Annotated in this window: 56 protein-coding genes (2 of these 56 only partly in view); 38 read left to right on the forward strand and 18 right to left on the reverse strand. The window is 65.7% G+C overall.

Annotated features, from left to right (window positions below; genetic code table 11):
• From HWX03_RS25295 to HWX03_RS25330, 8 genes are all read left to right on the forward strand, one after another.
• Positions 1-108, forward strand: partial view of a hypothetical protein gene (locus HWX03_RS25295; protein ID WP_244132765.1) — the end only. 426 nt of this gene lie to the left of the window's left edge; only the last 108 of its 534 coding nucleotides appear in the window; its start codon lies off the left edge, out of view; it ends in the stop codon at positions 106-108.
• Positions 109-195: 87 nt separating this feature from the next.
• The gene (locus HWX03_RS25300; protein ID WP_175873096.1) at positions 196-513 is read left to right on the forward strand and encodes a hypothetical protein; all 318 of its coding nucleotides are present in this window, start codon (positions 196-198) and stop codon (positions 511-513) included.
• Positions 510-2,006 (forward strand): TolC family protein, encoded by a 1,497-nt coding sequence (locus HWX03_RS25305; RefSeq protein WP_175873097.1) that lies wholly within the window; start codon positions 510-512, stop codon positions 2,004-2,006. The genes HWX03_RS25300 and HWX03_RS25305 overlap by 4 nt, the downstream gene beginning before the upstream one ends.
• A gap of 1 nt (position 2,007) precedes the next feature.
• Positions 2,008-3,303, forward strand: coding sequence for a copper oxidase (locus HWX03_RS25310; RefSeq protein WP_175873098.1), 1,296 nt, complete (start codon positions 2,008-2,010; stop codon positions 3,301-3,303).
• A 66-nt stretch (positions 3,304-3,369) separates the two neighbouring features.
• Positions 3,370-3,717, forward strand: coding sequence for a copper-binding protein (locus tag HWX03_RS25315; RefSeq protein WP_080323020.1), 348 nt, complete (start codon positions 3,370-3,372; stop codon positions 3,715-3,717).
• Positions 3,718-3,778: 61 nt separating this feature from the next.
• Positions 3,779-4,153, forward strand: coding sequence for a copper homeostasis periplasmic binding protein CopC (gene copC / locus HWX03_RS25320; RefSeq protein WP_175873099.1), 375 nt, complete (start codon positions 3,779-3,781; stop codon positions 4,151-4,153).
• Positions 4,153-5,094 (forward strand): CopD family protein, encoded by a 942-nt coding sequence (locus tag HWX03_RS25325; RefSeq protein WP_175873100.1) that lies wholly within the window; start codon positions 4,153-4,155, stop codon positions 5,092-5,094. The genes copC and HWX03_RS25325 overlap by 1 nt, the downstream gene beginning before the upstream one ends.
• A gap of 262 nt (positions 5,095-5,356) precedes the next feature.
• Complete coding sequence (locus HWX03_RS25330) at positions 5,357-5,692, forward strand: DUF4148 domain-containing protein (RefSeq protein ID WP_175873101.1); 336 nt, start codon at positions 5,357-5,359, stop codon at positions 5,690-5,692.
• 376 nt (positions 5,693-6,068) lie between these two features.
• Here the strand turns inward: HWX03_RS25330 and HWX03_RS25335 are convergent, their stop codons facing one another.
• Positions 6,069-6,239 (reverse strand): four-helix bundle copper-binding protein, encoded by a 171-nt coding sequence (locus HWX03_RS25335; RefSeq protein ID WP_175873102.1) that lies wholly within the window; start codon positions 6,237-6,239, stop codon positions 6,069-6,071.
• 183 nt (positions 6,240-6,422) lie between these two features.
• Between HWX03_RS25335 and cueR the strand changes: the two genes are divergently transcribed.
• From cueR to HWX03_RS25360, 5 genes are all read left to right on the forward strand, one after another.
• Positions 6,423-6,824: a Cu(I)-responsive transcriptional regulator gene (cueR, locus tag HWX03_RS25340; protein WP_175873103.1), complete on the forward strand. Its 402-nt coding sequence runs from the start codon at positions 6,423-6,425 to the stop codon at positions 6,822-6,824.
• Positions 6,825-6,961: 137 nt separating this feature from the next.
• The gene (locus tag HWX03_RS25345; RefSeq protein ID WP_208456822.1) at positions 6,962-9,409 is read left to right on the forward strand and encodes a heavy metal translocating P-type ATPase; all 2,448 of its coding nucleotides are present in this window, start codon (positions 6,962-6,964) and stop codon (positions 9,407-9,409) included.
• A 401-nt stretch (positions 9,410-9,810) separates the two neighbouring features.
• Positions 9,811-10,083, forward strand: a complete 273-nt coding sequence (locus HWX03_RS25350) for a metal/formaldehyde-sensitive transcriptional repressor (protein ID WP_166890253.1) — start codon at positions 9,811-9,813, stop codon at positions 10,081-10,083.
• A gap of 12 nt (positions 10,084-10,095) precedes the next feature.
• Positions 10,096-11,385: a CDF family Co(II)/Ni(II) efflux transporter DmeF gene (gene dmeF, locus HWX03_RS25355; protein WP_175873104.1), complete on the forward strand. Its 1,290-nt coding sequence runs from the start codon at positions 10,096-10,098 to the stop codon at positions 11,383-11,385.
• 2 nt (positions 11,386-11,387) lie between these two features.
• Positions 11,388-11,573: a DUF1289 domain-containing protein gene (locus HWX03_RS25360; protein WP_175873105.1), complete on the forward strand. Its 186-nt coding sequence runs from the start codon at positions 11,388-11,390 to the stop codon at positions 11,571-11,573.
• Positions 11,574-11,596: 23 nt separating this feature from the next.
• Here the strand turns inward: HWX03_RS25360 and HWX03_RS25365 are convergent, their stop codons facing one another.
• The 4 genes from HWX03_RS25365 to HWX03_RS25380 are packed head-to-tail and all read right to left on the reverse strand — an operon-like array spanning position 11,597 to position 14,067.
• Positions 11,597-12,055, reverse strand: a complete 459-nt coding sequence (locus tag HWX03_RS25365) for a DoxX family protein (RefSeq protein WP_175873195.1) — start codon at positions 12,053-12,055, stop codon at positions 11,597-11,599.
• On the reverse strand, positions 12,052-12,870 hold the full coding sequence (locus tag HWX03_RS25370) for a DNA-binding domain-containing protein (RefSeq protein ID WP_175873106.1): 819 nt from the start codon (positions 12,868-12,870) through the stop codon (positions 12,052-12,054). The genes HWX03_RS25365 and HWX03_RS25370 overlap by 4 nt, the downstream gene beginning before the upstream one ends.
• Positions 12,842-13,732 (reverse strand): DUF692 domain-containing protein, encoded by an 891-nt coding sequence (locus tag HWX03_RS25375; RefSeq protein WP_175873107.1) that lies wholly within the window; start codon positions 13,730-13,732, stop codon positions 12,842-12,844. The genes HWX03_RS25370 and HWX03_RS25375 overlap by 29 nt, the downstream gene beginning before the upstream one ends.
• A 14-nt stretch (positions 13,733-13,746) precedes the next feature.
• Positions 13,747-14,067, reverse strand: coding sequence for a DUF2282 domain-containing protein (locus HWX03_RS25380; protein WP_175873108.1), 321 nt, complete (start codon positions 14,065-14,067; stop codon positions 13,747-13,749).
• A 129-nt stretch (positions 14,068-14,196) separates the two neighbouring features.
• On the opposite strand from HWX03_RS25380, the gene HWX03_RS25385 reads away from it, so the two are divergent.
• The 11 genes from HWX03_RS25385 to HWX03_RS25435 all read left to right on the forward strand — a co-directional run bounded on the left by HWX03_RS25385 (position 14,197) and on the right by HWX03_RS25435 (position 27,007).
• The gene (locus HWX03_RS25385) at positions 14,197-14,847 is read left to right on the forward strand and encodes a sigma-70 family RNA polymerase sigma factor (protein ID WP_244132777.1); all 651 of its coding nucleotides are present in this window, start codon (positions 14,197-14,199) and stop codon (positions 14,845-14,847) included.
• Positions 14,844-15,515 carry an NrsF family protein gene (locus HWX03_RS25390; RefSeq protein ID WP_175873109.1) on the forward strand — a complete coding sequence of 224 codons (672 nt, stop codon included), beginning with the start codon at positions 14,844-14,846 and terminating at the stop codon, positions 15,513-15,515. Before HWX03_RS25385 ends, HWX03_RS25390 begins: the two co-directional genes overlap by 4 nt.
• Before the next feature lie 128 nt (positions 15,516-15,643).
• On the forward strand, positions 15,644-16,333 hold the full coding sequence (locus HWX03_RS25395) for a response regulator transcription factor (protein ID WP_175873110.1): 690 nt from the start codon (positions 15,644-15,646) through the stop codon (positions 16,331-16,333).
• On the forward strand, positions 16,323-17,609 hold the full coding sequence (locus HWX03_RS25400) for a HAMP domain-containing sensor histidine kinase (RefSeq protein ID WP_244132767.1): 1,287 nt from the start codon (positions 16,323-16,325) through the stop codon (positions 17,607-17,609). Before HWX03_RS25395 ends, HWX03_RS25400 begins: the two co-directional genes overlap by 11 nt.
• A gap of 87 nt (positions 17,610-17,696) precedes the next feature.
• A complete protein-coding gene (locus HWX03_RS25405) occupies positions 17,697-19,088 on the forward strand; it encodes a TolC family protein (protein ID WP_175873112.1) in 1,392 nt (463 codons plus the stop codon).
• Positions 19,085-20,146: a metal transporter gene (locus tag HWX03_RS25410; RefSeq protein ID WP_175873113.1), complete on the forward strand. Its 1,062-nt coding sequence runs from the start codon at positions 19,085-19,087 to the stop codon at positions 20,144-20,146. The genes HWX03_RS25405 and HWX03_RS25410 overlap by 4 nt, the downstream gene beginning before the upstream one ends.
• Before the next feature lie 42 nt (positions 20,147-20,188).
• Positions 20,189-23,308: an efflux RND transporter permease subunit gene (locus tag HWX03_RS25415; protein ID WP_175873114.1), complete on the forward strand. Its 3,120-nt coding sequence runs from the start codon at positions 20,189-20,191 to the stop codon at positions 23,306-23,308.
• Between the two features lie 3 nt (positions 23,309-23,311).
• The gene (locus HWX03_RS37035) at positions 23,312-23,746 is read left to right on the forward strand and encodes a hypothetical protein (protein WP_244132769.1); all 435 of its coding nucleotides are present in this window, start codon (positions 23,312-23,314) and stop codon (positions 23,744-23,746) included.
• A gap of 134 nt (positions 23,747-23,880) precedes the next feature.
• Positions 23,881-25,959, forward strand: coding sequence for a carbon starvation CstA family protein (locus tag HWX03_RS25425; RefSeq protein ID WP_175873115.1), 2,079 nt, complete (start codon positions 23,881-23,883; stop codon positions 25,957-25,959).
• Between the two features lie 12 nt (positions 25,960-25,971).
• Complete coding sequence (locus HWX03_RS25430) at positions 25,972-26,178, forward strand: YbdD/YjiX family protein (RefSeq protein WP_174389987.1); 207 nt, start codon at positions 25,972-25,974, stop codon at positions 26,176-26,178.
• 208 nt (positions 26,179-26,386) lie between these two features.
• A complete protein-coding gene (locus tag HWX03_RS25435) occupies positions 26,387-27,007 on the forward strand; it encodes a hemolysin III family protein (protein WP_174432860.1) in 621 nt (206 codons plus the stop codon).
• A gap of 59 nt (positions 27,008-27,066) precedes the next feature.
• On the opposite strand, the gene HWX03_RS25440 is transcribed toward HWX03_RS25435, so the two are convergent.
• The 3 genes from HWX03_RS25440 to HWX03_RS25450 form a co-directional block, all read right to left on the reverse strand.
• The gene (locus HWX03_RS25440) at positions 27,067-28,473 is read right to left on the reverse strand and encodes an MFS transporter (protein WP_175873116.1); all 1,407 of its coding nucleotides are present in this window, start codon (positions 28,471-28,473) and stop codon (positions 27,067-27,069) included.
• Positions 28,470-28,907, reverse strand: coding sequence for a nuclear transport factor 2 family protein (locus tag HWX03_RS25445; RefSeq protein WP_175873117.1), 438 nt, complete (start codon positions 28,905-28,907; stop codon positions 28,470-28,472). Before HWX03_RS25445 ends, HWX03_RS25440 begins: the two co-directional genes overlap by 4 nt.
• A gap of 118 nt (positions 28,908-29,025) precedes the next feature.
• Positions 29,026-29,379, reverse strand: coding sequence for a DOPA 4,5-dioxygenase family protein (locus HWX03_RS25450; protein ID WP_011548877.1), 354 nt, complete (start codon positions 29,377-29,379; stop codon positions 29,026-29,028).
• Positions 29,380-29,866: 487 nt separating this feature from the next.
• Between HWX03_RS25450 and HWX03_RS25455 the strand changes: the two genes are divergently transcribed.
• Positions 29,867-30,244: a hypothetical protein gene (locus HWX03_RS25455; RefSeq protein WP_175873118.1), complete on the forward strand. Its 378-nt coding sequence runs from the start codon at positions 29,867-29,869 to the stop codon at positions 30,242-30,244.
• Positions 30,245-30,467: 223 nt separating this feature from the next.
• Entirely contained in the window at positions 30,468-30,947 is a 480-nt protein-coding gene (locus HWX03_RS25460; RefSeq protein ID WP_175873119.1) for a hypothetical protein, read from the forward strand.
• Between the two features lie 85 nt (positions 30,948-31,032).
• Here the strand turns inward: HWX03_RS25460 and HWX03_RS25465 are convergent, their stop codons facing one another.
• Positions 31,033-32,085 (reverse strand): RNA-guided endonuclease TnpB family protein, encoded by a 1,053-nt coding sequence (locus HWX03_RS25465; RefSeq protein WP_175873120.1) that lies wholly within the window; start codon positions 32,083-32,085, stop codon positions 31,033-31,035.
• A 190-nt stretch (positions 32,086-32,275) separates the two neighbouring features.
• Here HWX03_RS25465 and HWX03_RS25470 point away from each other — a divergent pair, with 190 nt between their 5' ends.
• Positions 32,276-32,536, forward strand: coding sequence for a hypothetical protein (locus tag HWX03_RS25470; RefSeq protein ID WP_174389982.1), 261 nt, complete (start codon positions 32,276-32,278; stop codon positions 32,534-32,536).
• Positions 32,537-32,687: 151 nt separating this feature from the next.
• Here the strand turns inward: HWX03_RS25470 and hpnH are convergent, their stop codons facing one another.
• Together hpnH and ispH are read right to left on the reverse strand one after the other, a co-directional pair.
• On the reverse strand, positions 32,688-33,848 hold the full coding sequence (hpnH, locus tag HWX03_RS25475) for an adenosyl-hopene transferase HpnH (RefSeq protein ID WP_174389981.1): 1,161 nt from the start codon (positions 33,846-33,848) through the stop codon (positions 32,688-32,690).
• A gap of 12 nt (positions 33,849-33,860) precedes the next feature.
• Positions 33,861-34,802 carry a 4-hydroxy-3-methylbut-2-enyl diphosphate reductase gene (gene ispH / locus HWX03_RS25480; protein WP_114181392.1) on the reverse strand — a complete coding sequence of 314 codons (942 nt, stop codon included), beginning with the start codon at positions 34,800-34,802 and terminating at the stop codon, positions 33,861-33,863.
• Between the two features lie 402 nt (positions 34,803-35,204).
• Here ispH and HWX03_RS25485 point away from each other — a divergent pair, with 402 nt between their 5' ends.
• Positions 35,205-36,392 carry a glycosyltransferase gene (locus HWX03_RS25485; protein ID WP_175873121.1) on the forward strand — a complete coding sequence of 396 codons (1,188 nt, stop codon included), beginning with the start codon at positions 35,205-35,207 and terminating at the stop codon, positions 36,390-36,392.
• A gap of 120 nt (positions 36,393-36,512) precedes the next feature.
• Here HWX03_RS25485 and HWX03_RS25490 read toward each other — a convergent pair whose 3' ends face one another.
• A complete protein-coding gene (locus tag HWX03_RS25490; RefSeq protein ID WP_175873122.1) occupies positions 36,513-37,922 on the reverse strand; it encodes a phage tail protein in 1,410 nt (469 codons plus the stop codon).
• Positions 37,923-38,030: 108 nt separating this feature from the next.
• A complete protein-coding gene (hpnA, locus tag HWX03_RS25495) occupies positions 38,031-39,038 on the reverse strand; it encodes a hopanoid-associated sugar epimerase (protein ID WP_175873123.1) in 1,008 nt (335 codons plus the stop codon).
• A gap of 152 nt (positions 39,039-39,190) precedes the next feature.
• Between hpnA and HWX03_RS25500 the strand changes: the two genes are divergently transcribed.
• The 3 genes from HWX03_RS25500 to HWX03_RS25510 all read left to right on the forward strand — a co-directional run bounded on the left by HWX03_RS25500 (position 39,191) and on the right by HWX03_RS25510 (position 41,936).
• A complete protein-coding gene (locus HWX03_RS25500; RefSeq protein WP_166956050.1) occupies positions 39,191-39,487 on the forward strand; it encodes an acylphosphatase in 297 nt (98 codons plus the stop codon).
• Between the two features lie 16 nt (positions 39,488-39,503).
• Entirely contained in the window at positions 39,504-40,403 is a 900-nt protein-coding gene (rarD, locus tag HWX03_RS25505; protein WP_175873124.1) for an EamA family transporter RarD, read from the forward strand.
• 408 nt (positions 40,404-40,811) lie between these two features.
• Complete coding sequence (locus tag HWX03_RS25510) at positions 40,812-41,936, forward strand: OpgC domain-containing protein (RefSeq protein WP_175873125.1); 1,125 nt, start codon at positions 40,812-40,814, stop codon at positions 41,934-41,936.
• 45 nt (positions 41,937-41,981) lie between these two features.
• On the opposite strand, the gene HWX03_RS25515 is transcribed toward HWX03_RS25510, so the two are convergent.
• Both HWX03_RS25515 and HWX03_RS25520 read right to left on the reverse strand, forming a co-directional pair.
• The gene (locus tag HWX03_RS25515) at positions 41,982-42,188 is read right to left on the reverse strand and encodes a hypothetical protein (RefSeq protein WP_174432851.1); all 207 of its coding nucleotides are present in this window, start codon (positions 42,186-42,188) and stop codon (positions 41,982-41,984) included.
• Between the two features lie 120 nt (positions 42,189-42,308).
• Positions 42,309-43,826 (reverse strand): peptide MFS transporter, encoded by a 1,518-nt coding sequence (locus HWX03_RS25520; RefSeq protein WP_175873126.1) that lies wholly within the window; start codon positions 43,824-43,826, stop codon positions 42,309-42,311.
• 497 nt (positions 43,827-44,323) lie between these two features.
• On the opposite strand from HWX03_RS25520, the gene HWX03_RS25525 reads away from it, so the two are divergent.
• From HWX03_RS25525 to HWX03_RS25555, 7 genes are all read left to right on the forward strand, one after another.
• Positions 44,324-44,902 (forward strand): cupin domain-containing protein, encoded by a 579-nt coding sequence (locus tag HWX03_RS25525; protein ID WP_011548888.1) that lies wholly within the window; start codon positions 44,324-44,326, stop codon positions 44,900-44,902.
• A 178-nt stretch (positions 44,903-45,080) separates the two neighbouring features.
• Positions 45,081-46,694, forward strand: a complete 1,614-nt coding sequence (locus tag HWX03_RS25530; RefSeq protein WP_175873127.1) for a peptide ABC transporter substrate-binding protein — start codon at positions 45,081-45,083, stop codon at positions 46,692-46,694.
• An 11-nt stretch (positions 46,695-46,705) separates the two neighbouring features.
• Entirely contained in the window at positions 46,706-47,644 is a 939-nt protein-coding gene (locus HWX03_RS25535; protein WP_050013372.1) for an ABC transporter permease subunit, read from the forward strand.
• Between the two features lie 13 nt (positions 47,645-47,657).
• Positions 47,658-48,560, forward strand: a complete 903-nt coding sequence (locus tag HWX03_RS25540) for an ABC transporter permease subunit (protein ID WP_175873128.1) — start codon at positions 47,658-47,660, stop codon at positions 48,558-48,560.
• A 2-nt stretch (positions 48,561-48,562) separates the two neighbouring features.
• On the forward strand, positions 48,563-49,555 hold the full coding sequence (locus HWX03_RS25545) for an ABC transporter ATP-binding protein (RefSeq protein WP_175873129.1): 993 nt from the start codon (positions 48,563-48,565) through the stop codon (positions 49,553-49,555).
• The gene (locus HWX03_RS25550; RefSeq protein WP_175873130.1) at positions 49,552-50,571 is read left to right on the forward strand and encodes an oligopeptide/dipeptide ABC transporter ATP-binding protein; all 1,020 of its coding nucleotides are present in this window, start codon (positions 49,552-49,554) and stop codon (positions 50,569-50,571) included. Before HWX03_RS25545 ends, HWX03_RS25550 begins: the two co-directional genes overlap by 4 nt.
• A gap of 165 nt (positions 50,572-50,736) precedes the next feature.
• The gene (locus HWX03_RS25555; RefSeq protein ID WP_174432845.1) at positions 50,737-52,209 is read left to right on the forward strand and encodes an OprD family outer membrane porin; all 1,473 of its coding nucleotides are present in this window, start codon (positions 50,737-50,739) and stop codon (positions 52,207-52,209) included.
• 54 nt (positions 52,210-52,263) lie between these two features.
• Here the strand turns inward: HWX03_RS25555 and HWX03_RS25560 are convergent, their stop codons facing one another.
• The 3 genes from HWX03_RS25560 to HWX03_RS25570 all read right to left on the reverse strand — a co-directional run.
• The gene (locus HWX03_RS25560; protein ID WP_174432844.1) at positions 52,264-53,259 is read right to left on the reverse strand and encodes a DedA family protein/thiosulfate sulfurtransferase GlpE; all 996 of its coding nucleotides are present in this window, start codon (positions 53,257-53,259) and stop codon (positions 52,264-52,266) included.
• A gap of 157 nt (positions 53,260-53,416) precedes the next feature.
• A complete protein-coding gene (locus HWX03_RS25565) occupies positions 53,417-53,686 on the reverse strand; it encodes a hypothetical protein (protein WP_174432843.1) in 270 nt (89 codons plus the stop codon).
• 275 nt (positions 53,687-53,961) lie between these two features.
• Positions 53,962-56,074, reverse strand: partial view of a phospholipase C, phosphocholine-specific gene (locus HWX03_RS25570; protein ID WP_175873131.1) — the 3' portion only. Its footprint extends 287 nt past the window's final position; only the last 2,113 of its 2,400 coding nucleotides appear in the window; its start codon lies off the right edge, out of view — the gene reads right to left on this strand; the stop codon is at positions 53,962-53,964.

Raw genomic sequence — 56,074 nt, forward strand, 5'->3', positions numbered from 1 at the left:
GTATCGTCGGACGTAACACGCGTCACCACCTCCATTCCGCCTTCTGCCGGTGTCGTGTCTTTCCTGACCGACGGCATCGAGCGACCTCCTCGCCACACCCTCGTCTGATTCTCCACCGCGGGTAACGCCCGCGATGTGCCATTCGTACTGACGGTCTTGCGTGGACCCGTCAGATGATTCACGACGAGAAAATTTATGCGACTGATTTCTGCGGCGCTGCTCGGCGCGGCGGCTTCATTGCCGACGCTCGTGCACGCCACCACAACGATTCCCGACCCGACGGATGCCGCGGCCTCGGTCCCGGCGATTTCGGCGCCGTCGGCCTTCAACGGCTATCGCTCCTACAACGACGCCGACAACCCGACCTGGCAACAACTCAATCAAGCGGTCCAGGAGAAGCCGGCCAAGGGCGGCATGACGCACGGCGGCGCAATGGGCCACGGCGGCGCCATGAACAAGCCCGCTGGCGATCATCAGTCGAATCATCCGCAGCATGGGGAACCCGCCAAATGATGAAGCGACTCGTTTCAACGCGCATGGGCGCGGGCGTTGCCATCATGGTGTTTCTGGCTGGCTGCACCACGTTTTCGAAGGACGGCGGGTTCGGTACGGTGTCGTCGACCGCTACGGAGCGGCTCGGTAAGGACGCGGTTATCGTCAAAACCGATGCCGATCGGGATGCAGTGGCGAAGCGAACGCAGGAATTGCTCACCAAGCCTCTGTCGATGGACGACGCCGTGCAGGTCGCCCTGCTGAACAACCGGGGCTTGCAGGCATCGTACGCAGAATTGGGGCTTTCCGAAGCCGATTTGGTGCAGGCGGGACGACTACCGAATCCGGGCTTCACGTTCAGCCGCACGCGAGCGGGCAATGGCGACCTGAGCATCGGCCGTACGTTCTCGGCGAACGTACTCAGCATTCTGACGCTGCCTTTCGCTGCCCACATCGAGGGCCGGCGCTTCGAACAGACGAAGCTCGAGACTGCCGATGCGATGCTGAAGCTCGCTGCCGAAGCGCGTCGCGCGTACGTCAACGCAGTGGCCGCAGAGCAGGCTGCCAAGTACGCGGACCAGGTGAAGGACTCGGCCGACGCGGGTGCCGAACTGGCTTCCCGCATGCGGCAGGCCGGAAACTTCAGCAAGCTCGACTATGCGCGGGAGCAAGCGTTCTATGCAGACTCGATCGCCCAGGCCGCCAAGGCCCGTCAGCAAGCCGTATCGGCGCGGGAGAAACTCACGCGCACGATGGGCGTATGGGGTACCGGCACGCAGTACACCTTGCCTGAGCGCTTGCCGGACCTGCCGAAGGAGCGTCCGGAACTGAAGGATCTCGAGCAGTTCGCGATGCAGAACCGGCTCGACATCCAGGCGGCGAAGCTGCAGACGCAAGGCGTCGCGTCGTCGCTGGGCCTCAGCAAGGCAACGCGGTTCATCAACGCAATCGATGTCGGTTACCAAAACAACTACGAGACCGACAAGGGCCACGAGCACGGCTACGAAATCAGCATCGAAATTCCTCTTTTCGATTTCGGCAGCGCCAAGGTCGCCCGCGCGGAAGCCACCTACATGCGGTCGGCGAACCGCCTCGCCCAAACGGCGATCGATGCACGATCGGAGGTGCGCGAGTCGTATTCCACGTACGTGAGCAGTTACGACGTCGCGAAACACTATCGCGACGAGGTCGTGCCGATCCGCAAGACGATCTCGGACGAACTGCTGCTCCGCTACAACGGCATGCTCGCCAGTGTCTTCGAACTGCTCGCCGATTCGCGCGAGCAAGTCGGTGCGGTGAACAGCTACATCGACGCGCTGAAGGATTACTGGCTGGCGGAAACGGATCTCCAGCAAGCACTGGGCGGACGTCTGCCGCAAGCGGGCGCAGCACAAGCCGCCGCAACGCCGTCGGGCCCGGATGCTGCACCGCAGTCCGCCCCGACAACGGCAGCCCAGCCGGCGCCTGCCTCCACAGCGCAACCGGCGCACGAAACGCATTCGGAAGGTAAATAACATGGTGTCCCGTCGACAATTCCTCAGCGGCTCGGGGGCCGCAATCCTCGGTGCCGCGATGGTCAGCAAAGCCGGAGCGGCTTCGTTGCCGGAAGCGCCAACCATGGCAAAGGCGACGATGCAACCGCCGCTCGTGCCGCCCAACGGCCGCCCATACACACCGGTCGCGACGTTGAACGGCTGGACGCTGCCGTGGCGCATGAAGAATGGCTGGAAGGAGTTTCACCTGACAGCCGAGCCCGTCGTGCGCGAAATGGCGCCCGGGATGAAGGCCAATCTCTGGGGCTACAACGGCCAGGCGCCGGGCCCGACGATCGAGGCCGTCGAAGGCGACAAGGTCCGCATCTTCGTCACCAACAAACTGCCGGAGCACACCACGATTCATTGGCACGGGATGCTGCTGCCGAACGGCATGGATGGCGTCGGCGGCTTGACGCAGCCGCACATCCCGCCCGGCAAGACGTTCGTCTACGAGTTTCAGCTCGAGAAGCACGGTACGTTCATGTATCACCCGCATGCGGACGAGATGGTGCAGATGGCGATGGGCATGATGGGCATGTTCATCGTGCACCCGAAGGATCGCAGCGTGATGCCGGTCGACCGCGATTTCGTGTTCCTGCTGTCCGCCTACGACATCGACCCGGGCAGCTTCACGCCGCGCGTGAACGAGATGACCGACTTCAACATGTGGACGTTCAACGCGCGCGTGTTCCCCGGTATCGATCCGTTGCCGATTCGGGCCGGCGATCGCGTGCGAATCCGGTTCGGCAATCTGACGATGACGAACCACCCGATTCACCTGCATGGCTACCACTTCGAGGTGGCGGGTACGGATGGCGGCTGGATTCCGCCGGCCGCTCGCTGGCCGGAGGTGACCGCCGACGTCGCGGTCGGCCAGATGCGCGCAATCGAGTTCACCGCGGACCGGCCGGGCGACTGGGCATTTCATTGCCACAAGTCGCACCACACGATGAATGCAATGGGCCACAGCGTGCCGAACATGATCGGCGTGCCGCAGAAGGACCTGGCCAAACGCATCAACAAGCTCGTGCCCGACTACATGGCCATGGGCAGCACCGGCGGCGCAATGGGCGAGATGGAGATGCCGTTGCCCGACAACACGCTGCCGATGATGACCGGTACGGGCCCGTTCGGGCCGCTGGAGATGGGCGGCATGTTCACTGTCGCCAAGGTGCGGCAGGGGCTCGGACGGAACGACTACCGTGACCCGGGCTGGTTCAAGCATCCGAAGGGCACGGTCGCATACGAATACACCGGCGAACTGCCGGACAGCTGATTCACACAACAAGGTCGGGGCCACACCCGATCGTCGGTTTCATCACCCCAACTCTGGAGAAGCACGATGAAGAAAGCACTGTTCTCGATTGCAATGGGCTGCGCCCTGACGTTCTCTGCGTCGACGTACGCGGCAGGCGACATGAGCAACATGGACATGAGCGGTGGCGCAAAGCAAAGCGCCGACGCAAAGAACAGCATGTCGCACGGCGAAATCAAGAAGATCGACACGGCTGCCGGCAAGTTGACCATCAAGCATGGTCCGCTCGAAAACCTCGGCATGGAAGCGATGACGATGGTGTTCAAGGCCAAGGATCCGGCGATGCTGTCGCAGGTGAAGGTCGGCGACAAGATCGATTTCGTCGCCGAGGAAGTCAACGGCGCATTGACGGTCGTCAAGCTGCAGAAGCAGTGACGACAATCGACGGGGACGCGCAGCCGCGGTCCCCGTCTCATTCTTCGAGACGAGCAATAACATGAAGATTTTGACCCTCAGACATTTCGCCGGCCTCGCCGTCGCTAGTGCTGTTGCGTTCGCGCCCATCGCCGCGCTCGCACACGGCAAGCTGGAAAGCGCAACGCCGGCGTCGGGCAGTACCGTCGACGTCGCGCCGGACGCATTGCGCCTGACCTTCAATGAAGACCTCGAGTCGACCTTCAGCTCGGTGAAAATCGCCGATGCGACCGGTGCGCCGGTGACGAAGGAAAAAGCGAAGATCGATACGTCGAATCCGCGCGTCATGACGCTCGCCGTACCGAAGCTCGCGTCCGGCGCGTATACGGTTCAGTGGGCCGTCATGACTGCGGACGCGCACAAGACCAAGGGCACGTACACGTTCAAGGTGAAGTAATGAACGACGGTTTCCTGGGCATCCTGCGTCTGATCGCCGTCGCGATTCAGAACGTCGGCTTCGCCGTCATCGTGGGCGCATTGCTCAGCAGTCGATGGCTCGCGCGCGGAGACTCCACGTGGCAAGCCAACGTTGGCCGACGGCTCGTCCTGACCGTCCGGATGGCGTCCATTCTTTCTCTGCTGGCGAGCATGCTGTCGTTCTGGGCACATTGCGCGCTGATGAGCGAGTCGACGCTGCTCGAGGCCGGGCCCGCCGTGTGGTCGATGCTCGTGGGAACCGGCTTTGGACATGCGTGGCTGGTCGGCGCGGTCTTCATGCTTTGCGTGATCGTGCTGGCATTGCTGCGGTCGGGCAGCGACGCGCGTTTCCCGTTCGGGATCTGGCTTGCTTTGGCCGGCGTGGCGCTGGCGCGCAGCAACGGCGGACATCCGGTCGATACCGGGCTCTTCAGCCTTCCGGTGTGGGTCGACTGGTTGCATCTGCTTGCGATCAGCGCGTGGGTCGGGCTCGTTCTCGTGACGACCTACGTCGTGATGCCGCGACTGCTCGACGCGCCCGGAAGCGAACGGCAGACCAGTGCATCGTTCGTGCAATCGCTGTCCGACACATCGACGTACGCGTTGGTGATTTTGTTCAGCACCGGTGCGTACAACGGATGGCGAGGCGTCAATACGCCGGTGAATCTGTGGGAATCGACGTACGGACAGATCCTTCTGCTCAAGCTTGTGCTCGTGCTGACCGCCGCCGCGCTCGGAGGACACAACCGCTTCTTTGAAATGCCGACGCTGATGTCGAGGCTGAAGAACCCCACCCAAGCCGTCCCGACCGGGCCGCTTCGACGCTTCGGCACGGTACTTCACGTCGAGGCACTAATCCTGCTTGGTGTCCTGATGGTGGCCGCCGTGCTCGTTTCCAGTCCGCTGCCCGGAACGACGTAAACCCTTCGATCTGGTCCGTCCACGCAGGTGGTCCACCTCGCTCATGTGCGAATCGTCCGTGAGGGGGCCATCTCTTTTCAGCCCGGCCCTCGAGCCGGGCTCTTTTTTTGTGGTCCCACGTCGCTTCCTCTGTATGCGATTGAAGATCAAGACCACGTGACCAAAAGATCATTTTCATGTCACGGCTCGATCAGGGCTTCCTCTCCAGAATGGATCTCAATGGAACTGCAGGTGCGGCTCCACGCTTCACAACGGAGAGAACATGAAACTTCAAATCGTCGCTGCGCTCGCTATTGCCGCTTCCGCAACCACGCCCGCCTTCGCGGACAGCGGCCATGACTACCCGCCCGTTGCACGGGACAACAGCGCGGTCGCAGCCGGCGCCAGGACGGCCACGCCCGCTCCGACAGCGGCGCCGGTTGCGGCTGCCGTAACACGGGGCAAGACCCGCGAGCAGGTTCGCCAAGAGTTGATTGCGGCCTATCACGATGGCCTGTTGCCGACGGGCAAGCACGACTATCCGCCAAGCGATGCAACGATCGCGCGCAACAAGGAACTCCACCAGCTGATCGAGCCGAAGTGGGCAGCCGAGCATTGATATTCCGTTGGCGCTGAACGCCCGCCGTGCGCCATGCAGATGGCCGCGACTCCCGTGCGGAGTTGAATCCTCGGGCATCGGCGCGCCGGGCAAGCAAGCAGGAGAACGATCGCGATGACATGGAGGCAGAATATGCTGCGACACACGATCGCGATCGCCACCGCTCTGGTACTGACGGGCTGCGCTGGGGCGACGCGTACGATCAATACGGGGACACCAAACCCTGGCTCTGGGTCGACTACCGCCAAGCTGCCCAGATCGTATCCATGTCAGAACCTGCACGTCCGTCCTCCGAGTTGTCCGGCGCGCTGATGCATTGACACGTGCGCTCCGCCCGATAGCGTACGTAGCCACGGAAGCACGGGGCGTTGCTCGGCTACTGCGCCACCGATCGACACTCCTGAGCGCATTTTCGACATGCCTGCGCACATTCCTTGCAATGCTCGTGTGCATGGCTCTCGGCGAGGCATGCGGCTGCGCAATGGTCGCATGCGGTTGCGCAACTGTCGCACGCCGAGATACAGGATTGGTACTGTTGATGGGCCATTTGAATCTCCTTTCCTGGGCTGCCCCAATCGGGCCAAAGCGCGACGTGCAACCACCGTACCCATGCGTACGGAGAAGGATTGCCATTGCACGCGAAGACTCGAACCTGCTCTTGACCTTGCCATCGTGGGAAGGTCAAGAATTTGCTCAAGGGAGACGAGATATCTCGTCGAAGGAGCAACTCTTGAATATCGGAGAAGTCGCGAAGTTATCCGGGGTATCGGCCAAGATGATTCGTCACCATGAGGAATCCGGCCTTATTCGGCCGGCGACGCGGACGGACTCGAACTACCGTGTGTACACCGGACGGGACATCGAAGTTCTTCGCTTCCTCAGACGCGCAAGGCGCCTGGGATTCTCGACGAAGAGGATCTCGACCTTGCTCGCGCTGTGGGACGACCGGGAACGTTCCAGCAGCGAGGTCAAAAAACTGGTGACGCAGCATATCGATGAGCTGAATGAGCGTATCCGCGAACTCGCTGAGATGAGGGACACACTTCAATTTCTGGCAGATCATTGCAAAGGCGACTCGCGCCCGGATTGCCTAATTTTGGCGGAACTGACCGGGCGTCTGCATTGCAGTTGACCCAGGACAGAGCCAGGTTCCAGAACGCGTGTATGAATGAATCCTTCCCTAAATGCGGCTGCAGAGCGGGACTCATACCCAGGCCGAACCTTAGGAAGAGTCCGGCACCCCTGAGCAGATTGCCGAGGAGCGTCAAGATGAACGATCGAGATGGCGAAGGCAGGTCATATCACCAACAGATCCCGGGGCACGCATCGCCGGGCGACCATCGTGTGGATGATGCAGACACGCACGGCGCGCATACCGGGCACGCTCACGGCGGACATGCGCATCAGCATGGGGAACGCCACGTGCACACCGATGCCGCCCAAATCCCACGCGACCCGGTTTGCGGCATGAACGTGACAAACGAATCACGTTTTCATAGCGAGCACGACGGAAAACCATACTACTTCTGCAGCGACGCATGCCTGACCAAGTTCAAGTCGGCTCCGCAGAAGTACGTCGAGTCCCGATCCGCTGAACCGACAGCGTCGGCGCAGGAAGGCACGATCTATACGTGCCCGATGCACCCGGAAATCCGTCAGGACCATCCTGGTCAATGTCCGATATGCGGCATGACCCTGGAGCCGGTTCTGCCCAGCATCGACGAAGGTGAAAACCCCGAGCTGGTGGATTTTCGGCGTCGCTTCTGGTGGACATTGCCGCTGACTGTAATCGTCTTTGTGCTGGCGATGTTCAGCCATCGCGTCGAACTACTGTCCGCGTCAACCGAGAGCTGGATCGAGTTCGTGCTTTCTACGCCGGTGGTCGTCTGGGCAGGCTTCCCGTTTTTCGAGCGATGCGCGCGTTCGTTCCTGAACCGCAGCCCGAACATGTGGACGCTCATCGGGCTCGGTACGGGCGCTGCCTACATTTACAGCGTCGTCGCCACCGTTTTCCCGGGCGCATTTCCCGAGACGTACAGTGCACATGGCCGCGTGAGCGTCTATTTCGAAGCCGCGGCCGTCATCATCTCGCTCACTCTGCTCGGTCAGCTTCTCGAGCTGAAGGCTCGCTCACAAACGTCCGCTGCCATCAAGGCGCTCCTGGGTCTCGCGCCCAAGACCGCGCGACGCATCAATGCGGATGGTTCGGAGGAGGACGTTCCGTTGACCCACGTGCATGTGGGAGATCTGCTTCGAGTTCGACCGGGCGAAAAGGTCCCGGTGGATGGCATAGTGACCGACGGTTCGAGCTCGCTCGATGAATCGATGATTACCGGCGAACCCATTCCCGTAACGAAGCGTGTTGGCGACCATGTCATCGGCGCGACGATGAACGCGACAGGCAGTTTGATCATTCAGTCCGAGAAGGTCGGCTCTCAGACGGTGCTGTCGCAAATCGTGCAGATGGTCGCCCAGGCGCAGCGATCCAGAGCACCGATGCAGCGAATGGCCGACAAAGTGGCCGGCGTATTCGTCATGGTCGTCGTCGGCATGGCGCTGTTGACGTTCGTGGCATGGGGCATCTTCGGGCCCGAGCCCAGCTGGGTATTCGGCCTCATCAATGCAGTCGCGGTGCTCATCATCGCGTGCCCGTGCGCGCTTGGCCTCGCCACGCCGATGTCCATCATGGTCGCCAGTGGCAAAGGCGCATCGAGCGGCGTTCTCTTCCGCGATGCGGCGGCCATCGAAAATCTGCGCAAGGTCGATGTACTGATCGTCGACAAGACGGGTACCTTGACCGAAGGGCGTCCCGCCTTCGAACGGGCGCTCGGCAGCAACGGCTATACACCGGACGAGGTGCTCCGACTGGCGGCCAGTCTGGACCAGGGCAGCGAGCATCCGCTTGCCGCAGCCATTGTCGCCGCTGCCCGTGGGAAGACGTTGAATCTCGATCGTGTCGAGAATTTCGAGTCCGCGACAGGCATCGGCGTGCGCGGTGTCATTGCCGGCCGCACATTGGCATTGGGCAACACCGCGCTGATGCAGACGGATTCCGTATCCGTCGAGTCGCTCGCGAAGGAAGCGGACGGCATGAGGGCGCAGGGCGCAAGCGTCATGTATCTGGCGGTCGACGGGCACTTGGCCGGGCTGTTGGCAGTCTCGGATCCAATCAAGGCGACCACGCCGGAAGCACTCGCGACGTTGAAGGAAAACGGCATTCGCGTCGTGATGGCAACGGGCGACGGCGTGGTGACGGCCAAGGCCGTTGCAGAGAAACTCGGTTTCGATGAATTTCATGGCGAGGTCAAGCCGGCCGACAAACTCGAGTTGGTGACGAAGCTTCAGCAAGACGGGCACGTCGTAGCGATGGCTGGCGACGGTATCAATGACGCGCCGGCGCTGGCGAAGGCCGACGTCGGCGTTGCCATGGGAACCGGGACCGACGTGGCGATGAGCAGCGCGCAGATCACCCTCGTGAAAGGCGATTTGCGAGGTATCGCGCGTGCTCGCGAGCTGTCGGAGGCAACCGTCGCGAACATGAAGCAGAACCTTGGTTTTGCGTTCGTCTACAACGCGCTTGGTGTTCCGCTCGCGGCCGGCGTGCTTTACCCGGTTACTGGGTTGCTGCTTTCGCCCATGATTGCCGCGCTCGCGATGAGCCTGAGTTCGGCTTCGGTCATCTCGAATGCGCTTAGACTGCGGAACGCCAAAATGTAGGCTCTTAGGGAGCAAGGCTCGGCAGTGTAGTGCTGGCGTCACCACCAATGAGCAAGATATTGATTAATAAATTCTTCCTTTGAGGGACCGAACGCCACGCTTTGTCGCGACGAGATAGCTCTATTCCTGTAAATCGCACCGCAATCAAAAGGCCCCCGTTTTCGTTGTCGCAGGACGCGATATGACGCAACTGGACGCCTACGCTCGTTCAGCTGTCGCAGACGGACGGGGATACGTGGATTGGCGCCGGCCCTCTTAGGCTGGCCGTCCAATTAAATGGCTCCCGGATCCTCCCGACGCACGCTTACAGGCCAACCTTGCATTAACCCGACGCATACCCCTCCTCCCTATATGGAATCGGGAATTGGAATATACTCCCCCCGCTATATGAAGGAGCCACCATGAGCCACACCATCAAGGAAAAGCAGAAGCTGCTGAATCGCGTCCGCCGCATCAAGGGGCAGGTCGAAGCGATCGAGCGTGCGCTGGAAGAAGAGCGCGGCTGCAACGAAATCCTCCAACTCATCACGAGCAGCCGCGGCGCAATGAACGGACTGCTCGCGGTCGTGCTCGAGGATCACATCCGCAGCCATCTTGTCGATGCCGAAGGGCATGAGGACGAAGGCAGCGCGACCGAACAGTTGATCGAAGTCGTTCACAGCTATTTCAAGTAATCGGGTGCTGGAATGAGCGAATTCAAGGATGCTGCCTTCGGTGCGGGGCACGACCATATTTTTCTAGGCGCTGCACACGAAGAGAACGAGCGCAGGACCTGGATGGTCATCGGGTTGTGTGCGGCGATGATGGTGGCCGAGATCGTCGGCGGGTCGATCTTCGGCTCGCTGGCGCTCATCGCCGACGGGCTGCACATGTCGACGCATGCCGGCGCGATGCTGATTGCAGCGTTGGCCTATACCTATGCACGCAAACACGCGAGTGACCCGCGTTTCGTATTCGGCACGGGGAAGCTCGGCGACCTGGCCGGCTTCACGAGCGCCATCGTGCTTGCGATGATCGCGCTGCTGATCGGGTATGAAGCGATTGCGCGCTTGCTTGCCCCGGTGCCGATCCATTTCGGCGAGGCGATTCCAATTGCGGTTGCCGGCCTGCTCGTCAACATCGCGAGCGTTTGGCTGTTAAGCGGTAGTCACCACGGCCATAGCCATGGGCACAGCCACGGCCATCATCACGGACACGCGCATGGCGGTCACGACGATCACGCGCACGAAGAGGACGTGCACCAGATCTTCGATCAGCAGGGCGTATTCCTCGTATCGGTGTTCGAAGATGGTGTTCCTCCGGTTTTCCGCGTGGCGGCCGCCACGAACGAAACGAAACTCGTCGACGCGAACGCCGTGTCGGTGACGACGATTCGTCCGGACGGTTCCCGGCAGGCATTCGCGATGACAAGTCGCAGTGGCTATCTGGAGTCGGTCGACGACATCCCTGAGCCTCATGAGTTCAAGGCCATCGTTCGATTGAACGGTCGCGAGCATGAACTGGCGTTCGATGAACATGATCACGGTACATCGACCTCGGCGACGCGGGATCACAACATCCGCTCCGCCTACATTCACGTGATTGCCGACGCGGCTGTCTCGGTCCTGACGATCATCGGCCTGCTGCTCGCGCGTGCGTTCGGCTGGGTCTGGATGGATCCGCTCGCGGGCATCATCGGCGCGCTGGTGATTGCGAACTGGTCGTACGGCCTGATGCGCGCCACGGGTGGCATCCTGCTCGACATGAACCCGGATCGCCGGCTGGCAGATAACGTGCGCACCGCCATCGAAGGCAGCGGCGACCGGATCAACGATCTGCACGTCTGGCGCCTCGGGCCCGGGCACATGAGCGCGGTCGTTTCCGTCTCGACCGACGACACGGCGCGGGATTCGCACTTCTATCACGGCCTGCTTCAACGCTTCAAGGATCTGTCGCACGTGACCGTCGAGGTCGTTCCGGCGGCGAGGGGGCATTGAGGATGGCGGTCAAATCGCCTTGTGTTGAAGTCTGTTCGTTCGACGGCAGGACCGGCTACTGCGTGGCGTGTTTGCGTACGCGGGAAGAAGCGCGCGCATGGAAGAAGATGACGGACCATCGACGTCACCAGATCGTGAATGATCGTGCCCGGCGGCAGGCAAAGCTGCCGCGAGAAACGTCGGACTGATAGACGGTCGATCCTCCGTCAGGTCAGGACCGCAACCAGCGCTGCCTGATCAACGTGTCGAGCGACAGCCATCCGGCTCCCCGGCAGAGCAGCACAAGCAGCATGGCCGCCCACTGTATGTGGGTCGGCCATGCGAGCGGATAGATGAAAATCTCGATCACGGTCGTCATGCCGAGCAGTACCAACGCGGCCGGCCGGGTCGCGAGGCCGAGCACGAGCAGGACCGGCATGCTCAGTTCGATCGACACGGCCATGTACGCGGCGACTTCCGGCGGCAGAAGCGGTAGCCTGTATTCGTCTCGAAACAGGTCGAGCGCGACGTCCCAGTTCGCGAGCTTGGCCATCGCCGAATTCCAGAAGATCGTCGCTACCGCGAGACGCAGCGGGATCGCGAGCAGCCAGTACGGCACGCACTCGAGCCGCTGTACGATGCCTGCCAACCTCGAAGCGGCAGGTGACGCGTGGGAAGGTGTTCGGGTCATGTTCGGCATGATGTCGATTCTCCGGAAGACGCCGCGGCATCGGGTGCGGACATCGTGTCGGCAAAGCACGCGCCGGCCAGCAGCGAAGCGAAACGGGCATAGGCCTCTGCATTCGGGGTAGCCGTCAATGCATCGCGAATGGCTCCGCCGGAAAAGAGTGCAATCGCCATGCGATATGAGTCGTCGTCCAGACGGACTGTTTCGACGCCCTCGGCAGTACGCTGTATGAGCAGGTGTACCGGGCCGTCCTCGAGCCGGATCGCATGCATTGCCGCATCGTCCTGATCGAGGACCGCGCGCCAGATCGCATCGGCCGGATACGTGAGGCTGGCGATGCGTACCGCCGGATGAGTCCACAGGCGCATATCACCCAGCGCGGCTTCATCCAGCGTCGCGACGTGTGCGAGATTCAGTGTCGGCGCGTCGGGCGCATGCAGCACGCTGTTCACCTGCCACTCGAGATGCGCGACGTCGGCAAGATACGATATCGATCGAGTCTCGGGCAATGCCGCGAGAAAAGCGGGAAACCCGGCGCCGTATTCATCCAGCCACGCGCTGTCCGGCGGTGCGGCGGTCATGAAGCGACGGGCCGCGCCCTCGAAGCAGTCCGCGCCGAGCAGATACTGCACGGCTGGAAACGCCAGGCGGAGCACGTTCGCCAGTACCGCAGTCATCGTGTTGCGGTAAATGGAGAGGCGCGCGTCGGGCTCGAGGCCGTCGGACACGATCCAGGGCGACGCGTCGTTCGGCGCGCCTTGCAGGTTCGCTCGAACGACATGCTGCAATTCAGCCAGCGTGGGCGCATGCGTGTTCACGGCACGCCACCTCCCGTATCGAATCAGCAATCGCCGCTTCTTCCATCAAGGTTTGCAGCGGCGGGACGTCGGTGTCCCATTCGATCAATGTCGGCACGGCGCCGAAGTAGCGCAGGGCTTCACGGTACAGCGCCCACACCTCGGGCGCGACACGCGATCCGTGATCGTCTATCCGCAAGGTCTGGCCGCCTTCGACGTGCCTGACACTGTGACCGGCCAGATGAATCTCCGCGACCGCGTCACGCGGGAGTGCGGCAAGATAGGCGTGTGGATCCCAGCTGTGATTGCACGCGCTGACATAGATGTTGTTGACGTCGCAAAGCAGGCCGCATCCTGTTCGCCGCGCGATCTCCGACAGGAACTCCCATTCCGGAATGGTCGAGTGGACGAAGCACAAGTAGGTGGACGGGTTCTCCACCAAAATCGGCCGTCCGAGCGTCGACTGAACCTGATCGACATGCCGGCATACGACGCCGAGCGCTTCTTCCGTCATCGGCAATGGCAGCAGGTCGGCCAGATAGGTCCCGCCTGCCGCGCTCCACGATACGTGCTCGGAAACCAGCGCGGGCTCAAAACGCCGCACCGCTTCGCGTATCCGTGCGAGATGCGCGGCATCCAGCCCGTCCGCGCTGCCGAGCGACAGGCCGACCCCATGCAACGACAGCGGATAATCCTGACGAATCGCATCCAGATACGACGGAGCGATGCCGCCCCCCATGTAGTTCTCGGTATGCACCTCGAACCATGGGACGGCAGGCTTCTCGTCAAGCACCGTCCGGTGGTGGCGGAAGCGCAGCCCGACACCCGCCCGGGCCGGTATCCCGCGAGGCGCCGCGCCGTGCAGTTTCGCGAGCACGTTCATGGCGAATCGAACCGTCAGCTTGCCTTGAGCTTTCCGCCAGCGATCTTGCTGCAGTCGCCGGCGGGCAACAGCACGAATGACTTCGAATCCCGGGCCTGCGTTGCCTGACCGGCGCAGGAGTGCGTACCCTCGGCGCAATCGTTTTTCGCGACCGCGTTGATGCCGTAACATTTCTCGAGGTGGTTCTGCGACATCCGGGTCATGTTGTCCTTGACGACCTGCGGCATGTTGCTCATGTCTTTCATGCCTTGTGCCTGGCTCGGCACCGCCTGCACGGCGAGCGCGAGTCCGATGGCAGCGGACAGGGACGAGATGGCGGAAGCGGATTTGATCATGGTGTCTTCTCCTGAGGTTGAGATCGCCGATGCGCGACCTTGTCAGAAAATTCGCTCTGCCACGACTAAAGGTTACGCAGCGTGCCGGAAAATTTTCTGCGCCGGACTTTGCCGCTGGAAACCTGGAACATGACAGACGAGAGGCACCCTCGTGACACGCGCATCCGGCTGGTTCGGTCGGCCGTCGCGCACGCTGCCGACAGTGGGCCGCCGCCGGTCCGGGAGGACGGTTCGCCGGACTGGTCGGTATTGATGGCGCGCGCGCAGATTGGCGACCGCGATGCCTACCGCCGGTTGCTCGAGAGCATCACGCCGTATCTCCGGCGATTCGTTGCGCGCCATGGCGTTCATCCGGACATCGTCGAGGACGTCGTGCAGGAGATTCTTATTACCATTCACCAGGTGCGGCACACCTACGCGCCCGAGCGGCCGTTCGGTCCATGGCTGGTATCGATTGCGAGTCGACGGGTGGTCGACGCGCTGCGCCGTCAAGGACGCAATGCGTCACGCGAGCTGCCGCTGGATCCTGACCACGAAACCATACAAGGCGACGGAGCGAATCTTATGGAAGAAGCGGCCGACGCCCGGGTGCTGCATGATGCGCTGGCCCAGTTGCCTCGTGGACAGCGCGATGCGATCCAGATCCTCAAGCTGGAGGAGAAATCGTTGAAGGAAGCGGCCGTAGCCACTGGCATGACGGTGGCGGCGTTGAAGGTAGCCGTGCATCGTGGGCTGAAAGCGCTGCGCAAGCTGCTCGATCATCGGGAGAAGCAACAATGAAGCAGTCGACACCGGAACTGATCGAATCGCTGGTGGCCGGCAGCACGCCGGTTCGGCCGCTGCGCCAACCGGTCTGGCGCGCGGCCGGCTGGCTGACGCTCGCGGCGCTGCTGCTGCTGTCGGTCGCGTTTGTCCATGGCATGCGGGTAGACCTACCGTTCAAGCTTCAGGAGCGCGTGTTCGTGACGAGCGTGACGGCTGCTGCCGTGACCGGCATCCTTGCCGCGGTGGGTGCGTTCATCGCGAGCGTGCCGGGGCGCTCGTTGCGCTGGACATCGCTGCCGCTGCCGGCACTGGCCGTGTGGATGTCGACAGTCGGCTACGGTTGTCTGACGAACTGGGTCGAACTTGGCCCGGACGGGATGTCGCCTGGCGAAACGGCACGGTGCTTCGGAACGCTCGTGCTCATTGGCGTGCCGCTCACGCTGCTGCTGCTGATCATGCTGCGCCACGTCGCGCGTCTGGCGCCGATGCCGGTGGCCATGACCGGAAGCCTCGCCGTCGCGGCGATGACGGGCGTCGGGCTGTCGCTCTTCCATCCGCTCGATGCGACCGTGATGATCCTGGCGTGGAATGTCGGGCTGACGGTCATCCTGCTGATCGCGACTTGGTCGTTCGGACCGAAGCTGTTCCGCTGGGTAGGATCGGACGTTCGTGCCGGCGGCTGATCCGGCATATGCAAGCTCGGCGGAATATGCGTCGTCGCATACCGAAACGGTTCGCTGAAATCCGACGAAAGTCTGGAGTTGGATCGCGTGGCAAAATCGTTCTTGCTTGCGGACCTTTGGAGAACACCTTGCGCGTACTCGTCATCGAAGACGACGCCAGCATCGCGACCAACCTCTACGACTATCTGGAGAGTGCCGGCTACGAGGTCGACATGGCCATGAACGGCCCTGCCGGCCTGAAGCTTGCCGTGTCGCAATCGTGGGACGCGATCCTCCTCGACTTGTCGCTGCCGGGCATGGACGGGCTGACGCTGTGCCGCAAGCTGCGCGAAGAGAACCATCGCGACACGCCGGTGCTGATGCTGACGGCTCGGGACACGCTGGACGACAAGCTCGACGGCTTTGATCACGGTGCCGATGATTATCTCGTCAAGCCATTTTCGCTCAAGGAAGTCGCCGCGCGTCTCGGTGCGCTGGTCAAGCGCTACCGCGGGCAGGTTGCCGAGACCGCGCTGTGTTGTGCCGATGTCCGCCTCGATCTGAAGACGCTGACCGTCGAGCGTGCCGGCCGGCCGGTGAAGATGCCGCCCAAATGCCTGCATCTGCTGCGTCTGCTGATGCAGACGCCGGACCGGGTGATCGGTCACGCGGAGCTCGAAACCGAAGTATGGGGCGACGCACTGCCGGACAGCGATACGCTGCGCGCACACGTCTATACGTTGCGTCGCGCGCTCACCGCGCAAGGCGAACGCGATCCGATCGAGACTGTTCATGGTCTCGGCTACCGGTTCGTGGCGGGCGACGATCGTGCGCGTTAGCCTTCGCGCAAAGGTTGCGCTCTTCTTCTCCGCACTGACGATCGTGCTGCTCATCGCGCAGGCACTGGGCGTCAAGACGCTCGCCGAAGCGCAGGAGGAACGACTGATCACTGCGCTGATCAGCGACGATCTTGCCAGCGTGCTTCGTTCGTATCGCAGCGACCCTGCGCTGACGCCGCCGTTCGACGTCCGGCTGAAAGGCTATGTATCGGCTGCGGACCGCCCACAACTTGCGCTGCCGGACTCGGTGACGCAACTCCCCGACGGCACCCACGAAATCATTCTCGACGACCGCGAGATTCACGTCGCGATCGTAGCGTTCAGCAATGGCCGTCTCTACCGCGTGTATGACTTCAGCGCCTACGAGCAGCGATTCCGGCAGGTGATCAACGCCCTGATGGCCGGCACCGGCGTGTTCGCGCTGTTCACGATCTGGTGTGCGTTCTGGCTGTCGGGGCTGCTGGTGAGGCAGGTCGCGAGCCTGGCGCAGCAGGTCAAATCGCTGCGGCTCGGTGGCGCTGCGTCGCTCAACACCGGGAAGTACGACGAAGTCGAGGTGGGCGAGCTGGCTGAAGCGTTCAACGACTACCATCGACGTATGGCCGAGATGGTCGAGCGCGAAAAGGAATTCGCCGGGAACGTCAGCCACGAACTGCGCACGCCGCTGACCGTGATCAAGACCAGTTGCGAACTGATCGAACACGACGCATCGATCAGCGCGAAGTCGCGTACCCGCCTGCAGCAGATCGAACGTGCGGCGGACGGAATGAAAGATCTGGTCGACGCACTGCTGTTGCTCGCGCGCGAGAAACAGCCTGCCGATATTGCAGTCGTCAGCCTCGTTGGCGCGATCGAAGACGCGGTCGACCCGGTTGCCTCGACGCTGAATACCAAGGGCATTCGAATCCGGATCGATATCGATAACAGCGTGTGCGTCGAGGCCAGCCGCTCCGTGCTCGGGCTCGTCCTGTCGAATCTGATCGATAACGCCGTCCGCTACACGGATCGCGGCGAGATCGCGTTCTCGTTTGCGGACGGCTGGCTGCATATCGAGGATACCGGCCACGGCATCCCCGCCGATGCGCTGCCGCATGTGTTCGATCGCGGCTACCAGGCGCGTACGGCCGCGCCGGGTTTCGGCATCGGCCTGTCGATCGTGAAGAAAATCTGCGATCGCCACGGATGGGCGATTCGGATCGGCAGCGAACCGGGCCGCGGCACGCGCGTGTCGTTGAGTCTGCCGGCCCCGAAGCTGGCGCGTACCGGGTCGACCTGACCCCTTCTTGACGAAAACTTCACAACCGGTTGCGTAGTATCCGGACCGAAAGCCGACACCCCGTCGGCATGGACCCCGGATTTCCGTATGCGTGGAGCGCTGCTCGTCGTCTGTGCGTTGCTGGGCGGCTGTGCGACCTACCATCCTCAGCCGATCGCTCCGTTACAGATTGCCCGTCAATTCGAGGATCGTTCGCTCGCGAGCGACGAACTGCATGCGTATCTCGTGCGCGAGCTTGGGCACGACGTGGCGCCGTGGCCGCTGCCGCGCTGGAATCGCGAGACGCTCACACTGGCCGCCTGGTACTACAGTCCGGCGCTGGATATCACCCGCGCGCAGTGGGGAACGGCGAAGGCCGGCATCGATGTAGCCGGCGCGATTCCGAATCCGGTTCTTCAGTTGCCATTTCAGTGGGCAACGCCGAATCCGGGGCCGGGTGCGCCGTTTACAACCGGGCCGGCACTTGATATCCCGATCGAGACCGCGGGCAAGCGCGGATATCGGATCGATCAGGCATCGCACCTGTCGGAATCCGCTCGTCTTGCGATCGGCAACGAAGCGTGGAAAGTCGGCGCCCAGATACGTGACGCGCTCCTGGCGCTGCACGCGGACCGCGAACGCAGCGCGCTGTTGTTGCGCAAGGTCGAGGCTGAACAGCAGATCGTCGCGATGGTGACGAAGCGTCGCGCCGTCGGAGAAAGCGCGGGGCCCGACGTCGATGCGGCCGTGGCCTTGCAGACTCAGGCGCAGATCGATCTGGCAGCCGGCCGGACAGCCGAACAGGATGCGCGCGCACAACTGGCTGCGGCAATCGGCATTCCTGCAGCCGCGCTGGAGCATGTCGCGTTCGATTTCGACGGCTTCGACGACACTGCGCCGCCACCACCTGCCGCCGATGCGCGGCGCGACGCAATCCTGCATCGCGCCGACCTGCTCGGTTCGCTCGCCGACTATGCCGCCGCCGAATCGGCGTTGCAGCTGGAGGTCGCGAAGCAATACCCGGACATTCATCTGGGTCCCGGATACACGTACGACACCGGCACGCACAAGATCGCGTTCGGCGTGGCCGGCATCACGCTGCCGATCTTCGATCAGAACCAGGGCGGTATCGCCCAGGCGGAAGCGAAGCGCAAGGAAGCCGCGGCCCGCACCGCCGCGTTGCAGGACACGATCCTCGGCGATCTCGACCACGCACTGACGCGCTATCGATCGAGCATCGACGCGTTGAAGCTGTCCGATGCGCACCAAACAGCCGCACGCAAGCAACTCGACAGTCAGGAGGCCGGGTTCGCGGCCGGCGACGTCGATCGCCTGACGCTCACGCAGGCGAAGGCCGACTACCAGGCCAGCGAGATCGCCCGTCTGGATGCGGCCGTCGCGGTTCGCCAGGCGGCCGGCGCACTCGAGGACGCGATGCAGCGACCGCTGACACCGGACGCCGCTCGAACCATCTTCCCGTTACAACAGAGTGTGCGATGAAACGCCGACTGTTCCTTTTCTCCGTCATCTCCGTCGCGCTGGTCGCCGGCGCCGGGTGGTACATCTACCGGACGCTCGGCCCGGGGGCATCGGCACCGGTCGCTGCGGCGCCTGCGGCGCAGCCCACCGTGCAAACCGTGAACGGGGAGACGGTCGTCGTCGTGCCGCCCGACGAGCAGCGCGCCAGCCGGATCGAGGTGACGCCGCTGGCTGCGGCGACCATGCGTTCTGGCCGCACGGCCTATGCGACGGTTGTCGACCTGCAGCCGTTGTTCGATCTGCGCAACCGCTTGGCGTCGGCCATCGCGGACCGTGATGCGGCGCGCGAGCTCGCCGCGACGTCGCAAGCGCAATACGAGCGAAGCCGGACGCTTTTTGCGGACGATCGCAACGTGTCGCAAAAGGCGCTGCAGGATGCGCAGGCGGCCGCGCAAACGGCTCGCGCGAAGCTGCAGTCCGCCGATGCCGCACAAGGCTCGCTGGCCGCGACGCTGCGTCAGCAATTCGGCGACGTGCTGACGAATGCCGCGATGGCGCCTCAATCGGCGCTGTTCCAGCGGTTGCTCGCTGGACAAGCGGTTGTCGTGCGCGTGACGCTGCCGCCCGACCAGGCGGATACCGCTCCCGAGCGTATCGCGATCGATGGCCCGGACGGGCAGTCGGTGACGGCACAGAGGCTGTCGGCGTCGCCGCAGGGCGATCCGGCGGTACAGGGCAATCCGTGGCTCTATGCTGCCGCGCGCGCGTTGCCGGTCGGCACCCGCACGAGCGCGCATGTGCCCGGTGCAGACCTGACCGTGTCCGCACTGGCGATTCCCGACCGAGCTGTCGTGTGGTATGGCGGCCAGCCCTGGGTTTATGTGCGCACGGCGCCCGATCGCTTCACGCGTCGCGCCTTGCCAGTCGATTCCGCCGGCGATCAGGGCTTCGACGTGACGACGGGCTTTCATGCCGGCGATGCCATCGTGACGCAGGGTGCGCAGTTGCTGCTGTCGGAGGAACAGAAGCCGCAGGGCATTGCGACGGCCTGCAAGGATCCGCCCGAATGCGACGGCTGAATCCGAAGGTCGGTTCTCCCGCCATCCATCCGACAACTGCCCATGCTTGACGCGATCATCCGGTTCTCGCTGCGCTTTCGCGGCATCGTGTATGCGCTCGCCGTGCTCGCGGCCGGCTACGGACTCTTTTCGCTGACGCGCGCGAAGCTCGATGTGTTTCCGGAATTCGCGCCACCGATGAGCATCGTCCAGATCGAAGCGCCGGGCCTGACCAGCGAGCAAGTCGAGACGCTCGTGACGCAGCCGGTCGAGAACGGGCTCGGCGGCATGGTCGGGCTGCAGTCGATGCGTTCGCGGTCGATGCAGGGCCTGTCCTCCATCACGCTGGTATTCGACGCGCATGCAAACGTGCTGCAGATTCGCCAGCTCGTGTCCGAACGCGTGAATGCGCTGGCCGCTACGTTGCCGGCCGGCGTGCTGCCGCCGCGCCTGTTGCCGTTGACGACGACGACCAGCGTGGTGCGCACGATCGGGTTGACGTCGAAAACGCGCTCGCTGATGGACCTGTACGACGTTGCGCAATGGGTCGTGCGGCCGCAGCTGATGAGCGCACCGGGCGTCGCCGACGCGATCGTGTTCGGCGGCCAGACTCGGCAGCTTCAGATTCAGGTCGATCCGGCGAAACTGATGCGCTACGGCCTGTCGATCCAGGACGTCATCGCAGCGGCACGCCAGTCGACCGGCGTGCGCGGCGCCGGTTTCATCGAGAACGACAACCAGCGCATCGCCGTCAACGCGGACGGCCAGATCACCACGCCGGAAAAACTGGCGGGTGTCGTGCTCCGCTGGAGCAACGGCGTCGCCGTTCGTCTGTCCGATGTCGCGGTAGTGACGTGGGGCAGCGCGCCGGCGGTGGGCGCCGCATCGATCATGGGGCAGCCGGGCGTGATGCTCGTGCTCGAAAGCCAGTACGGCACGAATACGCGGGCCGTGACGAACGATATCGACAAGACGCTCGCCGCGCTTCATCCGGTGCTGGCGAAACAGGGTGTCGACGTGCAACCCGACGTGTTCCGCCCGGCCAAGTTCATCGATGCATCGGTCGGACACCTGCGCACCGCGTTGCTGGTTGGCGCCGTACTCGTGATCGCCGTGCTGTTCCTGTTCTTGCTCAATGTTCGCACCGCGTTGATTTCGGCGGTCGCAATCCCGCTGTCGTTGCTGGTCGCGCTCATCGTGCTCGTGTCGTTCGGCGTGAGCCTGAACACGATGACGCTGGGCGGCCTCGCGATTGCGCTCGGCGAAGTGGTCGACGACGCCATCATCGATGTCGAGAACATCTACCGGCGGCTTCGCGAGAACCGTGCGTTGCCGACACCGCTGCCCGTGTTTCGCGTCGTGCTTCGTGCGTCGCTCGAGGTGCGAAGCGCGGTCGTGTTCGCAACCTTCATCGTGATGCTGATCTTCCTGCCGGTGCTGACGTTGTCGGGGGTTGCGGGAAAGTTGTTCGCGCCGCTCGGCATCGCGTACATCCTCGCCGTGCTGGCGTCGCTCGGCGTCGCGCTGACGCTCACGCCGGCGATGGCCCTCGCGCTGCTCACGCGCGGGCCGCTGCCTGCTCACGAGCCGCGACTGATTGCGGGTTTGAAAAAGCGCTACACGGCGCTGCTGCTGAAGGTCGAGCAGCGTGTGAAGACCGTGATGGTCATGGTTGCGCTGATGTGCGTCGCGGCGCTGGCGTCGTTGCCATTCATGGGCGGCAACTTCATTCCGGTGCTGCGCGAAGGTCACTACATCGTCCACATGGGGATTGCGCCCGGCACGTCGCTCGCCGAGTCGATGCGCATCGGTACGCAAGTCACGCATGTGCTGATGCAGGTGCCGGGTGTGCGTCTCGTCGCGCAGCGTGCGGGGCGCGCCAATGAAGTGGTCGACCCGATGGGCGTGCAACTGAGCGAATTCGAGGTCGATCTCAAGCCGATGAGCGCATCCGGCCAGAATGAAGCATTGCACCGCATCCAGCAGGCGCTTGCCCGGTTCCCGGGTCTCACGACGTCGGTCAACACGTTTTTGGTCGAACGCATCGACGAGACGATCTCGGGCGTCACCGCGCCCGTCGTCGTCAACGTGTTCGGCGACAACCTCGACGTGATCGACCGCAAGGCGCAGGAGATCGCCCGTCTGCTCGGGACGATTCGCGGCGTCGCCAGCGTCGGCGTCGAGTCGCCGCCCGGCATTCCCGAACTCGACGTGAGACTCAAGCCGGATCAATTGAGCCGCTGGGGCTTCCGGCCGGTGGACGTGCTCGATGCAATCCAGAGCGCCTACCAGGGCGCCACCGCGTCTCAGGTCTATCAGGGCAGCCGAACATACGACGTCGTCGTGATTCTGTCGCCCAATGTGCGCCGCAGCTTCGCGGACGTCGGGACGTTGATGCTGCGTAACCCGGACGGGCTCGCGGTTCCGCTGCGCGCGCTCGCGACGATCGGTCAGGTGTCGGGCCGCTACCAGATCACGCACGACGGCGGCCGGCGCATGCAGACGGTTTCCGTGACGCTCGGCAGCCGCGCGGTGAGCGATTTCGTGAAGGAGGCACAGGCGCGCGTGAGTCGCGAAGTAGCGATGCCTGCGGGCACGTATGCCGTCTTCTCCGGCGAAAGCGAAGCGCGTTCGCAGTCGCAACACGATCTGCTCGTCTATGGCGCGATGTCCGCCGTCGGCATCGCGCTGCTTCTGTTTCTTGCGATGAAGAGCCGTCGCGGCGTCGTGCTCGTGATGGTCAATCTGCCGTTTGCATTGGTGGGCGGCGTCCTGAGCGTCGCGTTGGCCGGCGGCGACCTGTCGCTGGGCAGCATGGTCGGCTTCGTCACGTTGTTCGGCATTTCATTGCGCAACTCGATCATGCTGATCAGCCACTACGAGCACCTCGTCCACATCGAGGGCATGCCGTGGGGGCTCGATACCGCGGTGCGAGGCGCATCCGAGCGCCTGATTCCGATCCTGATGACCGCGCTGGTCACCGCGCTTGCGCTGATGCCGCTCGCGTTGACCAGTGGCGCCGCGGGCAACGAGATCGAGGGACCGATGGCAATCGTCATCCTGGGTGGCCTGATCACGTCGACGGCATTGAACCTGATCGTGCTGCCGACGCTGGCATTGCGGTATGGTCGGTTCGAGCTGGACACGCCGGCGGAATCGTCCGCCGCTTCGTCGAACGGGTGACCCATGCACGCATGGCTTGTCGGTATCGCGACGCATCCCGCGCTCGTCTTGATCGTCGTCTTCAGTGTGGCATGTGCCGAGTCGCTCGCCATTGTTGGGACGCTGGTCCCGGCCGGCATCGTGATGTTCGCGGCCGGTGCGTCGATCGGCGCCGGCGTGCTGGAAGTATGGGTCACGCTTGCTGTTGCCGCGCTGGGCGCAATGACGGGGGACGGAGTCAGCTTTGAAGTGGGCCGCCGATACGCTGGTGAAGTGCGCACGTGGTGGGCCGAAAAGGGGCAGGTCGAGCCTGTCTGGTTAAAAAGCGGGGTGGGGGCTAGGTACAAATTTGTGCAAAATTTGGGAACAAATTTATGCAAACCGACGCCTGACGGCGGGCAGGCGACAGGCATCTACGTAATTCTACGTAGACCCTCATACGTAGTTGTGCGCTTGTAAGCTTCCCCCATCGCGCGGAATACTACGGCCCACAGCCGCGGCTTCCACGAGACGCGGCACGACGCATCGACGTCACGCGGGTTCGGCCCTTCGCCGCATCCACTCAAAAAACACATTGGAGACCAGGAGACGCCATGAATCGGGCTTCCAGTACCCTGCTCTGGATCGCGGTCGCGCTGCTCGGCGCGTTCGCATTCGGCACGATCGCACTCGCGCACGGCGAACGCGTCAGTGCGCTCTGGATCGTGATCGCCGCAGTCTGCGTGTATCTGATCGCGTATCGCTTCTACAGCCGTTTCATCGCCAGCAAGGTCATGCAGCTCGACGGGCTGAGGATGACGCCGGCGGTCAAGTACAACGACGGCCTCGACTACGTACCGACCAACAAGTACGTGCTGTTCGGCCATCACTTCGCCGCGATCGCCGGCGCCGGGCCGCTGGTCGGCCCCGTGCTCGCCGCGCAGATGGGCTACACGCCCGGCATGCTGTGGATCCTGGCCGGCGTCGTGTTCGCCGGCGCGGTGCAGGACTTCATCGTGCTGTTCATCTCGACGCGTCGCGACGGCCGTTCGCTCGGCGACCTCGTCAAGATGGAGCTCGGCACGGTGCCCGGCGTGATCGCGCTGTTCGGCGCGTTCCTGATCATGGTGATCATCCTCGCGGTGCTCGCACTGATCGTCGTGAAGGCGCTGACGAATTCGCCGTGGGGCACGTTCACCGTCGCCGCGACGATTCCGATCGCGCTGTTCATGGGCGTCTACACGCGCTACATCCGCCCGGGCCGCATCGGCGAAGTGTCGATCATCGGCTTCATCGGGCTGATGGCGGCGATCTCGTTCGGCCAGAACGTCAGCGCTTCGCCGGCGCTCGCCGCGTGGTTCACGTTCAGCGGCACGCAGCTCACGTGGATCCTGATCGGCTACGGCTTCGTCGCGTCGGTGCTGCCGGTGTGGCTGCTGCTCGCGCCGCGCGACTACCTGTCGACGTTCCTGAAGATCGGCACGATCCTCGGCCTCGCGATCGGCATCCTGGTCGTCGCACCGGAACTGAAGATGCCCGCGCTGACGAAGTTCGTCGACGGCAGCGGCCCGGTGTGGTCGGGCAACCTGTTCCCGTTCCTGTTCATCACGATCGCATGCGGCGCGGTGTCGGGCTTCCACGCGCTGATCTCGTCGGGCACGACGCCGAAGCTGATCGACAACGAAACCAACGCGCGCTTCATCGGTTACGGCGCGATGCTGATGGAATCGTTCGTCGCGATCATGGCGCTGGTCGCCGCGTGCGTGATCGAACCGGGCATCTACTTCGCGATGAACGCGCCGGCGGCCGTGCTCGGCTCGACGCCGGAAGCGGTCGCGAACACCGTCACGCAATGGGGCTTCGTGCTGACGCCCGACATGCTGACGCAAACCGCGAAGGCCGTCGGCGAAACGACGATCATCGCGCGTGCGGGCGGCGCGCCGACGCTGGCCGTCGGCATGGCGCACATCCTGCACCAGGTGATCGGCGGCGAAGCGATGATGGCGTTCTGGTATCACTTCGCGATCCTGTTCGAGGCGCTGTTCATCCTGACGGCCGTCGACGCGGGCACGCGTGCGGGCCGCTTCATGCTGCAGGACCTGCTCGGGACGTTCCACCCGGCGCTCAAGCGCACCGAGTCGCTGCCCGCGAACCTCGTCGCCACCGCGCTGTGCGTGGCCGCGTGGGGCTACTTCCTGTACCAGGGCGTGGTCGATCCGCTCGGCGGCATCAACACGCTGTGGCCGCTGTTCGGCATCTCGAACCAGATGCTCGCCGCGATCGCGCTGGTGCTCGGCACCGTCGTGCTGTTCAAGATGAAGCGCGAGCGCTACGCGTGGGTGACGATGGTGCCGACCGCGTGGCTGCTGATCTGCACGCTGACGGCCGGCTGGCAGAAGATTTTCGACGCGAACCCGAAGGTCAGCTTCCTCGCGCACGCCGCGAAGCTGCAGGCCGCGGTGGACGAAGGCAAGGTGCTCGCGCCGGCGAAGTCGATCGCGCAGATGCAGCGGATCATCTTCAACGACTACATCGATGCGGCGCTGGCCGGGCTGTTCATCTTCGTCGTCGTGGCGATCGCGGTGTATGGCGTGATCGCCGTGCTGCGCGCGCGCCGCGAGTCGAAGCCGACCGTGCGCGAGACGCCGTACGAAGCGATGCCGGCCGCGCAGGCGCTCGGCAGCGGACGCTAACGGGAGGCCGCGATGTTCAGCGATCTTGGCGGCGACCTGCGCACTGCAGGGCGTTACCTCGGGCAGGCGTTGCGGCTGATGGTCGGCCTGCCCGACTACGACACCTACGTCGCGCACATGCGCGAAACCCATCCGGACCGCGAGCCGATGACGTACGAGGAATTCTTCCGCGAGCGTCAGAATGCGCGGTACGGGTCGGGAGCAGGGAAGTGTTGCTGAACCGGGCCGTTGCAATGACCTGACGAATCGGTTCGGTATCGAAACGGAAGCGCCGCGATGGCTGTCGCGGCGCTTTTTTCTTTGGCGGGCCGGCGGCGCGCACCGTACGGCATCCGCGTGCCGTTTGCCCGGGCGCAGCACGATGGCATCCAGCCGCCGGTATCATTAGGGTTCTTTCTTTTCCCGATGGACCGCAGGAGAACACGTCGTGCATGTCGGTGAGCGTTTCAACAGCATTTCCCATCTCGTCGGCGCGGTGCTGTCGGTGGCCGGCCTCGTCGCGCTCGTGACGATGGGCGCGCTCGAAGGCGACCCGTACAAGGTGGTGAGCTTCAGCGTGTACGGCGCGATGCTGATCCTGCTCTACGCGATCTCGACGGCGTATCACAGCGTGCGCAACCCGCGCCTGAAGGCGATCCTGCAGAAGTGCGACCATTCGGCGATCTACCTGCTGATCGCCGGCAGCTACACGCCGTTCACGCTGGTCACGCTGCGCGGCCCGTGGGGCTGGTCGCTGTTCGGCGTGAGCTGGGGGCTCGCCGTATTCGGCATCGTGCAGGAGCTGACGCTCGGGCGCCGCACGCGCCTGCTGTCGATGATCCTGTACGTGCTGATGGGCTGGCTCGCGCTCGTCGCCGTGCGGCCGCTGATCCATGCGCTGCCGCCGATCGGCACCGCGTGGCTCGTGGCCGGCGGCGTGATCTACAGCGTGGGGATCTACTTCTTCATCAACGACGAACGCATCCGCCACGGGCATGGTATCTGGCACCTGTTCGTGCTGGCCGGGAGCCTGTGCCAGTTCGTCAGTGTCGCGATGTATGTCGCGTGAGCGGCATGGGGCGTTGAGCCGGTCACCCCAGGCGAGCGGCGTGCCGGCCGGGGCAGGTGCTATCGGCGCGCGGCGGCTCGCGGAGGCGCGGTCGTTTCGGCGGTTGCCGGCGCCGCCTGCACCGTGAGCCACCACGTCGCCGCGGCGAGCGCCGACAATCCGGCTGCCAACGCCAGCACCCCCCGCATCGCCACCGGAAACGGCTGCAGCGTCGCGATGCACGCGCCGCAGATCGCCACGCCGAGCGCCGATCCGCTTTGCCGTGCCGCGTTCAGCACGGCTGCCGCCACGCCGGCGCGGTGCCGGTCGACCGTCCCGAGCGCCGGCGACGTCGCGGCCGGCGAGATGAAGCCCGATGCGAAGCCGATCGCGAGCATCGGCGCGACGGCGAGCCACGCGGGCGTCGTCGCGCCGATGATCGTCATCCCGAGCGCACCCGTCGCGTAGAGCCCGAACGCCGCGCACATCGTCCCGCGCGCACCGAAGCGTACAACGATCCGCCCCGAGCTGAGCCCGCCGAGCGCGACCATCGCGGTCATCGGCAGGAACGCGAGCCCGGTGTCGAGCGGGCTCGCGCCGCGAACCTGCCGATAGAACAGGCTGAGCACGAACAGCAAGCCGTAGAACACGAACGCCGACGCCATCGACATGAACGTCGACCCCGCGAACAGCCGGTTGCGGAAGAACGCGAGCGGCAGCATCGGTTCGCGGTGTCGCGCCTCGATCGCGATGAACGCAATCCATGCAGCGATGCTGGCCACCGCACCGCCGACGATCGGCGTCGAACGCCAGCCGAGCGACGGGCCTTCGATCAGCGTGCCGATCAGCGCCGCGATCGCGACGATGGCCGCCGCCTGGCCGCCCCAGTCAAACTGCCGCGACCGATCGACGGCGGCGCGCGCGACCGTCCGGCCGAGCCAGATGCCCGCGAGCCCCAGCGGCAGGTTCACGAAGAAGAGGCTGCGCCAGCCGAACAGATCGATCAGCAAGCCGCCGATCAGCGGACCCGACGCCATCGCGATGCCGCCGCAGCCCATCCACACGCTGATCGCCGACGCGCGCGCGGCCGGCTCGGGGAACGCGCGATGGATCAGCGCCAGCGAGCACGGCACCAGCATCGCGCTGCCGACGCCTTGCAACGCGCGGGCGACCGCGAGCGCCGGGAGGGTCGGCGCGATGCCGCACAGGGCCGACGCGACGACGAATACGGCGAGCCCCGCCACATAGACGGTGCGGTCGCCGAGCCGGTCGCCGAGCGTGCCGCCCGTCAGCAGCAGGCTCGCGAACGCGAGCGTGTAAGCGTTCACTATCCACTGCAGGCCGGCCACGCGGCTGCCGAACGTGTGCGCGATGTCGGTGAGCGCGACGTTGACGATCGACGCATCGAGCAGCACGAGCGTGTAGCTCACGCAGGTCGCGGCGAGCACGCGGCGCGCGGCGGCCCGATCCGGTACGGCGGCCGTCATGCGCGCGGGTGCGCCGACGCGGCGCCGCGCAGTGCGCTGAATCCTACCCATCCCCAGTACACGCGATGATGCGCGATCAACCCGTCGCGCAGATCCATCACCTCGACGAGATCCACCTGATCGCCGTCCGGCGTGGCGCGCGGGTATTCCCAGACGAGCTGGCGGCCGTTCGAGAAGAACAGCCCGGTCCGGTACCAGCGCCCGAGCCGGTTGTCCGGATTGCGCAGGCCGGCCGCGAAGAACGCGCCGATCGCGGCCTTGCCGTGCAGCACGCCCGAGCCGTGCGCGGGCAGCGTGGCGACGACGAGCGGCGTTTCGAGCACCGCGTCGTCGGCATACAGCGACATCAGCGCGTCGAGGTCGCGCGCGACGACGGCTGCGTGCCAGTCTTCATGGATGCGCCGGGCGTTGGCGTCGGTGTCTGCGGGTGTCATGGCGGGTTTCCGGAAGTCGATCACGGAAACCACTGTAGGGGCGCGCCGCCGCGAGACGTTTCACGTCGACCCGAAACATGGATGCCCCGCCGCGGCAAGGGCGCTCGGGCGTCGACCCTTAGCCGGCCAGCGCGTCGAGATTCAGCGTATACGACTTGCCGATCCACACCGCGCAATCGCGATGGTCGCGCAGTTCGTCGTGCGTATTCGGATGCAGGAAGATGTCGAGCGCGCCGTGGTTCAGCACGAGCCACGGCACGATGTCGTCGAATCGGGCGGCGTCGAACGCGATCTGGTACGACCAGGCCGGATGCGGGCCGACGAGGCGTTCGTGAAAGCGGCCGAGTTCGATGACCGCGCCGAACCGCGCGTCGACGACCTGGCGAAACGCCCAGGCCGCGTCGCGGCTCGCCGCATCGAAATAGACGTGCGCGTGCCAGCTGTCGATGGCGGTAGTGTCGAGGGCAGCCATGGGGAGACTCGATTAAAAAGGGGAATGCCGGAGATGCCGTGCGAAACGGCCGATGCGTGATTATCGCGCGTCCTTGCCGATTGCGTCGTGTCTCAATCCGGCAAGCCGATTCGAATGATTTGTCCTGCATCAGAAGAATCGGCTGATCCGATGAAATCGTGTCGGGGGTATCCGCGTGCGCGATATCACGCCGGAGCCTTGCGGGCAGGCGCACCGGCCGGAATCGCACCGGCAACACGTCATTTCGGAAATTGAAAGAGCGGGGTGAGCGCCAACCGAAGCGCCGGTAAAAATCCGATCAGATCGTTGAATGAAATAAAGAAATTCCATTTCGAAGGGATTCGTGAATGACGTGGCTCGCACGCCGAATGCGCGGCTGAAAATAACAATTGCGGATTCGGCTATTCAAGCGGCATGCGGCCCGACATACGATGATTTCAACGCATCGATGATGGATCGATGCGGGGACAACCATCTGGAGGCCATTATGCGTTCCCTCGTTCCCGTTGCCGTTCTTTCCTGCGCACTCGCTGCGCTGCCGGCCGTCAGCTTCGCGCAGTCGATCGGCGCCGGCGACACGCCGTATGCCGCGCCGTTGACCTGGTCGGCGGCGCGTGCCGAAACCGATGTGCAGCTGATGCAGATGACGCGTGCCGGCTATCGCGCGACGGCGGCCGGCAACCAGAACTATCCGCTTGCGATGCAGCGTGCGCTCGATCGCGTGTACAACCCGATGCCCGACCGGTGGCGCGACGAAAAGGCCGCGATGGAAGCGCGGGCGGCCCGCGACGCGCAGAGCGGCCATCCGGTGAAGGCGTTCTTCGTGAAAACCGCGTACTACCTGAAGGGCGAGAACACGTTTTGATGCAGGAGACGAACATGGCATGCCCCGACCGATGGTCCGGCGTGTTGCGTGCGTCGGCGATACGCAGGCTGCCGGAGGCGTGCGCGACGCGACGGCGCGCCGACGTGCACGGCATGCGGCGCCGGGCGCACACCCGGTGCGACGCGGGCCGCAGCGCCGTCGTGTGCCGCAGTGCGTGGCCCGGGGCGGCGCAGGACGACGCGTCCGCGAGCGAGGGCAAATCATGAAGGCTGCCCGAAAAGGCCGGCGCCATCCGCCGTTGACGCGCGAATGGCTGCTGCCGCTGCCGCCCGCGCATGCGCGCGACATCTCGCTGAAATGCCACATGGCGCTGGTCGCGCTGCGCGGCGAGCACGGTAGCGAAACGCTGCTGCTGCGGCTGCGCACGAGCGTGTATCTGGTGTTCCTCGCGCTCGACGATGCGGTCTCTCCCGACGCGACCATCGACCTGTGCGTCGACGCGGAGCGCGTGCTCGACGCGAGCGTGGCGCGCGCCGCGCAAAGCGGTGCGTGGACGCTGCACGCCGACGAATGCGCGGTGCTCGAACGCGTGCTCGCCGCGAACGACGCATGCGTCGCGACGCTCACGCGGCATCGGCTGGCCGAGCTGTGGCGTCACGTCTGCACGTTCGCTTCCGCCGAACAGCCGGGGATCGTCGCGCAGGCGGCGGCGAAGATGCGGGCGCCGGCCGTTCTGCATTGAATGGCTGGCCGCGGGCCGCGTTTCATACCCGTCCGATTCCATCGCGCGGCCGCGCGCCGTCTAATGACTTGACGTCCTCGTCTCCCTAAAGGGAGAGGATTCCCACACCTGGCGATGCACGTCCGCATCGGAGAATGTTCAACGCAGCGTTGGTATCTCGATCATGCTCGACACCACAGTCACTGCAGGCCCACTCTCTTATTCTCAGTCCCGCGATACCTTTCGGCCGCGTCGTGCTGTCTTTCGATCCGCACGACGAACAGGACTGGGTGGAACCGCTTTCGTCGACTTCCTCGAACGTGGCCCCGTGCGCGATCGCTTTATAGCGGAGCTTGTTCCGGAAGGACGACCAGGATGCGTCGTAGACGCTCTTCGCCATCCTGGTTCTGGCGAGTTTGACGGCAGATACGTTGCCAACCGCGATGTAATCGAATCGCCGCACCAGATCGAGCGTGAGCTTGTGCTGGAAGTCGGCGCGGGCATTGGCGATCTTTGCGTGCAGCTTCGCGATATGTCGCTTGTGCTTTCGTGCTCGCTGCGCTTTCGCCAGCTTTTCCGCCGCGCGTCGACCGAACCGATCGTTAGGCAGCTTCTCGCCGGTCGAAAGTGTGGCGAAGTCTTTCAGGCCGAGATCGATGCCGACACCGGAGCGGATCGGGCGGGCCTGCACATCGGGTATCTCGATCACGATATTCAGGAACCAGTTGCCGCGCGCATCCCGCGCGAAGTTGGTGCCATCCTTGATCTTGCCTTCGGGAAGCGGTCGGCTGTTGAACACGCGGAAGGTGTTGCCGGCGAAACGAAACGCGTCGCCCTCGCGCTTCAGGTCGCGGCCCTTCAGCGGCACCCAGCCCAGCGATTTCCTGCCGCGATAACGCAGGCAGGGCCGACGGTGCTGGCTGCGCGACTTCGCATATTGCTCGCAAGTCGCGTTGACCGTGCCGGAGTGAATACCGAGTTCCTTGCTGCTGCCGGTCGTCAGCACGTTCAGATCGAATCCCGTCGGCCACTTCCTGCTCCACTTGAGCGCGTGCTTCTGCGTGTCGTTGCAGAAGTTCCAGACGTAGTTCACCGCGCGGCTCTGCTTGTTGAGCAGTCCGTTGAGCGATTTCACCCGGTAGCGATAGACAAGGATCATGCAGGTGATCCTAACCCGTGGAAGAAGCTGTCTGTCAACAGCACTCCTTTCCTCCCCGTCCTGAAGGACGGGGTTTCTCGGAGCAACTGATGACTGGAACCCGGCGAGTCCGGGCGACGAGGATCCATCCTCGCGTTTGCGGCGATCGTGCGTGTCGACGCGAACGCATTCGTTTCAGTCAGGAGGAGCGATGGCGCTATACAGGAGCGGCGGCTACTTCACGTGCGGAAGTGGCCGCGCATTCAGCGAGAACCTGCCGCCGGGCAGCAAGGTGACGGTGGCGGGCATCTATCGATGCACCGTGTGCGGCGACGAGATCGGCATTGCGAGATCGCAGACGTTGCCGTCCGAGGAAGCGCATCCGCACGATCTCGATCCGCCGTCCGACCCGCTGCTCGATCCGGGGCCGACTGCCTGGCAACTGATCGCCGCGGCGGAGTCGCGAAGCTAGGCCACCGACGTTCGCCCCCGCACGCAGGCGCGCAAGCGCAATGCGTCACACGGCGTCCGTCAAAACAAAAAGCGCCACGGAGCGAACTCCGTGGCGCTTTTTCGATGCGTGGCCGCTGCGAAGGCGTGAACCTTCGTGCGGTGAAACGCGCTTAAGCGGCCGTTGCCGACTTCGCCGGCTTCTGCAGCTTGCCCTTGCCGGCGCGCTGGATTTCCTCGAGCTTGATCTCGACGTGGCGCGAGAACACGTACTCGGCCGGGCGCTGTTTCGCGATCGAGATGTCCGGGGCGAACGGGCCGTCGGTCTTGATGCCCTTGCGGCTCACGCGCAGCGCCTTCAGCGGGTTCGAGATCGTGTCCATCACCGCCGTGGCCTCGAAGCCGCAGTGGACCATGCAGTCCGCGCACTTCTCGTAGTTGCCGACGCCGTAGTTGTCCCACTCCGTCGTTTCCATCAGTTCCTTGAAGGTCTTCACATAACCTTCGCCGACCAGGTAGCACGGCTTCTGCCAGCCGAACACCGTACGCGCCGGGTTGCCCCACGGCGTGCACTTGTACGTCTGGTTGCCGGCCAGGAAGTCGAGGAACAGCGACGACTGGCTGAACGACCAGCGCTTGCCGCCTTCGCCGCGCTTCAGGATTTCGCGGAACAGGTTCTTCGTCTTGTCGCGGTTCAGGAAGTGCTGCTGATCCGGCGCGCGCTCGTACGCGTAGCCCGGCGACACGGTGATGCCGTCGACGCCGATCGGGCCCAGCGTGTCGAAGAACTTCGCGACACGCTCCGGCACCGCATCGTTGAACAGCGTGCAGTTGATGTTCACGCGGAAGCCGCGGCGCTTCGCTTCCTTGATCGCCGCGACGGCCTTCTCGTACACGCCTTCCTGCGACACCGAGTGATCGTGTGCTTCCTTGTCGCCGTCGAGGTGGACCGACCAGACGAAATACGGGCTCGGCGCGTAGTCGTCCATCTTCTTTTCCATCAGCAGCGCGTTCGTGCACAGGTACACGAACTTCTTGCGCTTCATGATGCCCTTGACGATTTCCGGCATCTCCTTGTGGAGCAGCGGCTCGCCGCCGGCGATCGACACGACGGGCGCGCCGCACTCGTCGACAGCCTGCAGGCATTCCTCGACGGACAGGCGCTGGTTCAGGATCGGATCCGGATAATCGATCTTGCCGCAGCCGTTGCACGCGAGGTTGCAGCGGAACAGCGGCTCGAGCATCAGCGCGAGCGGATAGCGTTTGTTGCCGGACAGGTGCTGGCGCACGATGTAGGCGCCGACACGGACTTGCTGGAGCAGCGGAATAGACAAGGGATGTCCTCCTTAAACTTCGCGGGCGACAGCTTGCGTGAGCTTCGCCGGCAACTTGAATTCGACTTTTTCTTCACGGCCCGCCATCGTCGCGACATCGACGGGCCCCAGCGCGCGCAGCGCGCCGATTACATCCTCGACCATTTCCTCGGGCGCCGACGCGCCGGCGGTCAGGCCGACCGTCTGCACGCCCGCGAACCATTCGGCCTTCACTTCCGAGCCGTCGGCGACGAGATAGCTCGGCACACCGCTTTCGGTGCCGATCTCGCGCAGGCGGTTCGAGTTCGAGCTGTTCGTCGCACCGACGACGAGCAGCACGTCAACCTGTTCGCTCAGCTCGCGCACGGCGGCCTGGCGATTCTGCGTGGCATAGCAGATGTCGCGCGTGTCCGGGCCGACGAGGTCGGTGAACCGGCGCTGCAGCGCTTCGATGATGCCGCGCGTGTCGTCGACCGACAGCGTGGTCTGCGTGATGTACGCGACCGGCGTATCGACGGGCAGCGTCAGCGTATCGACTTCGGCTTCGCTCTGCACGAGGATCACCTCGGCCGGAATCTGGCCGATCGTGCCCTCGACTTCCGGGTGGCCCGCATGGCCGATCAGGATCAGCCGGCGGCCCGCCGCGACGTACTGGCGGCCCTGCACGTGCACCTTCGTGACGAGCGGGCAGGTCGCGTCGAGCACGTCGAGCCCGCGCGTTTCCGCATCGCGCTCGACCGTCTGGGCGACACCGTGCGCGCTGAAGATCGCGACAGCGCCGTGCGGCACCTCGTCGAGTTCCTCAACGAATCGTGCCCCTTTATTACGCAGATTTTCGACGACATGCCGGTTATGCACGATCTCGTGACGCACATAGACCGGCGCGCCGTGCTGTTGCAGCGCGCGATCGACGATCTCGATCGCACGGACAACCCCCGCACAAAAGCCGCGGGGCTGGGCAAGGATGACTCGCATAAGTGAGCGAACTCCGACGACAGACACCGGGGTTCGAGGCGCTGGCACACGCTTGCTCGCCCCGGCTTGATGTTATGAAGGCAGGAACGAACCGGCCGGCCAGGCCCCGGAACCCCGAATTAATCGCGCATTTTAACCCTATCGGGCCGTCCGTGCTTCGGTGCTGTGTCGGCACCGTTGCAATTGCGGGAGAGCCGCGTCGGCGCTGGCGCGCGCGGAACCCGGTAAACTGCGCGGTTTCGCGGTCGGCCGCTCCGGCTGCCCGCCATCGCGCTCATTTCAAGGCCATTCGATGACCGTCGATTCTTACGCGTATTGCCCGTCCGCCCGTGCGGTGCCGGCTGTTTTGTTCCAGACCCTCATTCATGCCGAACGCGCCGGCGCGCGGCAGGAGGCAGGCCGATGATGCTGGCGATCGCTTTCCTGGTGTCCGGCCTGTCGCTGGTGATCTGGATCGTGCTGCTCGTCGCGCGCGGCGGCTTCTGGCGCGCGCAGCCCGCGCGGCCGCTGCCGCCCGACGCCCGCGGCGCGGCAGCCGAGGCCGGCTGGCCGGCCGTCGTGGCGGTCGTGCCGGCGCGCAACGAAGCCGACGTGATCGCCCGCGCGGCGACTTCGCTGCTCGAGCAGGACTATTCGGGCGACTTCCATCTGATCATCGTCGACGACCACAGCGACGACGGCACCGCCGACGCGGCCCGCGCGGCCGCGCTCGCGATCAACCGCGCCGACCGGCTGACGGTGCTGACCGCGAAGCCGCTGCCGGCCGGCTGGTCGGGCAAGGTGTGGGCGCAGTCGCAGGGGATCGCGGCGGTGCAGACGCTCGGCCTGCCGGCCGACTACCTGCTGCTGACGGATGCCGACATCGGCCATCCGCCCGACGCCGTCGCGCAGCTCGTCACGCGCGCGCAGGCCGAGCATCGCGATCTCGTGTCGCTGATGGTGCGGCTGCGCTGCGACTCGTTCTGGGAAAAGGCGCTGATCCCGGCGTTCGTGTTCTTCTTCGCGAAGCTGTACCCGTTCTCGTGGATCAACAACCCGCGCAACCGGACGGCCGGCGCGGCGGGCGGCTGCATGCTCGTGAAGCGCACGGCGCTCGAGGAAGCGGGCGGCATCGAATCGATTCGCGGCGCGCTGATCGACGACTGCAGCCTCGCCGCGCAGATCAAGCATCGCGGCAGCGGCCGCCATCCGATCCGGCTCGATCTCGCCGATCGCAGCGTGTCGCTGCGCCCGTACGACAGCTGGCGCGACATCTGGAACATGATCGCGCGCACCGCGTTCACGCAGCTGCACTATTCGCCGCTGCTGCTCGTCGGCACGCTGCTCGGGATGACGATCATCTACCTGGTGCCGCCCGTCGTCGCGCTCGTCTACGGCGCGCGTGCGTGGCCGGCCTGGCTCGCGTGGGCGTCGATGTGCGCCGCGTATGCGCCGATGCTGCGCTACTACCGGCGCTCGCCGCTGTGGGCGCCCGCGCTGCCGCTCGTCGCGCTGTTCTACGTCGGCGCGACGTTCGCGTCCGCGTGGCGTTACTGGCGCGGCAAGGGCGGCCAGTGGAAGGCGCGCGTGCAGGCGCCGGTGGAGCGCTGACCCACGCCGGCGGATGCCGGCCGTCCCGATCAACCGGAACGCCGAAAACACACAGCCCGGATCGACGCAAGCCGATCCGGGCTGTGTGCTTTCCGGCCGGTTGCCGGCCGATGCGCGCGCTTACCGCTGGGTCAGCATCATGTACATCTGGATCACGACGTCCGGCGAGAACGTGAACGGCACCCAGCCGTAGCCCGTATGGCGAGCGACCAGCAGACGGTCGCCGTTCGACTGCTTCTGCACGGCCATCATCGGGTTCTTCGTCGTCACGAAACGCCAGCCGGCCGGAATGCCGGGCGGCGGCTCCGGCTGCATCGACGCGCGTGCGTGCGCGAGTTCCTCGATCAACTGGCCCAGTTGCTCCGGATGCAGCGTGATCGATTCGCCGTTGATGGTCAGCGTGAGTTCGTTCTGGGACGGGCGCGCGACGTGCAGCGTCGCCTTGTCGGCCGGCGCGGCGGCGGTGCCGGTTTCGGTTTCAACCGCGGCGTCGGTTTGCGCCGCCGGGACGATCGCGGTGTCGGCGGCGGCGGCCGCAGTCGACACCTCGGCTGCTTCGGCCTCAACCGGTGCGGCTGCGTGTCCGGCCGGCTCCGTTGCCGGTGTGTCCGCCGGTGCCGGTTCGACGACTTCGGCCGTCACGGCCGAGGCGGCAACCGCGCTCGTCGCGGCTTCCTTGACGACGGCCTCGACCAGCGCTTCGGCGTCGGCGATGGCCTTCGCGTGGTGCTGTGCGGCCGCCTCGGCCTGGGCGATCGCCTCGGCATGGCGTTGCGTGACGGCTTCGGCTTCGGCGGTGGCTTCGGCGTGGCGTTGCGCGGCGGCTTCGGCCTGGGCGATCGCCTCGGCGTGACGCCGCGTGATGGCTTCGGCCTCGGCGGTTGCGTCGGCGTGACGCTGGGCGGCGGCCTGCGTGTCGGCGAGCGCCTGCGTGTGACGCTGGGCGAGCGCCTCGGCCTCGGCGATCGCGGCCAGGTGGCGCTGCGCGGCGGCTTCGGCTTCGGCGGTCGCTTCCGCGTGGCGCTTCGCGGCGGCTTCGGCTTCGACGGTCGCCGCGGCATGACGTTGCGCGGCCGCGTCGGCTTCGGTCGCGGCGGCGTGATGACGCTGCGCGGCGGCCTCGGCTTCGGCGATCGCCGCCGCGTGGCGCTGCGACGCGGCTTCGGCATCCGCGTGACGTTGCGCGAGCGCTTCGGTCAGCGCGGTGGCTTCCGCATGGCGTTGCGAAGCGGCTTCGGCTTGCGTGGCCGCATCCGTATGACGTTGGGCGGCCGCTTCGGCGGCGGCGGTGGCGTCGGCGTGGCGCCGCTGCGCGGCTTCGGCGTCGGCGGCCGCGGCCGTGTGGCGCTGCGCGGCGGCCTGCGCTTCGGCTTCCGCCGCTGCGTGACGCTCGGCCGCGGCCCGGGCTTCCGCTGCCGCGGCGCGCGCGAAGGCTTCCGCGCTGCGTGCCGCCTGCTGGGCGGCGTGGTGATCGTGGAGGAGCTGATCGACGCCCGTGGCGAGCGAAGCGATCTGATCGTTCAGGTTCATGCGTGTCTTCTCTGCGTAAGACCCGCGATTTTAACCGCTGCGCCGATACCGGTCCGTGCGCGACGTGTAACAAAGTGCGCGAAGCGGCGCGAGGGGCGCCGCTTTGTGTTACTTCAGGTAGCCCGCCGAGCCGAACCAGTCCAGCGCGTCGCGCAGCCCTTCGCGATACGGGCGTGCACGGTAGCCGAGCTCACGCTCGGCCTTCGCCGACGTGAAATACATCTTGTTCTTCGACATCCGCAGCCCGTCCACGGTGACGAACGGCTCCTTCTTCGTGAACTTCGCGACCGCTTCGGCGCCGACCGCGAGCGGGTACAGCGGCCAGCGCGGCAGCGCGATCGTCGGCGCCTTGCGGCCCGTCATCTGCGCGATGTCCGCGAGCATCTGCTGCAGCGGCAGGTTCTCGCCGCCGAGGATGTAGCGCTCGCCGACCCGGCCGCGCTCGAGCGCGAGAAAGTGGCCGTGCGCGACGTCGTCGACGTGCACGAGGTTCAGCCCCGTGTCGACGAACGCGGGAATCTTGCCGAGCGCGGCCTCGACGATGATGCGGCCGGTTGGCGTCGGCTTCACGTCGCGCGGGCCGATCGGCGTCGACGGATTGACGATCACGGCGGGCAGCCCTTCGTCGGCGATCATCCGTTCGACCGCGCGCTCCGCGAGCACCTTGCTGCGCTTGTAGACGCCGATCGCCTGCTCGGCCGTGAGCGGGCGGTTTTCGTCGGACGGGTCGCCGGCGCTCGTCACCTTCAGCGTCGCGACGCTGCTCGTGTAGACGATCCGCTCGACGCCTTCCGCGCGGGCCGCGCGCATCGTCGCGACCGCGCCTTCGAGGTTCGCGCGTTCGATCTCGTCGGGGTCGGGCGCCCACAGCCGGTAGTCGGCCGCCACGTGCAGCAGGTAGCGCACGCCGCGCAGCGCGGCGCGCATCGACGCTTCGTCGCGCATGTCGCCGGTGACGATCTCGGCATCGAGATCCGCGACGTTCGTGCGCGGGCTGGTCGGGCGCACGAGCACGCGCACCGCATAGCCTTTCTGCTGCGCGATGCGCGCGACGGCCGAGCCGACGAAACCGGACGCACCGGTGACGAGAACGAGATCGCGGGAGGTATCAGTCATGCGTTTCCTTCGGGGCCGCGCGGGCGGCGCGGCGGTTGGGCATCGGCGAGATTGTACGTGGTCGGCGTGCGCGGCGACGCCCGGCCGGCGCGTGTGCGAAGCGGCCGACGCGACTACAATGCCGGGCTTGAATGCAACGGGAGGGCGACGCGATGAGCCGCAATGAACTGGACGAACGGATCGAGACCTACTACGTGCGGGTGCGCGGCGTCGTGCAGGGCGTCGGCTTTCGTCATGCGACGGTGCGCGAAGCGCATGCGCTGAAGCTGCGCGGCTGGGTCGCGAATCTCGAGGACGGCACCGTCGAGGCGATGATCCAGGGCCCCGGCGCGCAGATCGACCGGATGCTCGCGTGGCTGCGTCACGGGCCGCCCGCCGCGCGCGTGACCGAGGTGACGTTCGAGGAACGCCTGACCGAGCGGCGCTTCGAGCGCTTCCAGCAGCAGTAAGCGGCACAGAACAATCATGACGGGGTATCCGGAAGCCGGGCGCGGCCTCATGCTGTCGGTGATGGCGTCGACGCTGTTCGCGCTGATGTCGGCTTACGCGAAACTGCTCGCGCCGCTCACGGGGCTCGACATCTTCGCGTGGCGCATCGTGTGGACCGCGCCGGGCGCGCTCGCGCTGATCGCGCTGCGCGGCCGCTGGCCGGCGCTCGTCGAGCTTGCGCGGCGCAGTGCGCGCGACTGGCGCCTGCTGATCGCGCTGCCGGTGAGCGCGGCGCTGCTCGGCGTGCAGCTGTGGCTGTTCCTGTGGGCGCCGCTGCACGGCCGCATGCTCGAAGTGTCGCTCGGCTATTTCCTGCTGCCGCTGACGATGGTGCTCGTCGGCCGCTTCTACTATCACGAACGGCTCGACCCGCTGCAATGGGCGGCGGTCGCGTGCGCGGCGCTCGGCGTCGCGCACGAGGTGTGGGCGACGCGCGCGTTCGCGTGGCCGACGCTGGTCGTCGCGCTCGGCTATCCGCCGTATTTCGTGCTGCGCCGGCGGATCAACGCCGATTCATTGGCCGCCTTCGCGATCGAGATCGTGCTGCTGGGCCCGGTCGCGCTGGCGATGGTCGCGACGAGCGCGACGCGGGTCGCCGGCCATCCGCTGCTGTGGGCGGCGCTGCTGCCGGGGCTCGGCATCCTCAGCACGCTCGCGCTCGCGAGCTACCTGAAGGCGAGCCGGATGCTGCCGATGGCGCTGTTCGGGATTCTCGGCTACGTCGAGCCCGTGCTGCTCGTCGTGGTGTCGCTGCTGCTGCTCGGCGAGACGCTCAGCGTCGCGCAGCTCGCGACGTACGGGCCGATCTGGGTCGCCGTCGCGCTGACCGCATGGCACAGCGCGATGCTGATGCGGCGCTTGCCCGCGCGCGGATAACCGCATCATCGCGATGCGCCGGCCATGCGGAACGTGCCGCGCATCGCGTGCATCATCGACCATCGAACAGCGCTCGTTCCGCTGCCGAATCCCTCGATACTGACCGCCAACTGACGTCGCGCTGACGCGAATCTGGCGACGCTGTCCGCTTTGCGTGGCAAGGCTCGCGCTTGTAATCGAACAGAAGATTCGGTTGCACTTTGTTACTTAGGGTCTCCCCTGATCGGCCATTAGACTGATCCGATCGACTTCCCTTCGTATGCAGCTTTCAATGAACGGTCATCTCCGTGCCTGGCCAGCCGGATTGGCGCGATGCGAGCATACGCGTATCGCCGCTGATCGCGTTCGCCTTCTCCTGTCCGATCCCTCTCCTGGTGCGTGTCGCACCACCGCCGCACAGGTGCGCTCATGTCGTTGAGCCCGCTGCATGCTGCCGCGGTGCCTCCGTCGCGCAGCGGCCGCCTGATCGAAGTCGATTTCTTCCGCGGGCTCGTGCTGTTGATGATCGTCGTCGATCACATCGGCGCGAGCGTGCTGTCGCGCGTGACGCTGCACGCGTTCGCGCTGTGCGATGCGGCCGAAGTGTTCGTGTTCCTCGGCGGCTTCGCGACCGCGAGCGCGTACGGCGCGATCGCCGAGCGGCACGGCGCGCGCGCCGCGCAGCAGCGTTTCGTGCGGCGCGCGATGCAGATCTACCGCGCGTTTCTTGCGACGTCGACGCTGATGCTCGTCGTGTCGGTGGTGCTCGACCACTTCGGCATCGACGCGCCGAACCTCGCGCTCGACGACGTCAGCGTGATGCTCGCGTCGCCGCTCACGGGGCTCGCCGAGCTGCTGACGTTCCAGCGCCAGCCGTATCTCGCGTCGGTGCTGCCGATGTACGTGCTGTTCGCGCTCGCGTCGCCGGTGCTGGTGCCGTTCGCGCGGCGCCATCCGTGGCCGCTCGTCGCGATCAGCGCCGCGTCGTGGCTCGCGGCGCCGTGGCTCGGCCCGGAGCTGCTGGACACCGACGGCTTCCGCTGGAGCTTCAACCCGTTCGCGTGGCAACTGATGTTCGTCGCCGGCGTGCTCGCGCGCTGCCAGCCGTTCTACCGGCGCGTCGCGCTCGGCCGCTGGGGCGCCGCGGCGACCGGGCTCGCGTGCGCGATCGTGCTCGGCTGCGCGAGCTACAAGCTGTTCTCGGGGCTGCCGGTGCCCGAAGGCGTGCTCAAGCGCGATCTCGCGCTGCCGCGCGTCGTGAGCTTCGCGGCCATCGCGTGGCTGATGGCCGATTGCGTGCGCTTCGGCTGGATCGCGCGGATCGCGCAGGGCGTGCGGCCCGTCGTGGCGGTCGGCCAGCGCGGGCTGATCTGCTTCGTCGCGGGGGCGGCGATCTCGCTCGTGATCGATTCGCTGCTGCATCCGGTCTCGGGCAGCGCCGATTTGCGGCATGTCGGCGTGGGCCTCGTCGCCGACGCGTGCGCGGTCGGGCTGATGATGGCGGTGGCCGGTTCGGGAACGTGGATCGCGCGATGGCGCGCCGCGGCGGCGTAGGCGTGCGCGAGGGGGGGCATGCGGCGCGGCAGGCGCCGCGCGGCGTCAGTGAGGTGAGCCGATACGGGAGCGGGGCGTGGCGGTCGGGTCGTCGGATTCCGCGTCGTCGCGCTCGTCCTGCGCCGGATCGTCGTGCTCCGCGAGGACCGCGTCGGCTTCGGCCGCGGCCCGTGCGGCGCGCATCGCGGTGCAGCGCTGCGCGTGCCGGATGTCCGACAGGATCCTCAAAAGCCGCGTCGTCTTGCTTTTCATCGTGTTCTCCCGCCAGTGCGCATCTCGCGAAGCGGATGCATTGCTTGCAACCAGTGTAGGACGCGTTCGCGCGCCTCGCGGGAGAATGTGGCGTGCACGCCGCACGCCGAGGGATAGTACTTACTGCGCGGCGGCGGCCTGCGCCTGCAGCGCTTCCTCGCGGCGCTCTTCCGTGCAGCGCTGATGCTGGCGCGACAGGCGGTTCATCAGCGGCAGCAGCAGCAGCGCGAGCAGCATGCCGATCGCGGCGAGCCAGCCGAGCTTCTCGAACAGCGACAGGTAGAGCGGCAGCGATTCGGTGGCCGGCAGTTCGTGCGACGGCATCTGCGCGAAGTTCGCGACGACGCTGCCCAGATACTGCGACACGCCCGTCGCGACGAAATACGCACCCATCATGAAGCCGCTCATGCGCGCCGGCACGTAGCGGGCGATCATCGCGAGGCCGAGGCCGCTCACCAGCAGCTCGCCGAGCGAGTACAGGCCGTAGCCCCACACCATGAACCACGACGACACGCGGCCGTCGACCGCGTAGCGCCCGCTGATCGTGAACACCAGGTAGCCCGCGGCGACCGCGCCGAAACCGAGCGCGTACTTCGCGGCGACCGGCAGGTCGCGGCCGCCCTTCGCGACGGCGTTGTAGACCCACACGAGCACCGGGCTCAGCAGCATGATCCAGATCGGGTTCAGCGCCTGGAATTGCGCGGCGCTCCACGTGAACAGCGTCGTGCCGAACAGCATGAAGCGCGGATCGACGTTGCGCAGCGCGAACAGCGTCAGCGACGTCGACATCTGCACGTAGAAGATGAAGAACAGGATCACCTGGCCGATCAGCACGAGCGCCGCGATCAGGCCGGCGCGCTCCGAGCGCTCCGACTTCGCGATCATGTACGCGAAGATCGCGAGGATCGCGAACGCGGCCGTCCAAACGCTCGCGACCGCGAGCTGCTTGTGCTGCAGCACGTACAGCGTGATCAGCGCGAGCGCGACGCCGCCGGCCGCGACCGCGCCGAGGCGCTTCCAGCGGATCGGCTGGTCGTCCGGCTGCGAGCCGACGTGCGCGAGCGTGCGGTGCATCAGCATGAAGTTGAGGATCGCGAGCAGCATGCCGCCGCAGCAGACCGCGAACGCGGTGTGCCAGCCCCAGTGATCCTTGATCCACGGCGTCGCGAGCATCGACACCGTCGAGCCGATGTTGACCGCCATGTAGTAGATCGTGAACGCGCTGTCGATGCGCGCGTCGTCGCCTTCGTAGATGCGGCGCACGAGGTTCGCCGCGTTGGCCTTGAACAGGCCGTTGCCGACGACGATCACGCCGAGCGACGCGTACATGTACGTCAGCTGATCGTTCGGCACCGCGAGCATCAGGTAGCCGGCGCACAGCACGGCCGCGCCGATGATCATCGTGCGGCGCGCGCCGAGCACCTTGTCGCCGATCCAGCCGCCGATCGACGGCGCGGCGTAGACGAGTGCGGTGAACGCCCCCCAGGTCAGGTTCGCGTGGCTGTCGGTGAAGCCGAGCCGGTCGACCATGAAGAGGACCAGGAGCGCGGCCATGCCGTAGTAGCCGAAGCGCTCCCACATTTCGATGAGGAAGACCGTCGTAAACGATCGGGTCTGTGAAACAGGTGCGTGCATCATCAATCTCGTTTGAAACGGACGGCGCGGATTGCGCGTCGCCTTGGGGTCGAACTGGCGCCGGAGCACTGGGGCCGGGTAGGCTTGCGTCGGCGATGGAGCAGTCGGGCGGATTAGCCCGGGCCGGGGTCGGACTCCGCCCGACACGGCGGAGCGCGGCCCCGACCGGCGCGCGAGTGGTAACGTTCGCCGGTCCGGTGCGTCAGGTTCGCGCCACTTAGGGAAACTCCCGATATGGCAGCAGCTTTCAGGAACATTTGTCTCATCATCTACTTGTAAGCTTGACGCCCGTTCTCCGCAAATTCCCGGAGAGCCGCTTGCAGCTTGCCTGTGAAGCCTGCGAGTCTGGCAAGATAGCGCGTCGTTTCGCTCGCTTCGGGCCCTGTTTAGTGCACCGGGCTCAACGCCGAAGACGTGTGCGAACCTGAAGATTAAGCTATCTCCAATTAACTTAGTTACTTTCCATCAAACATTTTTTGACGACCACTTTTCGGCCTGCTATGGTTCCCCCCACTGAAAACTCGCGATCGGCAGACGCTGTCGCACTTGGCAGCAAGATTCGCGCGTTGCGCCAACGTCTGAAGCGCACGCTCGACGACACCGCTACCGCCGCGGGGATTTCGAAGCCGTTTCTGTCTCAAGTCGAGCGCGGGCTCGCGTCGCCGTCACTGACGTCGCTGGCCGGTATTGCCCACGCGCTCGGTGTGACGGTGCAGTACTTCGTGGATACGCCGAGCGAAGAACGCTCGGTTTGCCGAGGCGATCAGTTGCGCTTCTTCGGGTTTGCCGATTCGGCGAACCTGTTCGCGAGGCTGACGAACGTGTCCGAAGGGCGCCAGCTGGAGGCGATCCTCGTGAGGATGCCGCCGGGGCAGAAACGGTCCGAGGTGACGACACATGCAGGAGAGGAGTTCCTGTACGTGATTGAAGGGGAAGTGTCGCTGACGCTGGAAGGCAAGACGTTCGTCCTGCAGGCCGGTGACAGTTCGCACTATCAGTCGACGGTCCCGCACAGCTGGGTCAACACCGCGAAGATCGAGTCGGTGGTGGTCTGGGTCGGTACGCCGCGACTGTTCTAACGCACGGGTATTCCTTCGTTTCTTCGACGGGATGCCTGTCGAAAGAAATGTAAGGAATACTAACATGCAATACGAGAACCACGGGCCTCCTCAATCGCTGCCCCCGTCAGCGTCTTACGCGTAAGCCGCGGCATCCGCCGCGCGACGCCCACCGAACAACCTTCTCAAGACTGCCACGATGAAATCCTTGCATGCCATGTCGGCCGTGCTGGCCGCGCTCGCCCTGACGACGCCCGTCGCCCACGCCGTAACCGTTCCGTCGAACGTCGCGCTCGCTCCCCAACAGGACCTGACGCGACAGGTGCCGGCCGAAGTCGAGTCGCTCGACCCGGCGCACATCGAATCGTGGACCGGCAACACGATCGGCCTCGACCTGTTCGAAGGGCTCGCGCGCATCGATGCGGCCGGCCAGGTCGTGCCGGGCGTCGCGCTGTCGTGGGAACGCAAGACGCCGCAGACGTGGATCTTCAAGCTTCGCCACGACGCGAAGTGGAGCAACGGCCAGCCGGTGACGGCCGCCGATTTCGTCTATTCGTGGCAGCGCCTCGTCGATCCGAAGACGGGCTCGAAGTACACGATCCTCGTCGAGTTCATCAAGAATTCGAAGGACATCATCGCGGGCAAGGCCGCGCCGTCGACGCTCGGCGTGCGCGCCGTCGATCCGTACACGCTCGAGGTGACGACCGACGTGCCCGTCGCGTTCTTCCCCGAACTGACCGCGATGGCGCCGCTCGTGCCGGTGAACAAGGACGTGGTCGCGAAGTTCGGCGACGCATGGACGCGCCCGGGCAACCTCGTCAGCAACGGCGCGTACCAGCTCGTCGACTGGCAGCCGAACAACCGCATCGTGGCGACGAAGGACGCGAAGTACTGGAACGCGTCGAAGGTCGTGATCAACAAGGTCACGTACCTGCCGATCGAAAGCGACGAAACCGCGATGCGCATGTACCAGGCCGGCCAGATCGACTACAGCTACTCGATTCCGTCGGGCATCTTCCAGCAGGTCAGCAAGCAGTTCGGCGGCGAACTGCGCCCGGGCCTGCAGCTCGCGACCTACTACTACTACCTGAACAACAGCGACGCGGCGCTGAAGGACAAGCGCGTGCGTGAGGCGCTGTCGATGGTGATCGATCGCGACGTGCTCACGTCGAAGCTCACGCAGGCCGGCGAGAAGCCGATGTACGGGCTGATGCCGAACGGCACGAAGGGCGTGCAGCCGTTCACGCCGGAATGGGCGTCGTGGCCGATGGCCAAGCGCATCGCGGCCGCGAAGGACCTGCTGAAGCAGGCTGGCTATTTGGACGCGAAGCCGCTGTCGTTCACGCTCACGTACAACACCAACGACCTGCACAAGAAGGTCGCGCTGTTCACCGCATCGGAATGGCGCACGAAGCTCGGCATCACCACGAAGCTCGAGAACGTCGAGTTCAAGGTGCTGATGAAGCAGCGGCATGACGGCAAGGTGCAGATCGCGCGCGACGGCTGGTTCGCCGACTACAACGACGCGATGACCTTCTTCGACCTGATCCGCTGCGGCAGCTCGCAGAACACCGTCGGCTACTGCAACAAGCAGGTCGACGCGCTCGTCGAGGAAGGCAACCAGAAGCTCGACGACAAGGCGCGCGCCGCGCTGCTCACGCAGGCGCACGACATGGCGCTGAACGACACGCCGATGGTGCCGCTGTTCCAGTACTCGGCCGACCGTCTCGTGAAGCCCTACGTGGGCGGCTACTCGCTGAAGAACGTGATCGACATGCGTGCTTCGCAGGACATGTACCTGATCAAGCACTGAGCGGAGCGATCATGCTGGCCTACGCATTGAGGCGCACGTTGTGGGCGGTGCCGACGATCCTCGCGGTCATCACCGTCTGCTACCTGCTGCTGCATTTCACGCCCGGCGGCCCGTTCGATACGGAGAAGCAGCTGTCCGCCGCGACGCTCGCGAACCTGAACGCGAAGTACCACCTCGACGAGCCGCTGTGGAAGCAGTACCTGCTGTATCTCGGCTCGCTGCTGCACGGCGATCTCGGCCCGTCGTTCCGCTACGTCGACTGGTCGGTGAACGATCTCGTGAAGAAGGCGCTGCCCGTGAGCCTCGGCGTGGGCGGCGTGTCGATTCCGATCTCGATCGTGCTCGGCGTGCTGCTCGGCACTGTCGCGGCCGTGCGCCGCGACAGCGTGATCGACCGCTTCGTGATGCTGATCGGCAACTTCGGCAACGTCGTGCCGCCGTTCGTGCTCGGCCCCGTCATGGTGTGGATCTTCGCGATCCTGCTGAAGACGTCGGCCGGCAACGGCTGGCTGCCGGCCGGCGGCTGGGGCGACGGCGGCTGGCAGTACCGGCTGCTGCCGATCGCACTGCTGACCCTCATCAACGTGTCGCTGCTCGCGCGCGTGATGCGCGGCTCGATGATCGAGACGCTGTCGAGCAACTACATCCGCACCGCGCGTGCCAAGGGCCTGCCGGGCTCGACGATCGTGCTGCGCCACGCGCTCAAGCCCGCGCTGATGCCGGTCGTGTCGCTGTTCGGCACGGTCTGCATCACGTCGATCACGGCGGCCGTCGTCACCGAATCGGTGTTCGCGCTGCCGGGCGTCGGGCAGCTCGTCGTGAACGGCGCGATCAACCGCGACTACACGCTGGTGCTCGGCCTCGTCGTGATGACGACCGTCTTCGCGGTGCTGTTCAACCTGCTGGTCGACCTCGCGTATGCGTGGCTCGATCCGCGCATCCGTTATTGAGCGAGGCACAGCGATGACTCCGACCACTCCCGCCGTCGGCCTGCCCGTGCAGACCGATTCGCCACCGCGTTCGCGCTCGCCGCTCGAGCTCGCGTTCGCGCGCTTCCTTCACAACCGCGCGGCGCTGTTCAGCCTCGCGCTGCTGGTGCTGATCACGCTCGCATGTTTCGTCGGCCCGTGGCTGCTCGCGGCCGATCCCGCCGCGAGCGACTGGGCCTCGATCAGCCTGCCGCCGACCTGGGCGAACCAGCACTGGCTCGGCACCGACGAGCTCGGCCGCGACCTGCTCGTGCGCACGCTGATCGGCGGCCGCGTATCGATCGAGGTCGGCCTGCTCGGCACGCTCGTGTCGGGCCTGTTCGGCGTCGCGTGGGGCGCGACCGCGGGCTTCGCGGGCGGCCGCATCGACTCCGTGATGATGCGCGTCGTCGACATGATGTACGCGATCCCGTACCTGCTGATCGCGATCCTGATGATGACCCTGTTCGGCCGCTCGTTCATGCTGGTCGTGCTGACCATCAGCGCGTTCTCGTGGATCGACATGGCGCGCGTCGTGCGCGGCCAGACGCTGTCGCTGCGCAATCGCGAGTTCGTCGATGCGGCGCGCGCGATCGGCGTGTCGCCGGCGTCGATCGTGCGGCGCCACATCGTGCCGAACCTGCTCGGCGTGGTCGTCGTGTACGCGACGGTCTCGGTGCCGAACATCGTGCTGACCGAATCGGTGCTGTCGTTCCTCGGTCTCGGCGTGCAGGAGCCGATGACGAGCTGGGGCGTGCTGATCCAGGACGGCGCGCAGAAACTGGAATCGATGCCGTGGCTGTTGCTGGCCCCGGCCGTCATGCTGTGCGTGACGCTCTACTGCGTGAACTTCGTCGGCGACGGCCTGCGTGACGCGCTCGACCCGAAGGATCGCTGAAGATGGCAGCTCTATTGGAAGTTGACAACCTCGGCGTGCGCTTCACGCGCAAGGATGCACCGCCGATCGACGCCGTGAACGGCGTGTCGTTCTCGCTCGAAGCCGGCAAGACGCTCGGCATCGTCGGCGAATCGGGCTCGGGCAAGAGCCAGACCGTGATGGCGCTGCTCGGCCTGCTGGCCGGCAACGGCACGACGACCGGCGCCGCGCGCTACCGCGGCGACAACCTGCTCGACATGAACACGCGCGCGCTGAACGCGGTGCGCGGCGACCGCATCGCGATGATCTTCCAGGATCCGATGACGTCGCTCAATCCGTTCCTGACGATCGAGCGGCAGATGACCGAGACGCTGCAGCTGCATCGCAAGCTGTCGCGCAAGGCAGCCATCAAGCGCGCGATCGAGGCGCTCGAATCGGTGCGCATTCCCGACGCGGCGCGCCGCATCCGCATGTATCCGCACGAGTTCTCGGGCGGTATGCGCCAGCGCGTGATGATCGCGATGGCGCTCTTGTCCGAGCCGGAAATCCTGATCGCCGACGAGCCGACCACCGCGCTCGACGTGACCGTGCAGGCGCAGATCATCGACCTGCTGCGCGAGCTGAATCGCGAGCGCGGCACCGCGATCGTGCTGATCACGCACGACATGGGCGTGGTCGCCGGCCTTGCCGACGACGTGATGGTCATGTACGCGGGCCGCACCGTCGAATACGCGCCGGCCGAAGCGATCTTCGCGGCGCCGTCGCATCCGTACACGATCGGGCTGCTCAACGCGCTGCCGCGCCTGACCGACGCGGTCGATGCGCCGCTCGTCGCGATTCCCGGCAACCCGCCGATGCCCGGCACCGCGCCGGCCGGCTGCGCGTTCGCGAAGCGCTGCACGTATGCGGAAGAACGCTGCCGCGCCGAGCGCCCGGCGCTCGAAACCTATGGCGCCGCGAACGCGGTGCGCGCGTGCCACCGGCCCGTGGCCGATTTGATCGGAGGTCTGCGATGAGCGTCGATGAACGCCGCCAAGCCGGCGCGACGGACGACACGCTGCTGTCCGTCGACAATCTGAAAGTGCATTTCCGCGTGCCGCTCGGCGGCTATCCGTGGTCGCCGAAGGGCACGCTGCGCGCGGTCGACGGCGTGTCGTTCGACGTCAAGCGCGGCGAGACGGTCGGGCTCGTCGGCGAATCGGGCTGCGGGAAGTCGACGCTCGCGCGTGCGTTGATCGGCCTCGTGCCGATGACGGCCGGCACCGTGAAATGGCGCGGCCAGGCCGTGGCGCCCGATCACCTGCGCGGCACCGCGATGCGGCGCGAAGTGCAGATGATCTTCCAGGATCCGCTCGCGTCGCTCGACCCGCGCATGACGATCGAGCAGGTCGTCGCGGAGCCGCTCGTCACGCACCAGTCCGGCCTCGGCCGTGCCGAAGTGCGCCGCCGCGTGATCTCGATGCTCGAACGCGTCGGCCTGAACGCGCATCACCTGCTGCGTTATCCGCATGAATTCTCCGGCGGGCAGTGCCAGCGCGTCGGCATTGCGCGCGCGCTGATCAGCGAGCCGAAGCTCGTGATCTGCGACGAACCCGTGTCGGCGCTCGACGTGTCGATCCAGGCGCAGATCGTGAACCTGCTGCGCGACCTGCAGCGCGATCTGTCGTTGTCCTATCTGTTCGTCGCGCACGACCTGGCGGTGGTGAAGGCCATCAGCCAGCGCGTGCTCGTGATGTATCTCGGCCGCGTGATGGAGTTCGGCACGCGGCATGACGTGTACGGCGTGCCGCAACACCCGTACACGAAGGCGCTGCTCGATGCGGCGCCGACGCCGGAGCCGGCGCGCGAGCGTGCTCGCCGTCCGATGCTGCTGGCGGGCGAGATGCCCTCGCCGCTCAACCCGCCGTCCGGCTGCGCGTTCCGCACGCGCTGCCCGGTCGCGATCGACGCGTGCGCGCAGGACGTGCCGCTGCCGGAAGTGCGGCAGGGGTCGGCGGCGCGCGTCGCGTGCATCCGCGCGGGCGCGGCGTGATGTGAAGTGACGCAGCAAACATAACCAAGGCAGGTCAACAGGGGTAGGTGCGGCGCGAACGATCTTCGCGCCGTGGGTACAGGCGCGTCCTTAGCCGGGCTCGCCGGGGGGCTGGAAGCGGATCGCAACCGGCGTGGACGATATCAACACAAGACGAGAATCACGATGAAAAAGCAGAAGACGATCGGGACGGCATCGAAGATGCTGCTTGCATGGGGACTACCGGCGCTCGCCGGCGTCTCGCTGACGGGCGTCGCGCACGCCGACGACGCGGCCCCCGCGCCGCTGACGGTCGCGCAGGCCGCACCGGCTGCCGGATCGGGCACATCGGTTGCTCAGGCAACGACCCCGAACGCCATTATCAACGCCGAGGCGACCCAGGCCGTCACGCCGCCCGACGAGCCGTCGGCGCAGTCGAAATCGAACGGCTTCATCGCCGATAGCCATCTCGACTTCCTGTTCCGCAACTATGCGGACGTGCTCGACAACAAGGGCGGGCCGCATCGCCATGCGTGGGTCCAGGGCGCGATGGCGAACTTCGAGTCGGGCTATACGACCGGCCTGATCGGGATCGGCTTCGATGCGTCGTTGTATGCGGCGCTGAAGCTCGACGGCGGCCAGGGCGCCGGCAGCATGGTGCACATCGCGAAGGGCGGCGGCGGTGGTAACCAACTGGCGTGGGCCTATCCAGGCATCTACGACATCAAGGCGCGCATCTCGAACACGGTGGTCAAGTACGGTCTGCAGGCCGTCGACAACCCGTTCATGGAGCAGCACGACAACCGTGCGCTGCCGCCGACGTTCCTCGGCGCGACGCTCGTCAGCAATGAATTCAAGAACGTGATGCTCGAGGCCGGCAGCTTCACGAAGACCGACGCACGCGGCCATACGACGCTCACCAACCTGACGACGCAGTACGGCGGCACGCGCATCAATCGCCTGTCGTATGTCGGCGGCACGTGGGACTACTCGCCGAACGGCGAAGTCGCGCTGTACGCGAACCAGGCCGACGACGTGTGGCACCAGTACTACGCGTCGGTGAAGCACAGCATCGGCAGCCCGCAGACGATCAAGTGGACCGGCTTCGGCAACGTCTACTCGACGCACGACACGGGCGATGCGCTGCAGGGCAAGATCAACAACAACGCGTACAGCCTGTCGCTGGCCGCGCAGCATGGCCCGCACGAGCTGCTGCTCGGCTTCCAGCAGGTGCTCGGCGACCAGTTCTTCGACTACCTGAACGAAACGAACGGCATCTTCCTGACCAACTCGATGGACGTCGACTACAACGCGCCGCACGAAAAATCGCTGCAGCTGCGTTACACGTTCTACGGCAAGGAAGCGGGCCTGCCGGGCTTCAAGGCGATGGTGTGGGGCGTGACGGGCTGGGGTGCGGACGGCAGCGCCGGCGCGGCGAACGACCCGAGCAAGTCGAGCATCTACTGGAGCAACGGCGCGCCGGTGCAGGGCCGTCACCACGAGTTCGGCTTCATCCCGTCGTATACGTTCCAGAGCGGCAAGCTGAAGAACACGAAGGTCACGTTCATCGCGATGTGGCACGCCGGTTCGGCGCATTACTCGGACGCGACGAACACCGAGTATCGTCTGGTCGTGAACCTGCCGCTGCACGCGTTCTGAGCGAAGGGGGCGCAACGCCCCCTGTCTCGCACGGCCGGCCTGCGATCGGTACGATCAGGCCGGCTTGTGCCAGCCCGCGACCGGATCGTTCGCGGCGGGCGTTTCTTCCACCAGCGACGTGAGCTGGCGGCCCGTATCGCGCCATGCGTCGAGGCCGCCGCGCAGTGCGAGCGCATCGGTGAAGCCTGCATCGAGCAGGCGCTTCGCCATCAGCGCGGCCGTCACCTCGTTCGGGCACGAGCAAAACACGACGAACTTCTGCGTGAGCGGATAGCGCGCGACGATGTCGCCGATCTGGCGCTCGTCGGCGAACTGCGCACCGGGAATCGTGAACGGGTCGAGCTTGCGGTGCTCGGGCGAGCGGACGTCGAGCACCACCGGGGCGGTGGTGTCGCGCAGCAGCACGTCGAGCTCGTCGACGCCGATCCGCGCGTTCGCGAGCTGGCGGATCAGCGCGCGGCGGCGCATCCACCGCACGGCCGCATAGACCGCGAGCAGCGCGACGATCACCAGCAGCACCGCGCGGCCGAGACGGCTCGCGCCGGCGAACAGCCAGTCGATCTGCCGGTAGAACACGAGGCCGGCCAGCAGCCCGACGATCGTCCACAGCGCGGCGCCGAGTGCGTCGTAGCCGGCGAACGTGCGATAGCGCGTGCCGAGCGCACCGGCCATCGGTACCGACACCAGCGACAACCCCGGAATGAAGCGCGCGACCGCGAGCACGCGCACGCCGTAGCGGCCGAAGAAGCGTTCGGTCTTTTTCACGCAGGTATCGCGCGACAGCGACAGCCGGCAGATCGTCTTCAGCGTCGTGCCGCCGTAACGCCGCCCGGCGACGTACCAGACCGTGTCGCCGATCAGCGCGCCGAGCACCGACAGCACCACGACCGTCACGAGCTGCGAGCCGATCATCGCCGGATGCATCGCGGACATCGCGCCGAACAGCACGAGCGTCGGCATCGCGGGCACCGGCAGGCCGATGGCCGCCGCGAGCACGTTGGCGAACACGAGAAGCGGCCCGTACTGGGCGACGAGGTCACGTAGGAGCATGACGGCTGGCCGAAAAGGAAACGCGTGGGCGGGAAAGGCAGATGGGCCGATTATCGGCTTTTTTCAATGCAGCGGCGGGAATGACGCAAAGCGCCTGACGGCGGCAGGGAGATGTGGGTGAGCCGGCGCATTGCACGCGGCTCACCGTTCGGAATCATCAGGAGGACGTACGGGCGAGCGATGCGGCGCCGTGGTTTTCGCCGGGTAGCTCGGCGCCATGCGAGCGGATCGCCGCGATCAGTTCGGCCGGGGTGATCTCGTAGCGGACCTCGCGGTGGATGCCGGGTTTGCGTTCGTCGATCTCGATCAGCAGCACGCTCTTGCCGTCGCTCGTTGCTTCGAGCCGGAGCGAGCGCAGTTGGCGGCCGTCGGTCGCGTCGTGTTCGGTGAGCAGGGTCATTGCCCCGGATGAGCCGGTAGTGCGCATCGAACCTATCCTCGTATCGTGTCGTGGAGCCGTGGCGGCAAGGATGTCTTTGTTGAATACAGCTTGGCGCAGTTTAACGCGAACGGGCCGCGACACGGAGCATTTTCGTGAGGGTGAAATGAGGGCTGCACCACCGATCCTTCTGATGTTTGAGCCGTGCCGGGCGGGCGTCTCCGCCGGATCGGGCACCGGCTGAAACCGGTACCCGAGCGACGTTCGCGGCCACGCCGGCGTGGGCGGCGACACGCGCTGCGCCGCGCGGCGCAGCGGCGGCGTCAGAAGCGGTCGGCAAGCCCCATCGCCGGGTCGCTGACCGAGTGGCGGCCGGTTTCCACGCGGCCGGCCACGCGGCGCGAGAAGCTCGCGTCGCTGTCGGCGGTGACGATGAAGTCGTACCAGTGGCCGGTCGAGTCGAGCTTCCAGTGCAGTTCGGACTGGTCGCCGGCGCGCACCGTGACGGTCCAAGTCGTGCCCGTGCCCGTGCCATTGCCATTGCCGTTGTCGTTGTCGTTGTCGTTGTCGTTGCCATTGCCGTAATAATGGCCCTGGCTGTTGCCGTCCTCGTTGCCGTGGCCATGACCGCGATCGTCGTTCGCGCCGTGCCCGGCCAGCGGCCCGTAGACCTGGTTCGACTTCACCGTGAAGCGCACCGTGCCGCCGCCGTCGTTGCGCAGCCGCAGGTGGAGGTTGCCGCTCGCGCCCGCATAGCCGACGCGTACTTCCGGATGCGGCGCACGAGTGCCGGCCAGCCGGCTCAGGTCGCCGGTGAAGCGGCGGTGATAACCGTTCGGGCCGAGCACCCACAGGTCATATTTACCGCCATTGTCGGCGCGCGCGGCCCAGTCGCCGTGCAGCGTCTTGCCCGGCTCGACGACGTAGCGCTGCGGCAGCCGGTCGAGGTGCAGCTTGTCATAGACGTGAAACACGGCGGCGGCGTGGCCGGTGTTCGCGAACTTCAGCGTGACCGTGCCGGCGCCGGCATCGGTGCGGGCACTCGCATGCAGTTCGTACGGCAACGCGCGCGACGGGCGCACGCCGGTGGCCTGCGCGGGCAGCGCGGGCGCGGCGGGCGGCACGATCTTCGGCGCGGTTTGCTGCGCGGCGCTCAGCGCGTCGACCTGGCTTTTCGTCGTCCGGCCCGCGAGCGTCGGCAGCGGCTCGTCGTTCGGCGTGCGGAAGTTGAATGCGCTCGTCAGGTCGCCGCACACCGCGCGGCGGTACGCGCTGATCTGCGGTTCCGCGACGCCGAAGCGCTTTTCGAGGAAGCGCAGCGTCGACGTATGGTCGAACACCTGCGAGTTGACCCAGCCGCCGCGGCTCCACGGCGAGACGATCCACATCGGCACGCGCGGGCCCGGGCCGTACGGACGACTGTCGGCCGCCGGCTGGCTCGACGTGGCCGGCGTGAAGTCGTGGTACTCGACCGCGACGTCTGCGGCCGCCAGCGTATGGCCGCCCGCGAGCGTGCCGTCGGCGTTGCGCGACGGCACGGCCGGCGACGGCATGTGGTCGAAGAAGCCGTCGTTCTCGTCGTAGTTGACCAGCAGCACGGTCTTGCTCCAGACCTCTGGGTTCGCCGTCAGCGCGTCGAGCACGGCCTGCACGTACCAGCCGCCCTGTGCGGGGCTCGACGGCCCCGGGTGTTCGCTGTACGCGGACGGCGGGATGATCCACGACACTTCCGGCAGCTTGCCGTTGCGGATGTCGTCGCGGAACGTTTCGAGAAAGCCGTACGGCATCGTGTTGCCGAAGCCCTTCGCGAGCGGGCTCAGCGGATCGTCGATCGCCGGATCGTAGAACGCGCCGGCGGCCGTCACCGGCTGCGTGATGTCGGTCGACGCGACGTACGCGGGCCGGCGCGCGGCCGGCATCTGCTCGATCGCCGCGCGCCAGTGGCGGAAGCTCATCATCTCGTTGCAGCCGAAATTGTCGATCAGGCTCTGGTAGACCTTCCAGTTCACGCCCGCCTGTTGCAGCCGGTCGGCATAGGTCGTCCAGGTCCAGCCCTGGCTCGACGGGCCGATGTCGTTGCCGCCGTTGAACTGGTTGTTCAGCGCGGCGATCTTCACGCGGTTGCCGTCGGCCGGACTGATGCCGTTCGGGCCGTTGGTGCCGCTCCAGTAGAACAGGCGGTTCGCGATCGTGCCCGTGTGCATCCCGCAGTGGTAGTGGTCGCACAGCGTGAACGCATCGGCGAGCGCGCGCTGGAACGGCACTTCGGCCGCGTCGTAATAGCCCATCGACAGCGGCGTCTTCGCGTCGGGCCAGCGGTTCATCCGGCCGTGGTCCCACGCGGCCTGCGAATCGGCCCACGTGTGCGGCGTGCCGCCCGCACGCTGCGCGTTGCCCTGGCGCGCGTCGAGGTGATACGGCGTCACGGTCGCGGCG

The organism is Burkholderia sp. BCC0397 (assembly GCF_902832865.1).
In the GTDB taxonomy this organism is placed as follows: Bacteria; Pseudomonadota; Gammaproteobacteria; order Burkholderiales; family Burkholderiaceae; genus Burkholderia.

Bases quoted from the DNA above. Each gene is read 5' to 3' on its own strand.
- HWX03_RS25545 (WP_175873129.1), top strand. From the start codon at position 48,563: ATGGCAGCTCTATTGGAAGTTGACAACCTCGGCGTGCGCTTCACGCGC.
- HWX03_RS25550 (WP_175873130.1), top strand. From the start codon at position 49,552: ATGAGCGTCGATGAACGCCGCCAAGCCGGCGCGACGGACGACACGCTG.
- HWX03_RS25460 (WP_175873119.1), top strand. From the start codon at position 30,468: ATGAAGGCTGCCCGAAAAGGCCGGCGCCATCCGCCGTTGACGCGCGAA.
- HWX03_RS25415 (WP_175873114.1), top strand. From the start codon at position 20,189: ATGCTTGACGCGATCATCCGGTTCTCGCTGCGCTTTCGCGGCATCGTG.
- dmeF (WP_175873104.1), top strand. From the start codon at position 10,096: ATGAGCGAATTCAAGGATGCTGCCTTCGGTGCGGGGCACGACCATATT.
- HWX03_RS25520 (WP_175873126.1), bottom strand. From the start codon at position 43,826: ATGATGCACGCACCTGTTTCACAGACCCGATCGTTTACGACGGTCTTC.
- HWX03_RS25380 (WP_175873108.1), bottom strand. From the start codon at position 14,067: ATGATCAAATCCGCTTCCGCCATCTCGTCCCTGTCCGCTGCCATCGGA.
- HWX03_RS25510 (WP_175873125.1), top strand. From the start codon at position 40,812: ATGTCGTTGAGCCCGCTGCATGCTGCCGCGGTGCCTCCGTCGCGCAGC.
- HWX03_RS25365 (WP_175873195.1), bottom strand. From the start codon at position 12,055: ATGACCCGAACACCTTCCCACGCGTCACCTGCCGCTTCGAGGTTGGCA.
- HWX03_RS25525 (WP_011548888.1), top strand. From the start codon at position 44,324: ATGGTTCCCCCCACTGAAAACTCGCGATCGGCAGACGCTGTCGCACTT.
- HWX03_RS25540 (WP_175873128.1), top strand. From the start codon at position 47,658: ATGACTCCGACCACTCCCGCCGTCGGCCTGCCCGTGCAGACCGATTCG.
- HWX03_RS25555 (WP_174432845.1), top strand. From the start codon at position 50,737: ATGAAAAAGCAGAAGACGATCGGGACGGCATCGAAGATGCTGCTTGCA.
- HWX03_RS25360 (WP_175873105.1), top strand. From the start codon at position 11,388: ATGGCGGTCAAATCGCCTTGTGTTGAAGTCTGTTCGTTCGACGGCAGG.
- HWX03_RS25535 (WP_050013372.1), top strand. From the start codon at position 46,706: ATGCTGGCCTACGCATTGAGGCGCACGTTGTGGGCGGTGCCGACGATC.
- HWX03_RS25325 (WP_175873100.1), top strand. From the start codon at position 4,153: ATGAACGACGGTTTCCTGGGCATCCTGCGTCTGATCGCCGTCGCGATT.
- HWX03_RS25425 (WP_175873115.1), top strand. From the start codon at position 23,881: ATGAATCGGGCTTCCAGTACCCTGCTCTGGATCGCGGTCGCGCTGCTC.
- HWX03_RS25470 (WP_174389982.1), top strand. From the start codon at position 32,276: ATGGCGCTATACAGGAGCGGCGGCTACTTCACGTGCGGAAGTGGCCGC.
- HWX03_RS25345 (WP_208456822.1), top strand. From the start codon at position 6,962: ATGAACGATCGAGATGGCGAAGGCAGGTCATATCACCAACAGATCCCG.
- HWX03_RS25515 (WP_174432851.1), bottom strand. From the start codon at position 42,188: ATGAAAAGCAAGACGACGCGGCTTTTGAGGATCCTGTCGGACATCCGG.
- HWX03_RS25330 (WP_175873101.1), top strand. From the start codon at position 5,357: ATGAAACTTCAAATCGTCGCTGCGCTCGCTATTGCCGCTTCCGCAACC.
- HWX03_RS25335 (WP_175873102.1), bottom strand. From the start codon at position 6,239: ATGGCCCATCAACAGTACCAATCCTGTATCTCGGCGTGCGACAGTTGC.
- HWX03_RS25315 (WP_080323020.1), top strand. From the start codon at position 3,370: ATGAAGAAAGCACTGTTCTCGATTGCAATGGGCTGCGCCCTGACGTTC.
- HWX03_RS25465 (WP_175873120.1), bottom strand. From the start codon at position 32,085: ATGATCCTTGTCTATCGCTACCGGGTGAAATCGCTCAACGGACTGCTC.
- HWX03_RS25500 (WP_166956050.1), top strand. From the start codon at position 39,191: ATGAGCCGCAATGAACTGGACGAACGGATCGAGACCTACTACGTGCGG.
- HWX03_RS25450 (WP_011548877.1), bottom strand. From the start codon at position 29,379: ATGGCTGCCCTCGACACTACCGCCATCGACAGCTGGCACGCGCACGTC.
- HWX03_RS25405 (WP_175873112.1), top strand. From the start codon at position 17,697: ATGCGTGGAGCGCTGCTCGTCGTCTGTGCGTTGCTGGGCGGCTGTGCG.
- HWX03_RS25390 (WP_175873109.1), top strand. From the start codon at position 14,844: ATGAAGCAGTCGACACCGGAACTGATCGAATCGCTGGTGGCCGGCAGC.
- HWX03_RS25490 (WP_175873122.1), bottom strand. From the start codon at position 37,922: ATGAACCTGAACGATCAGATCGCTTCGCTCGCCACGGGCGTCGATCAG.
- HWX03_RS25445 (WP_175873117.1), bottom strand. From the start codon at position 28,907: ATGACACCCGCAGACACCGACGCCAACGCCCGGCGCATCCATGAAGAC.
- copC (WP_175873099.1), top strand. From the start codon at position 3,779: ATGAAGATTTTGACCCTCAGACATTTCGCCGGCCTCGCCGTCGCTAGT.
- HWX03_RS25300 (WP_175873096.1), top strand. From the start codon at position 196: ATGCGACTGATTTCTGCGGCGCTGCTCGGCGCGGCGGCTTCATTGCCG.
- HWX03_RS25310 (WP_175873098.1), top strand. From the start codon at position 2,008: ATGGTGTCCCGTCGACAATTCCTCAGCGGCTCGGGGGCCGCAATCCTC.
- HWX03_RS25440 (WP_175873116.1), bottom strand. From the start codon at position 28,473: ATGACGGCCGCCGTACCGGATCGGGCCGCCGCGCGCCGCGTGCTCGCC.
- HWX03_RS25530 (WP_175873127.1), top strand. From the start codon at position 45,081: ATGAAATCCTTGCATGCCATGTCGGCCGTGCTGGCCGCGCTCGCCCTG.
- HWX03_RS25385 (WP_244132777.1), top strand. From the start codon at position 14,197: ATGACAGACGAGAGGCACCCTCGTGACACGCGCATCCGGCTGGTTCGG.
- HWX03_RS25350 (WP_166890253.1), top strand. From the start codon at position 9,811: ATGAGCCACACCATCAAGGAAAAGCAGAAGCTGCTGAATCGCGTCCGC.
- HWX03_RS25565 (WP_174432843.1), bottom strand. From the start codon at position 53,686: ATGCGCACTACCGGCTCATCCGGGGCAATGACCCTGCTCACCGAACAC.
- HWX03_RS25560 (WP_174432844.1), bottom strand. From the start codon at position 53,259: ATGCTCCTACGTGACCTCGTCGCCCAGTACGGGCCGCTTCTCGTGTTC.
- HWX03_RS25485 (WP_175873121.1), top strand. From the start codon at position 35,205: ATGATGCTGGCGATCGCTTTCCTGGTGTCCGGCCTGTCGCTGGTGATC.
- hpnA (WP_175873123.1), bottom strand. From the start codon at position 39,038: ATGACTGATACCTCCCGCGATCTCGTTCTCGTCACCGGTGCGTCCGGT.
- HWX03_RS25305 (WP_175873097.1), top strand. From the start codon at position 510: ATGATGAAGCGACTCGTTTCAACGCGCATGGGCGCGGGCGTTGCCATC.
- HWX03_RS25455 (WP_175873118.1), top strand. From the start codon at position 29,867: ATGCGTTCCCTCGTTCCCGTTGCCGTTCTTTCCTGCGCACTCGCTGCG.
- rarD (WP_175873124.1), top strand. From the start codon at position 39,504: ATGACGGGGTATCCGGAAGCCGGGCGCGGCCTCATGCTGTCGGTGATG.
- HWX03_RS25410 (WP_175873113.1), top strand. From the start codon at position 19,085: ATGAAACGCCGACTGTTCCTTTTCTCCGTCATCTCCGTCGCGCTGGTC.
- HWX03_RS25375 (WP_175873107.1), bottom strand. From the start codon at position 13,732: ATGAACGTGCTCGCGAAACTGCACGGCGCGGCGCCTCGCGGGATACCG.
- ispH (WP_114181392.1), bottom strand. From the start codon at position 34,802: ATGCGAGTCATCCTTGCCCAGCCCCGCGGCTTTTGTGCGGGGGTTGTC.
- HWX03_RS37035 (WP_244132769.1), top strand. From the start codon at position 23,312: ATGCACGCATGGCTTGTCGGTATCGCGACGCATCCCGCGCTCGTCTTG.
- HWX03_RS25430 (WP_174389987.1), top strand. From the start codon at position 25,972: ATGTTCAGCGATCTTGGCGGCGACCTGCGCACTGCAGGGCGTTACCTC.